Below are 57,671 nucleotides of genomic sequence, written 5' to 3'. Positions count from 1 at the left end.
CCAGCAGGAACTTCACCAGCCGGCGGTGCCGTAGCAGGAGCGGGCGCAGCCGGGCCGGCACCCGGGCCAGGAGGCGCTGCGTGGGGGACGGCATCTCCGCAGTGTGGCACGCGGAGATGCCGTCGGCCCTTGAGCCCGTCCGGACAGGCCCTATGCCGCGATCAGCACCTCGGCCGGCTCCAGGGCCAGCTTCAGCACCTCGCGCACGTCCGACACCGGGTGGACGGTGAGCCGCTCCAGCACCTCGGCCGGGACGTCGTCCAGGTCGGCCGCGTTGCGCTTGGGGATGATCACCGTGGTGACCCCGGCCCGGTCGGCGGCGAGCAGCTTCTGCTTCACCCCGCCGATCGGCAGCACCCGCCCGGTCAGCGACACCTCGCCCGTCATCGCCACGTCGGTGCGCACCTTGCGGCCGGAGAGCAGCGAGGCCAGCGCCGTGGTCATGGTGATGCCGGCGCTCGGCCCGTCCTTGGGGACGGCCCCGGCCGGGACGTGCAGGTGCACGCCGCGGTCGCGCAGCGAGGTGGCCGGCAGCTCCAGCTCGGCGCCGCGCGAGCGCAGGAAGGAGAGCGCGATGTGCGCGGACTCCTTCATCACGTCGCCCAGCTGCCCGGTCAGGGTCAGTCCGGTGCCGCCGGTCTCGGCGTCCGCGAGCGAGGCCTCGATGTAGAGGACGTCGCCGCCGGCGCCGGTGACCGCCAGGCCGGTGGCCACGCCGGGGACGGCGGTGCGCCGCTCGGCGGGTTCCTGGGCGGACTCCGGCACGTGGTGCGGGCGGCCGATCAGGGCGCGCAGGTCGTCCGCGCCGACCGCGGCGGGCAGTTCGCGCTCGCCCAACTCGGCCTGTGCGGCGATCTTGCGCAGCACCCGGGCGATCGAGCGCTCCAGGTTGCGGACGCCCGCCTCCCGCGTGTACTCCCCGGCGAGCCTGCGCAACGCCTCCTCGTCCACGCTGACCTGCTCGCCGCCGAGGCCGGCCTTCTCCAGCTGGCGCGGGAGCAGGTGGTCGCGGGCGATGACGACCTTCTCGTCCTCGGTGTAGCCGTCGAGCCTGACCAGCTCCATCCGGTCGAGCAGCGGCTCGGGGATGGCTTCCAGCACGTTGGCGGTGGCGAGGAAGACGACGTCGGAGAGGTCGAGCTCGACCTCCAGGTAGTGGTCCCGGAAGGTGTGGTTCTGCGCCGGGTCCAGCACCTCCAGCAGGGCGGCGGCCGGGTCGCCCCGGTAGTCGGAGCCGACCTTGTCGATCTCGTCGAGCAGGACGACCGGGTTCATCGAGCCGGCCTCCTTGATCGCCCGCACCAGCCGGCCGGGCAGCGCGCCGACGTAGGTGCGCCGGTGGCCGCGGATCTCGGCCTCGTCGCGGACGCCGCCGAGCGCGACCCGGACGAACGTGCGGCCCATCGCGCGGGCCACGCTCTCGCCGAGCGAGGTCTTGCCGACGCCGGGCGGGCCGACCAGGGCCAACACCGCGCCGCCGCGGCGGCCGCCGACGAGGCCGAGCCCCTGGTCGGCCCGGCGCTTGCGGACAGCCAGGTACTCGACGATCCGCTCCTTCACGTCGCCGAGACCCGCGTGGTCGGCGTCCAGCACGGCGCGGGCGCCGGCGATGTCGTACTCGTCCTCGGTGCGCTCGTTCCAGGGCAGCTCCAGGACGGTGTCCAGCCAGGTCCGGATCCAGGAGGCCTCCGGCGACTGGGCCCCGTCCTGGCTGGCCCGCTCCAGCTTGGAGACCTCCTTGAGGGCGGCCTCGCGCACCTTCTCGGGCAGGTCGGCGGCCTCGACCCGGGCGCGGTAGTCACCCTCCTCGTCGGCCGGATCGCCGTTCAGCTCGGCCAGCTCCTTGCGGACGGCCTCCAGCTGGCGGCGGAGCAGGAACTCCTTCTGCTGCTTGGCCACGCCCTCCTCGACGTCCTTACGGATGGTGTCGTTGACCTCCTCCTCGGCGAGGTGGTCGCGCAGCAGGGTCAGCGCGTATTCCAGGCGGGCGACCTGGTCGGCCTCCAGCAGCACCTTGAGCTTCTGCTCGGCGGTGGCGAAGGGCGCGTAGCCGATGTTGTCGGCGAGCTCGCCGACGCCCTCGATCTGGGCCACCCGGTCGACGATCTGCCAGGCGCCGCGCTTGCGCAGCCACTGGGTGGACAGTGCCTTGTACTCCTTGACCAGCTCGGCGGCCCGCCCGGCCACCGGCATGCCGACCGAGGACTCCCGGAACGGCGCGGTCTCCACCCAGAGGGCGGCGCCGGGGCCGGTGGTGCCGACCCCGATCCGGACCCGGCGCACGGCGCGCACCAGCGCGGCCGGGTCGCCGTCCGCGAGGCGGCCGACCTGCTCCACGGTGGCCAGCGTGCCGGCCGCCGCGTACGAGCCGTCCACCCGCGGGACCAGCAGGACCTGCGGCTTTCCGGAGCCGGTGGCCGCAGCGCGGGCGGCCTCGACGGCGGCGCGCACCTCGGTGTCCTTCAGGTCCAGCGGGACGACCATGCCCGGGAGGACGACCTCGTCGTCGAGTGGCAGCACGGGCAGGGTGAGCGGAGTGGACGTCGATGCCATGATCTCTCCCCAGTCAGTGAACTTGAGTCGACCTGACTAAGTCTTCGCTGGCACCGGATGTTCCCGGCATCTTGTTCGCCGTGAGCGAACGGCGAGAGGGGGGTAAGGACCTGCGGGCCGCGCCGTCAAAAAGGCGGGGAAGGGACACCCCGAAAGTGGGGACTAGGGCGTGTCCGACAATTCGCGTCGCGCGCCCGGCGGGAATTGTTCAGACACGACCCAGCGCACGGCGGACGGCCGCGCGCCGCCACGCACCGCGGCGGGGGCCGACCCGGCCGCCGGGGCCGTCGCCGACCGCGGGCGCGGGCGGGGCGGGCGCCGCTGGGCCCCGCGCAGCCAGCGCCACAACGCCACCCCGGCGAGCACCGCGGCCGGGTGCCCCACGGCGGTGACCACGTCCTTCTCGGCGGCGATCTGCTGGACGATCATCAGCCCGGCGCCACCCAGCGCCAGCAGCCGGCCGCGTCGCGGGAGCAGCCCGGCCACCGCACCCAGACAGGCGAGCACGCCGTAGCTGACCCCGATGTCCAGGTAGTCCATCGCCTCGGGCGCCATCCGCCCGGTCTCCACCGCGGCGATCACCACCCCTTGGGAGAGCAGCGTCGCGGCGATGTGCCCGATCGCGAACACCGCGGCCGCCCGAACCGGGCCGACCCTGCGCTCCAGCGGCGCGAGGGTGAAGGCGAAGCCCCAGAGGTACGGCATCCACACGTCCCCGGCGACCCAGAATCCGCTCAGCACAAGAGCGCGCAAAGGATGCTGGAGCAGGTTGTGGCCGTCCGAACTGGAGGCCTCCTGCAGTCGCCGGACGAGTTCCGGATCGGCGACCGAGGCGAAGGTCGTGGTGGCTCCCACCACGGCGAGATATCCGAGCGTGAATGGGTTGCGCCGGGGTGTCGGAACCCGTTCCAGCAGCCACTCGAAGACGCCGGTGCGCAGCCCGTGGCGGAGCATTCCGTACGGCACCCCCGCGGGCGCGCCCCGGTGGGCGTCCCGCCGCAGTCCAGCCATGCCGCCTCCGCTCCACGCCCGCAGCCACCGGCCCCCGTCGCTGCCAACGTACCGGCGCGCGGCCCCGATTCCGCCCGGCGGGGCGTTGTCGTGCCCACGGTACGTCGAGGTTCTGAGAGGCACCTGAGAAAAGCCCGTGAAGACCGTCTCCGCGAAGAGGGGCCGGATTCCCGACATTGGTCCAGACCTTCTTCCTATTAACGCGTCAGTAGGGCCTCTGACCGGCGACTTGGCGTCAACTCGACTGCATACGTACCGTTACGCCGTGAAAATTCGCCGGGTAAGGTATCGGCCCGTGCCCACTCGTGCAGTGGGTCCGAGGGCGGCCCGACAGCCGGCCCACGGGCCGGAAACGTCCGGTCCACCTGCCGGAAAGCATCCGCTGTCCGTACGCTGCGATGTGCGCGGGAGACGTGGACGGGAGACCACCCGTCCTCCACTCTCCTGGGCGCGCGACGGGACGGCGGACCCGGCACAGTCCACGACGGAACAAGACTACGAGCGGAGCCCCGCCATCCCCACAGGTGGCCGGCCCGCAGCCCTGGGGGCGGTGGCGTGACCGTGACAGAAATTCAGCAGGACAACCACAACGCCGGTGGCACGGTGAGCAGCCAGCGCAGAGTGCTGGTGGTGGAGGACGAGCCCACGATCGCCGAGTCGATCGCGGCCCGACTGGGCGCGGAGGGCTTCAAGGTCGCCGTGGCCCACGACGGGCCCGGCGCGGTGGACGGCTTCCACACCTGGCAGCCGGACCTGGTGGTCCTGGACATCATGTTGCCCGGCTTCGACGGCCTGGAGGTGTGCCGCCGGATCCAGGCACAGCGCCCGGTGCCGGTACTGATGCTGACCGCGCGCGACGACGAGACGGACCTGCTGGTCGGCCTCGGCGTGGGCGCCGACGACTACATGACCAAGCCGTTCTCGATGCGCGAACTGGCCGCCCGGGTCAACGTGCTGCTGCGCCGCGTCGAGCGCGCCCAGCAGGCCGCCCGAACGCCCGCGCTCGGCAGCCTGCGCTTCGGCGAGCTGGAGATCGACCACGTGCAGCGCCGGGTCCGGCTGGCCTCGGGCGACGTCCACCTGACGCCGACCGAGTTCGACCTGCTCGCCTGCCTGGCCGCCCAGCCGCGCGCGGTGCTCACCCGCGAGCAGCTGCTGGCCGAGGTCTGGGACTGGACCGACGCGTCCGGCACCCGCACCGTCGACAGCCACGTCAAGGCGCTCCGGCGCAAGATCGGCGCCAGCTGGATCCGCACCGTCCACGGCGTCGGTTACGCACTGGAGGCCCCGCTCTCCTGACGGCGGGAGCTTCGGGCGACGGGCCACCGGGGGGCCCGTGTCCCGACACCGCCGCGCCGCGCGCGGGGATCACGAGGGACCAATGACCTTTCCACAGCAACGCAACGGGGACGCCGGCGGCGCGCGCTCGCAGACGCTGGCCGCCCGCGCCGTCCGCCGGGTCTGGGCCGACATCCGCCCGCTCGACCCGGTCCGCTCGATCAAGGGCAAGCTCGCCCTGCTGGTGATCGTCTCCGTGTTCCTGGCCACCGGCATGGTGGTCGTGGCGATCCGGTCCGAGACCCAGATCCGGATCATCATGGTCTTCTCCATGATCGCCTCGCTGCTGTTCATGCAGTTCCTCGCGCACGGGCTGACCGCCCCCCTGCGCGAGATGACGGACGCCGCCCGCGCGATGGCCTCCGGCGACTACAGCCGCCGGGTCGAGGTGAACTCGCGCGACGAGATCGGCGAGCTGGCGGCCGCCTTCAACGCCATGGCCGCCGACCTGCAAGCCGCCGACCAGCACCGACGCGAGCTGGTCGCCAACGTCTCGCACGAGCTGCGCACGCCCATCGCCGCGCTGCGCGCCGTGCTGGAGAACGTGGTGGACGGCGTCGTCCAGCCCAATCCGGCGACCCTGGAGGCCGCGCTGGAGCAGACCGAGCGGCTCGGCCGCCTGGTCACCCACCTGCTGGACCTCTCCAAGATCGACGACGGCGTGGTCGACCTGGACGCCCGCCCCTTCGAGGTGCGCGAGTTCCTGGACGGCGTGCTGCGCGGGGTCACCGTGGACGGCGCGACGGCCGGCGGGGCGTTCTCCCGGCGCGGCGACGTCCGGCTGGCCCTGGAGGTCAACCCGTCCGGCCTGACCGCCGTCGCGGACCCGGAACGACTCCACCAGGTGGTCGCCAACCTGGTCGACAACGCCTGCAAGCACTCCCCGCCCGGCGGCACAGTGACCGTGCGCGCCCGGCCCGAGGGCGAGGAGGGCGGCCTGCTGCTGGAGGTCCAGGACGAGGGCCCGGGCATCCCGCCGGCCGACCGCTCCCGGGTCTTCGAGCGGTTCAGCCGCAGCGGCACCGCCACCGCGTCCGGTCCGGGCGCGGACGGCGGCACCGGACTGGGCCTGGCCATCGCCCGCTGGGCGGTGGACCTGCACGGCGGACGGATCGCCGTGGCCGAGTCGCCGAGCGGCTGCCGGATCGAGGTCCGGCTGCCCGGGCAGCACTGAGCGGGCCGGGACATTTGTCACAGATCCGACACAGACGCATACGAAGATCGTCGGACGATTCGACTGCGACTTTGTCCGGTTTCGCCCGGATATGGGGGCCGATCGGGCCTGATCGGTTCCCCTCAGATACGGCTTTCTAACGTAGTTTTTCAGCCAAACCGCAGGTCAGGACTGTGATCTGGGCGACGCCTGGGGCCCGGGGACTGCGCGATCACTGGTCAGGGGCGTAGCCTTAATCCCCGCTGTCCAAACATCCCAAAAGGAAGCGGAAGAGGGCGGTTGCCGCCGTGTCGCCACAGTCCCCTGAAACCCCCAACAGCTCGGCAAGCTCCACTGGCTTCGGCCCCAATGAGTGGCTCGTCGATGAGATCTACCAGCAGTACCTCCAGGACCCGAACTCGGTCGACCGAGCCTGGTGGGACTTTTTCGCCGACTACAAGCCCGGTACCGAGGTGACCCCAGTGACCCAGGCCGCGACCCAGGCCGGCCCCACGCCGACCCCTGCCGCTGCCCCCGCGCCCGCCGCTGCTGCTCCGGCCGCACCCGCGCCCGCCGCTGCTGCTCCGGCCGCACCCGCGCCCGCCCCGGCCGCCCCGGCCCCGGTTGCCGCCCCGCTCGCCGCCGCGCCCCCGGCCCCCAAGGCCGCCGCTGCCCCGGCCCCGGCCGCCGCGCCGGCCGGCCCCGAGCTGGTCCAGCTGCGCGGCCCGGCGAAGGCCGTCGCCACCAACATGGACGCGTCGCTGGAGGTGCCGACCGCGACCTCGGTCCGCGCCGTCCCGGCGAAGCTGTTGATCGACAACCGCATCGTCATCAACAACCACCTGCAGCGCGCCCGCGGCGGCAAGGTCTCCTTCACCCACCTGATCGGTTACGCCCTGGTCCAGGCCATCAAGGCCGCCCCGGGCATGAACCACAGCTACAAGGTGGAGGACGGCAAGGCCTTCCTGGTCAAGCCCGAGCACGTCAACCTCGGCCTGGCCATCGACCTGGTCAAGCCCAACGGCGACCGCCAGCTCGTCGTCGCGGCCATCAAGAAGGCCGAGACCCTCGACTTCTTCGGCTTCTGGCAGGCCTACGAGGACATCGTCCGCCGGGCCCGTGCCAACAAGCTGACCATGGACGACTTCACCGGCGTCACGGTCTCGCTGACCAACCCCGGCGGCATCGGCACCGTGCACTCCGTGCCTCGCCTGATGCAGAACCAGGGCACCATCGTCGGCGTCGGCGCCATGGAGTACCCGGCCGAGTTCCAGGGCTCCGCCCCGGAGACCCTGTCCCGCCTGGGCGTCTCCAAGATCATGACGCTGACCTCGACCTACGACCACCGCGTCATCCAGGGCGCGGCGTCCGGCGAGTTCCTGCGCGAGATCCACCGCCTGCTGCTCGGCGAGAACGGCTTCTACGACGAGATCTTCGAGTCGCTGCGGATCCCCTACGAGCCGGTCCGCTGGGCCACCGACGTCGCCACCACCCACGACGACGAGGTCAACAAGACCGCCCGCGTCATGGAGCTCATCCACTCCTACCGGGTCCGCGGCCACCTGATGGCCGACACCGACCCGCTGGAGTACAAGCAGCGCAAGCACCCCGACCTGGACGTCACCACGCACGGCCTCACCCTGTGGGACCTGGAGCGCGAATTCGCGGTCGGCGGCTTCGGCGGCCACAAGATGATGAAGCTGCGCGACATCCTCGGCCTGCTGCGCAACACCTACTGCCGCACCGTCGGCATCGAGTACATGCACATCCAGGACCCGAAGCAGCGCAAGTGGCTGCAGGAACGCCTGGAGAAGCCGTACTCCAAGCCCGAACGCGAGGAGCAGCTGCGGATCCTGCGCCGCCTGAACTCGGCCGAGGCCTTCGAGACGTTCCTGCAGACCAAGTACGTCGGCCAGAAGCGCTTCTCGCTGGAGGGCGGTGAGTCGCTGATCGCGCTGCTGGACGCGACCATCGACTCCGCCGCCGAGCACCGCCTCGACGAGGCCGTCATCGGCATGGCCCACCGCGGGCGCCTGAACGTGCTGGCCAACATCGTCGGCAAGCCGTACGGCAAGATCTTCGGCGAGTTCGAGGGCAACCTCGACCCGAAGTCGATGCACGGCTCCGGCGACGTCAAGTACCACCTGGGCGCCGAGGGCACCTTCACCGGCCTGGACGGCGAGACCATCAAGGTCTCCCTCGCCGCGAACCCCTCCCACCTGGAGGCCGTGGACCCGGTCGTCGAGGGCATCGCCCGCGCCAAGCAGGACATCCTGGACCAGGGCGGCACCACCTTCCCGGTGCTGCCGATCCAGATCCACGGCGACGCGGCCTTCGCCGGCCAGGGCGTCGTCGCGGAGACCCTGAACATGTCGCAGCTGCGCGGCTACCGCACCGGCGGCACCGTGCACGTCGTGGTCAACAACCAGGTCGGCTTCACCGCCGCCCCGGCGTCCTCGCGCTCCTCGATGTACTGCACCGACGTGGCCCGCATGATTGAGGCCCCGATCTTCCACGTGAACGGCGACGACCCGGAGGCCGTGGTCCGCGTCGCGCGACTGGCCTTCGAGTTCCGCCAGGAGTTCCACAAGGACGTGGTGATCGACCTCATCTGCTACCGCCGCCGCGGTCACAACGAGGCCGACAACCCGTCGTTCACCCAGCCGCTGATGTACGACCTGATCGACAAGAAGCGCTCGGTGCGCAAGCTGTACACCGAGGGCCTGATCGGTCGCGGCGACATCACCATGGAAGAGGCGGAGCAGGCGCTCCAGGACTTCCAGGGCCAGCTGGAGAAGGTCTTCGCCGAGGTCCGCGACGCCGCCCAGGCACCCGCCGCGGCCGGCGCCGGCAAGCCCGTCGCCGACTTCCCGGTCTCCATCCAGACCGGCATCTCCCAGGAGATGGTCAAGCGGATCGCCGCCTCCCAGGTCAACCACCCGGACTGGCTGACCGTCCACCCGCGCCTGCTGCCGCAGCTGCAGCGCCGCGCCGGCTCGGTCGAGGACAACACCATCGACTGGGCGATGGGCGAAACCCTCGCCATCGGCTCACTGCTCATGGAGGGCCACCCCGTCCGCCTGGCCGGCCAGGACAGCCGCCGCGGCACCTTCGGCCAGCGCCACGCCGTCCTGATCGACCGCAAGACCGGCGAGGACTACACCCCGCTGCAGTACCTCACCGAGGACCAGGCCCGCTACACCGTCTACGACAGCCTGCTGTCGGAGTACGCGGCCATGGGCTTCGAGTACGGCTACTCGCTGACCCGCCCGAACGCGCTGGTCATGTGGGAGGCGCAGTTCGGTGACTTCGTCAACGGCGCGCAGACCATGGTGGACGAGTACATCGCCTCCGCCGAGCAGAAGTGGGGCCAGCACTCCGGCGTCACCCTGCTCCTGCCGCACGGCTACGAGGGCCAGGGCCCGGACCACTCCTCCGCCCGCCCGGAGCGCTTCCTCCAGCTGTGCGCGCAGAACAACATGACGGTCGCCATGCCGACCCTGCCGTCGAACTACTTCCACCTGCTGCGCTGGCAGGCGCACAACCCGCACCACAAGCCGCTGGTCGTCTTCACCCCGAAGTCGATGCTGCGTCTGAAGGCCGCGGCCAGTGCGACCGAGGAGTTCCTGTCCGGCTCGTTCCGCCCGGTCATCGGCGACACCACCGTCGACCCGGCGCAGGTCCGCAAGGTGGTCATCACCGCCGGCAAGTTCTACTACGACCTGGAGGCCGCCCGCACCGAGCGCGGCGTCACCGACACCGCGATCGTCCGGGTCGAGCGGCTCTACCCGCTGCCGGTGGCCGAGCTCCAGGAGGAACTGGCCCGCTACGGCGACAACGTCCAGTTCGTCTGGGCACAGGAGGAGCCGGACAACCAGGGTGCCTGGCCGTTCATCGCGATGAACCTGGTCGACCACCTGCAGGTCGTCATCGGCCGCAGCGCCGGCGGCTCCCGCCTGCGCCGCGTCGCCCGCACCACGGCCTCGTCCCCCGCGGTCGGCTCCGCCAAGCGCCACGCCGCCGAACAGCAGGCGCTGATCGAGGAGGTCTTCGCGCTCTGACGCGCTGAGGCCCCGCACCGCTGGAACGCCCGCGGCCCCCGTCTCCCGACCAGGGAGGCGGGGGCCGCGGGCGTTCTGTCGTGCCCGGGGAAAGGTCGCAGCTCTGCAACCAAACCGGGACCAGCCTGCACGACTTCCTGACGGATCGATAGGTTATGGCTCGCCAGATCGCCGCCCGGCGCCCGCCATCGCGCCCGCGGCCCGGCCGAACGACCTCACCGCTCTCCCAGGGGGATCACCACATGACCGCCGACACGCCGCATCCCGGCAAGCTTCCTCCGGTCTTCCAGCCACTCCTCCCGGACGACCCCCGGGAGGTCGGCGGCTACCGTCTGTTCGCCCGGCTCGGCGCCGGCGGCATGGGCCGGGTCTACCTCTCGTACACGCCGGGCGGGCGCCCGGTGGCGCTCAAGGTGGTCCGCCCCGAGTTCGCCGAGGACGGCGAGTTCCGCCGCCGCTTCGCCCAGGAGGTCAGCAACGCCCAGCGGATCCACGGGCTGTACACCGCACAGGTGATCGACTCCGGCGGCCTGGACTCGGACGCCCCCTGGCTGGTCACCGCGTACGTCCCGGGCCCGTCCCTGCAGCAGGTGGTGCGGGAGAACGGCGCGCTGCCGGTCCGCACCGTGCTGCTGCTGATGGGCGGCATCGCCGAGGCGCTGCAGGCGATCCACAGCGTCGAGGTGGTCCACCGCGACCTCAAGCCCGCCAACGTGCTGGTCGCCGGGGACGGCCCGCGGGTGATCGACTTCGGCATCGCCCGGGCCGCCGACGCCACCGCGCTGACCGGCACCGGCTACCGGATCGGCTCCCCCGCCTTCATGTCCCCCGAGCAGGCCCAGGGCCGACCGGTCACCCCCGCCACCGACGTCTTCGCGCTCGGCGCCCTGGCCGCGTACGTGGCCGGCGGCACCGCGCCGTTCGGCGACGGGCCGGACACCGCGGTGCTCTACCGGGTGGTGCACGAGGAGGCGGACCTGGAGGCCGTCCCGGCGGACCTGCGCGAACTGATCCAGCGCTGCCTGGCGAAGTCCCCGGAGGACCGCCCCAAGCCCGCCGAGATCATCCAGGCCGCCCGCAACCACCCGGAGGTCGGCGGCCAGCTGCGGTTCGGCGACGACTGGCTGCCGCGGCAGGTCAACACCGAGATCACCCGCCGCTCCGACCTGCCCAGGACGCCGCCCACCCCGCTGCCGGCCGCGCCCGCCACCGCGCCGTCGGCCCCGGCCACCCCGCCGCCCGCCGGCCCGGCCGCTCCCCCGCAGCCGACCCACCCGGCCACCGCGATGACCCGTGCCCCGCAGCAGCCGGCCACGCCCCCGCCGGGCTTCGCCCCGCCGCCGCTCGGCGCGTACGGCGCCTCGCAGCCGCCGACCGAGACGCCGACCGCCCCGGTGTTGCCCGCCCCGCCGACCGTCCAGCTCCAGCCGGAGCAGCCGTCCTTCGACACCCCGCCGCCCGGCCCGATGGTCACCGCCGTCACCCCGGCGCCGCCCGAGCCCGAGCCCGAGCGCAAGGGCGGGGTGTCCTGGAAGGTGCTGCTCACCGTCGCCCTGGTGATGGCGGTCGGCGGCACCGCGGGCGGCGTGGTGCTGATGAAGAAGCTGGACGACGGCAAGAAGCCGACGGCGAGCACCACCCCGGCCCCCGCGGTGACCGTCATCCAGAGCAATCCGAACCCGGCGCCCAGCCAGGGCGACTCCGTCTCCGGCCCGAGTGCCACCGCATCCAACGCGCCGGTGACGGCCGTGCCCTCGAAGTCCGGCCCGAGCACCGTCTCCGCCCCCGCCCGACCGGCCGGCTACACCCTGCTGCTGGACAAGAAGGCGCTCTCGATCCCGGCCGCCGAGTACTCCTCCGACGCGTACCGGATCGACCTGAACGCCGGCACGGTGGTGCCGCGCAGCGGCTCCAGCGACCTGAAGTGGGGGCTCGGCGTCACCAACACCGGCAGTGGCAGCAAGGCCAACTCCTTCGAGAGCGCGGGGGACGAGAAGTCCGACTTCGCCGTGATCACCGAGCCGACGGTGACGGCCGAGCAGTGCGCCGCCGCGATCGACTCCCGGCCGGACACCGACTTGACCTACAACCGGGTCGCGCCCGGCCGCCTGCTCTGCGTCCGCGACCGGGCGACCCGGAACATCGCCATCGCCGCGATCACCACGGCCGACCCGACCACGGGTGCCGCCTCGGTGACCGTCAGCACCTGGCGGGCCAGCTGACCGACGGGTCTATCCTGACCAGGTCAATCCCCATCCGACCGGAGCGAACCGTGTACTTCACCGACCGAGGCATCGAGGAGCTGGAGAACCGGCGCGGCGAGGAGGAGGTCACCTTCGAGTGGCTGGCCGAGCGCCTGCGCGAGTTCGTCGACCTCAACCCGGACTTCGAGATCCCGGTCGAGCGGCTGGCCACCTGGCTGGCCCGGCTCGACGACGAGGACGACGAGTGACCCGGTGACCGCCGGACGAAGGGCCCGGGAGGCAACCGCCTCCCGGGCCCTTCGCGTGTCCCCGTAGGGGTCGGCTCCGGGATGTCTCCGGGGCCGGATCGGGGTGGGATCGGGGGCGGAACCGCTTGCTTTTCCCAGCACGCGATATATCGTCTTTAGAAGAGAACGCGATACATCGCGATCGCTGAACGGGAGGCGGCAGAGATGAGCCAGTGGACGATCGAGGGACCCGGCAGGACCACCGTGCCCGAGGAGGTGCGCGCGCTGCACGTCCGCGTCATCGACGGCTCGGTGAACGTGGTCGCGGCCGAGGGCCCGGCCCGCCTGGAGGTCACCGAGCTCAAGGGCGAGCCGCTGCACGTGACCCTGGTGGACGGCGTCCTGACGGTCACCTACAAGGACATCAACAGCTGGGGCGAGTTCGGCGACTGGATCAAGTCGGTCGGCTCGGTCCGCGCCTTCTTCGACTCCTTCAAGCGCAAGCGCTCCGTCGCGGTCACCCTGACCGTCCCGGCCGGCACCGAGGTCAAGGTCGGCACCGTGTCCGCCGACGCCACCGTCACCGGCGTCGAGGGCCACGTCTCGGTGCAGAGCGCCAGCGGCGACACCACCCTGGCCGGGCTGACCGGCCGGATCGACGCCAGCACCGTGACCGGCGACGTGGACGCCCAGGCGGTGGGCGGGCGGCTCAAGGTCAACAGCGTCTCCGGACAGCTCACCCTGATCGCCGGCACCGCCGACAAGGTCCAGGCCAACACCGTCACCGGCGCCGTCACCCTGGACCTCGACGTGGCCGGCGAGACCGACGTCAAGGTCAACACCGTCAGCGGCGCCGTCGTGGTCCGCATCCCCTCGCTGGCCGACGCCACCGTCGAGGCCGGCTCCACCAGCGGCGAGGTCTCCAGCACCTTCGACGAGCTGAAGATGAGCAGCACCTGGGGCGCCAAGAAGATCTCCGGCCAGCTCGGCGAGGGCCGCGGCAGCCTCAATGTCACCACCGTCTCCGGCGCGGTCACCGTGCTGCGCCGCCCCGAGCCCGAGGACGACGCCCCGGCAGTGGTCAGGGAGCTCCCGGCCGCCCCCGGCTCCGACACGCCCGGCTCCGACTCGCCCGCGGGGCCCGATCTCACCAAGGAGGCCTGAGATGACCCCCGTGTTCGGCCACGGCCGGCTCCGGCTCTACCTGTTGAAGCTGCTGGACGAGGCCCCTCGGCACGGCTACGAGGTGATCCGCCTGCTGGAGGAGCGCTTCCAGGGCCTGTACGCCCCCTCCGCCGGCACGGTCTACCCGCGACTGGCCAAGCTGGAGCAGGAGGGCCTGGTCAGCCACAGCACCGAGGGCGGCCGCAAGGTCTACCGGCTGACCGACGCCGGGCGCGCGGAACTCGAAGCCCGCCAGGGTGAGTTGGACGAGCTGGAGGTCGAGATCCACGACTCCGTGGCGCAGCTCGCCGGGGCGATCCGGGAGGACGTCCGGGACAGCGCCAAGGACCTGCGCGAGGAGCTCTGGCAGGCCGCCCGGCAGGCCCCCCGGCCGGACCGCGCCGAGGGCTCCGGCGACCCGTGGGCCGGCCCCTGGGGCGACAACGAGTCCTGGCAGCGCGCCAAGGATGAGTTCGCCCAGTTCAAGCGGCAGGCCAAGGAGCAGGCCAAGCGCGCCCGGGAGCAGGAGAAGGCCGCCAAGGCCAAGGCGAAGGCCGCCGAGGAGGAGGCCCGCCGGCTGCGCGAGCAGGCCAAGGCCTCCCGCACCGCCGCCCAGCAGGAGGCGCTGCGGATCAAGCGCCGGGTCGAGCAGCAGGTGCGCGAGCACGCCGCGAAGGGCGACTGGCCGACCGGGCTGGCCGAGGGCCTGTCCGAGCTGACCAAGGGCCTGGCCGGGCTGGCCGACGCGGCCCGCTGGGGCCAGCCCGCGGACGAGCCGGCCGAGAAGATCACGGTGACCCGGATCGACCTGGACAAGGACGGGGCCACCGCCCCCGCCGACCTGCCGGCGTGGACGCGCACCGACCCGGCCGAGGATCCGGCCCGCGAGTTGGAGCGGCTGCTCGACCGCTTCCGCGACCAGGTCCGCGACACGGCCCGGGACGGCGGGGTGAGCGCCGACGAGCTGGCCGAGGCCCGCTCGGTGCTGGGTGCGGCCGGCGAGCGGCTGAAGCGGCTGCTCGGCTGAGGCCGGCGGTCCCGACGGTCTCGGCCCGGTGCCCCCTTCGGGGGCGCCGGGCCGCCGGGTGCCAGGACCGCCGTACCTCAGGGGTTGAGCACGATCTTGCCGAAGACGTCGCCCTTGGCGAGCCGGGCGAAGCCGTCCCGGGCCTCGGTCAGCGGCAGCACCGAGTCGATCACCGGACGGACGCCGGTGGTCGCGCACAGCGAGAGCAGCCCGGCCAGCTCCTCCTTGGTGCCCATGGTCGAGCCGACCACCTTGAGCTCCAGGAAGAAGATCCGGTTCAGCTCGGTGGCGCTCGGGTTCGGGCCGGAGGTGGCACCCGAGATGACGATGGTGCCGCCCGGGCGCAGCGACTTCACCGAGTGCGACCAGGTCGCGGCGCCGACCGTCTCCATCACCGCGTCCACTCGGGCGGGCAGCCGGGCGCCGCTCTCGAAGGCCGCGTCCGCGCCGAGCTCGACCGCCCGGCGGCGCTTGGCCTCGTCCCGGCCGGTGACCCAGACCCGCAGGCCGGCCGCCTTGCCGAGGACGATCAGCGCGGTCGCCACCCCACCGCCGGCCCCCTGCACCAGGACGGTGTCACCGGGCTTGACCCCGGCGTTGGTGAACAGCATCCGGTAGGCCGTCAGCCAGGCCGTGGGCAGGCAGGCGGCCTCCTCGAAGCTCAGCTCGGCGGGCTTGGGCAGCAGGTTCCAGGTGGGCACGGCCACCTGCTGGGCGAAGGTGCCCTGGTAGCGCTCGGTCAGGATGGACCGGGGCTCGTTCGGGCCCACCCCGTGGCCGGTCTGGCCGATCACCGAGTGGATGACCACCTCGTTGCCGTCCTCGTCGACCCCGGCGGCGTCGCACCCGAGGATCATCGGCAGCTTCTCGGCGGGCAGCCCGACCCCGCGCAGCGACCACAGGTCGTGGTGGTTGAGGCTGGCGGCCTTGACCGTGACCACGCTCCACCCGGGGCGGGCCTGCGGCTCGGGGAGTTCGCCCAACTCCAGCCCGCTGAGCGGGTCGTCGGCGTCGATACGTGCGGCGTAGGCAGCAAACATGTCCCGGACGATAGCCGGGACGGCCGAGGCCGGGAACCACGCGTGGGTGTGACGCGCGTCCCGGCCTCAGGCTGTGACTCCCCCGCTCGCCTCCGGGCGCTCGAACCCGTTGCCGACGGTCGTCGCTCCGGCGCTCGGGGGGGCAGAATTCGCCGGATCGTCAGATCCGCGCCACGCCCTCGGCGCGGGCGGCCTCGGCCACCGCCTTGCTGACCGCCGGGGCGACCCGCTCGTCGAACGGCGAGGGGATGACCTTCTGCGGCGTCAGCTCGTCGGCCACCACGCCGGCCAGCGCCTTGGCGGCGGCCAGCTTCATGCCCTCGGTGATCCGCGAGGCCCGCACCTGCAGCGCGCCGGCGAAGATGCCCGGGAAGGCCAGCACGTTGTTGATCTGGTTCGGGAAGTCGCTGCGCCCGGTGGCGACGACCGCCGCGTACTTGTGCGCGACCTCGGGGTGGATCTCCGGGTTGGGGTTGGCCATCGCGAAGATGAACGCGCCCTCGGCCATCGTCGCGACGACCTCCTCCGGCACGGTGCCGCCGGAGACGCCGATGAACACGTCGGCGCCGGCCAGCGCGTCGGCCAGCGAGCCCTTCAGGCCCGAACGGTTGGTCAGCCCGGCGATCTCGGCCTTGACGTCCGTCAGGTCGCCGCGGCCCTCGTGGACCACGCCCTTGCGGTCGCAGACGGCCACGTCGCCGATGCCCGCCGCCAGCAGCATCTTGGCGATGGCGATGCCGGCCGCGCCCGCGCCGGAGATGACGGCCCGCAGCGAACCGATCTCACGGCCGGTCACCTCGGCCGCGTTCCACAGGGCCGCGGTGGTGACGATCGCGGTGCCGTGCTGGTCGTCGTGGAAGACCGGGATGTCCAGGGCCTCCTGCAGCCGGCGCTCGATCTCGAAGCAGCGGGGGGCGGAGATGTCCTCCAGGTTGACGCCGCCGAAGGACGGCGCCAGCCGCACCACGGTCTCGACGATCTCGTCGGCCTCGGTGCAGGCGAGCGCGATCGGCACCGCGTCCACGCCGCCGAACTGCTTGAACAGGATGGCCTTGCCCTCCATCACCGGGAGCGAGGCCTCCGGGCCGATGTCGCCGAGGCCCAGCACCGCGGTGCCGTCGGTGACCACCGCGACGGTGTTGGACTTCCAGGTGTAGTCGTTGACCAGCTCGGGCTGCTCGGCGATGGCCGTGCAGACCCGCGCGACACCGGGGGTGTAGGCGAGGGACAGGTCGTCCGCGTCGCGCACCGGCACGGTCGCCCGGATCTCCATCTTGCCGCCGCGGTGGAGCGCGAAAACGGCGTCAACCGGATCGTCGGTGTCCTGGGTGCTGCTGTGAATGATCTCCGCTGCCACGATGACCTCTTCGTCATTGATCTGGCGAGGTGCGCGGCCGACAGGACGACCCGTCCGGAAACCGGAAACCGGGTACGCCGAAGCGGACCCGGGGTCAGGGTCGGGGCGCCCGTCGGGTGGCGCCCTCGGATGAGGGTTTTATGGGGTCTTGTGTTGTCCGCGTTGTGCTACCGGGCCGAGCGTAAGTCGGACAAAGGCATCGCACCTATGCCTTTTCGTCCTCGTCACGTGCCGTTCATCGCCGTGCTGTCGCGTCAACCGGACCCGGCGTCGGAAGCGTCGGGCACCAACAACGGCAACGGCGTGAACGCACGCACACCCGCAGGAGTGAACGCAGACCCGGAGGGGAGTCGGTACCCCGGATACGGAGCCACGTGATGACTTCCGTTCCTGGGCACCCCGAGCCTGTCGGGGCTCGTCGGCCTGGTTCGAGCGTTCGGGGGTCACCCGGTACCGAATTCTGACACACCCGCCGCTGGGCCCGGCAGGGTGGGATGACAGGATCGCTTGTCCGCCGTTCGACGGACACCACCGCGACACCGGGGCGACCGCACGTCCCGCCCACAGGAGCCACCCTCATGCCTCACGTCCCCCAGGTCCGCCGTCCGGCCCTCACCGGAGCCGCACTGGCCGTCGCCGGAGCCCTGCTGCTCACCGGCTGCGGCGGCGACGGACAGGCCGCCGCGAGCGACCCGGTCAAGGACATCCGCGCCAAGCTGCCCAAGGCGCAGCGCTCGGCCGGGGTGCTGCGCATCGGCATGGACGTCAACTACGCGCCGGTGGAGTTCCGCGGCCAGGACGGCAAGCCGGCCGGCCTCGACCCGGAGATCGCCACAGCCCTCGGCAAGATCCTCGACGTGCGGATCGAGTTCGTGGACACCTCGTTCGACAAGCTGATACCGAGCCTGCAGGGCAAGCAGTTCGACGTGGCGATGTCCGCGATCAGCGACGTCCGCCAGCGCCGCGAGGGCCTGGACGAGAACGGCAAGCAGGTCAACCCGGGCGTGGACTTCGTGGACTACTTCATCGCCGGCGCCTCGATCGTCGTCCCGAAGGGCAACCCCAAGGGGATCAAGACCCTGGACGACCTGTGCGGCAAGACCATCTCCCTCCAGCAGGGCACCACCCAGGACGAGATCGCCACGCGGCAGGTGGCCGTCTGTGCCCGAACCGGCCGTCAGCTGACCGTGCACAAGTTCGACACCGACGCCAAGGCGCTGGCCGAGGTCGCCTCCGGCGCCGCCGCGGCCGGCGTGAACGACTTCCCGGTGGCCGCCTACGCGGCGAAGACCACCGACGGCGGCGGCCGCTTCGAGGTGACCGGCGCGCAGTCCACCTCCAACCCGTACGGGATCGCGGTGCGCAAGCAGGACACCGACCTGCGGGACGCCCTGGCCAAGGCGGTCGACCAGCTGATCCGCAGCGGCGACTACGACAAGATCCTCGGCAAGTGGAACGTGAGCGCCGGCGCGGCGCAGAACGCGGTGGTCAACGGGGGCATCTGAGCGGGGTCGGGCACTCCGGACCGGCGGACGGGCGAACGGGCGGACCCCGGCGGGCCTCCGGGCGGAGTGCGGAGGGATCTGCATACTTATACGCAGGGTGACAGGGGCACGCGATTCGTCCGAATAGCGGACGGCGCGGGCCCTTGTTATCCGATTTTGATCTGGATGAGGGCCACCTGACCGTCATCAGATGGCAGGATTCCCCCCATCTCGGATCGAGCCGACCACTGGTCGAGGCGGTTCCGGTCAACGTCCACCTCGGCGGAGGGTGGCGGAAAGCAGTACCCCGCACCACCCTGGGCGGCCCCCTGTGCCCAGGCAACTGCACCACCCCGGCACGCCCGTACGACGACGTACAGCGACATACCCATCCGTACGGCTCCGTACGGCCAGCTGCCCAGGGCGCCGCTCCCGCGGCGCGCTCCGCCCGATTTCTCTCCCCAGGAGGAGATCCCCCTCATGACCGCCCGTACCCAGCGCACCCGCCTCTTCGCGGCCGGCGTGGCCGCCGTGTCCGTCTCCCTCGTGCTGACCGGCTGCGGCAGCAGCAAGTCCTCGTCCGGCTCCTCCACCGGCGCCAACGCCAGCGTGACGGTCCCCGCCGTGGCCGCCGACCCGTCGCTGGCCGCCCTCGTCCCGGCCGACGTCAAGTCCGCCGGCAAGATCGTGGTCGCCACCGACGCCTCCTACGCGCCGAACGAGTTCAAGGACGACAAGGGCGCCATCGTCGGCATGGACGTCGACCTGGCCAACGCCATCGCCAAGAAGCTGGGCCTGACCGCCGACGTCCAGAACGCGACGTTCGACGCGATCATCCCGGGCATCACGGGCAACAAGTACACGATGGCCATGAGCTCCTTCACCGACACGAAGGAGCGCGAGGCGTCGGTCGACATGGTCACCTACTTCAGCGCCGGTACGGGCGCCGCGGTCAAGAAGGGCAACCCCGACAAGATCGACCCCACGGACCTGTGCGGCAAGAAGGTCGCCGTCCAGACCGGTACCACCCAGGCCGACGCGGTCAAGGACACCATCAACCCCGCCTGCGTCAAGGCCGGTAAGCCGACCGTCCCGAACGACGGCGACAAGTTCGACCTGCAGACCGACGTCACCCAGGCGCTGGTCTCCGGCCGCGACCAGGTCATGCTGGCCGACTCCCCGGTCGTCGACTACGCGATCAAGCAGACCAACGGGCAGCTGGAGAAGGTCGGCCAGGTGACCGACACCGCCCCGTACGGCGTCGTGCTGGCGAAGAACTCGCCGCTCTCCAAGGCCGTCCAGGGCGCCGTCCAGTCCCTGATGGCGGACGGCACCTACAAGAGCATCCTGGAGAAGTGGGGCGTGCAGGCGGGCGCGATCGACAAGTCCGTCGTCAACGGCGCCGCCAGCTGATTCCGCTGTTCTGAACACAACCCCTGAGGCCACACAGTGAACTCTTCCGACCAGGGGTCGGTGCACCCGGGACGGCCCGAATCCCTCAAGGCCGTCCCGGTCCGCCACCCCGGACGCTGGGTCGGGGCAGCAGTCGTCGCGCTCCTCGCGGCGATGCTGATCCACGCCCTCACCACGAATCCCCAGTTCCAGTGGGACGTCGTCGGCTCGTACCTCTTCGACTCCTCGATCCTGCACGGCCTCGGCGTCACCCTTGAGCTGACCTTCCTCTCCATGCTGATCGGCGTGTCGGGCGGCATCATCCTCGCGATCATGCGCCTGTCGCCGAACCCGGTGCTCTCCAGCACCGCCTGGTTCTACATCTGGGTCTTCCGCGGCACCCCGGTGCTGGTCCAGCTGCTGTTCTGGAACTTCCTGGGCACGCTCTGGCCCACCATCTCGATCGGCATCCCGTTCGGCCCGGCCTTCTGGTCCCAGCCGACCAACGAGGCGATCCCGCTGTTCGTCGCCGCCCTGCTGGGCCTGGGCCTCAACGAGGCCGCGTACATGGCGGAGATCGTCCGCGGCGGCATCCAGTCCGTGCCGCTCGGCCAGACCGAGGCCGCGCACGCGCTGGGCATGAGCCAGTTCACCACCATGCGGCGGATCATCCTGCCGCAGGCGATGCGCGTGATCATCCCGCCGACCGGCAACGAGACCATCTCGATGCTGAAGACCACCTCCCTGGTCTCGGCGATCTCCCTGGAGGAGCTGCTCCGGGCCGGTCAGAACATCTACTCGCGCACCTTCCAGACCATTCCGCTGCTGATCGTCGTCAGCATCTGGTACCTGCTGCTGACCTCGATCCTCACCGTGGTCCAGTACTACATCGAGCGCTACTACGCGCGCGGCGCCAACCGGGTGCTCCCGCCCACGCCGCTGCAGCGACTGCGCCGGCTGTTCGCCGGCAAGCCCGTCCCGCCGGCCAAGGGCGACGTGATCACGGGCCTCGAAGGAGGTGGCCACGTATGACCGACCTGACCAAGCCCCAGGCGGACGCCCGACCCGTACCGATGGTCGAGGCGCAGGGCGTGCGCAAGTCCTACGGCCTGGTGGAGGTGCTCAAGGGCATCGACCTGGAGGTCAAGAAGGGCGAGGTGTTCGTCCTGGTCGGCCCGTCCGGGTCCGGCAAGTCGACCTTCCTGCGGTGCATCAACCACCTGGAGAAGATCAACGGCGGCTTCCTCTCGGTGGACGGCGAACTGGTCGGCTACCGGATGAAGGGCGACCGGCTGCACGAGCTGAGGGACCGCGAGGTCGCGCAGAAGCGCCGGGACATCGGCATGGTGTTCCAGCACTTCAACCTCTTCCCGCACATGACCGCGCTGGAGAACGTCATAGAGGCGCCGGTGCAGGTCCGCAAGGAGACCAAGGCCGCCGCCAAGGAGCGCGGGATGGCCCTGCTGGAGCGGGTGGGCCTCGCCGACAAGGCGAACAACTACCCCTCGCAGCTCTCCGGCGGCCAGCAGCAGCGCGTGGCCATCGCCCGCGCACTGGCCATGAAGCCCAAGCTGATGCTCTTCGACGAGCCCACCTCGGCGCTCGACCCGGAGCTGGTCGGCGAGGTGCTGGACGTCATGCGCGGCCTGGCCGAGGAGGGGATGACGATGATCGTCGTCACCCACGAGATGGGCTTCGCCCGCGAGGTCGGCGACGCGCTGGTGTTCATGGACGGCGGTGTGGTGGTCGAGTCCGGCAACCCCCGCGAGGTGCTCACCAACCCCCAGCACGAACGCACCCGGGCCTTCCTCTCCAAGGTCCTCTGAGCCCGTACGATCGGCGCCCGGCAGGCGGTTTCCTGCCGGGCGCCGCCGTTTTCCCCCATCAGGTAATAGGCTGGAAGCAGTCAGCCCGTTACCGAAATCTCTGGAAGGACCGCCGTGGAGCTCGCCTCCTACGCCGATCTCGCCGTTCGGCTGGTGAACACCGAGGAACCCGAGCGCGGCACCGACACGCTGACCTCCGTGGACGCGGTGCGCACCCTGTTCTCCGACTCCTCCCGGGCCGCCGCGCTCGCCGACGAGTCCGACGTGCCCCGGCTGCGGGCCGTGCGGACCAGGCTGCGCGGGGTGTTCGAGGCCGCCGCCGAGGGCGACGAGGTCCGGGGCGTCGACCTGCTGAACAGCCTGCTGATGGAGTACCCCGTCAGCCCGCTGGTCTCCGGGCACGACTACCTGGACGACGCCGGCCGGCCACGCTGGCACCTGCACCTGGCCGACAACTCACCGACCGCCACCGCGCACTTCAGCGCGGTCGCCTGCATGGGCCTGGCCGTCCACCTCACCGAGCTGGGCGCCGACCGGCTCGGCATCTGCCAGGCCGCGCCCTGCCGCAACGCCTACCTGGACACCTCGACCAACCGCTCCCGCCGCTACTGCTCGGACCGCTGCGCGACCCGCGCCAACGTGGCCGCCTACCGGGCCCGCAAGCGGCAGGAGGCCGAGGCGGCGCTCAGCGCCACGGACCAGAGTCCCTAAACCTCCTCCACCCAGACCCCGAGCCGGCGGGCCAGGCCCGGCACCCGGGCCAGCCGGGGGCTGAGCAGCAGCCGCTCCAGCCGCCGGCCCGGCGCCAGCCAGGCCGGGCTCGGGCGCAGCCGCAGCAGCACCCGGCCGAGCACCAGGTCGTCCGGGACCGGCCCGTAGCTGCGGCTGTCGCTGTCCACCGGGCGGTTGTCGGACAGCAGCCACCAGCCCTTCGGACGGCGCTCGGCGGCCCGCTTCACCACCAGCAGGTCCTGCTGGAAGGGGTGCCGGAACAGCACCACCGCGCCCGGTCGGATCGGCGCGCCGTAGCGGACCAGCAGCTGGTCGCCCTCGCGCAGGGTCGGGATCATCGACGGACCCGCCACGTCGACCAGCCCGAACGGCACCGCGCCGCCTCCCGCGCCGCCCTCCGGCTCCGTACTCCGCGCCACGACTCCTCCTCCCGGACCGCCCGCCCCCAGTCTGCCGCACGGACCGTCACCCGTTCGATGTCCGGATTACCCCGGTTCCGGGTCCGCCTTTTGCCCTAGGCCCACCGCCCGATCGCGAAACCCCGAGGACGGAAGGGTAATCTCGGGCGCGGGAAGACGATCTAAGGAAGGACTCCCATGTTCTCTCGTCTGTTTGCACCGCGCGCCACCGCTCACGCCCACTGCGACCTGCCCTGCGGCGTGTACGACCCGGCGCAGGCCAAGCTTGAGGCCGAGTCGGTCAAGGCCACCCAGGAGAAGTACCAGGCCAACGAGGACCCGCACTTCCGCGCCCGCGCCATCATCATCAAGGAGCAGCGCGCCGAGGCCGTCAAGCACCACATCTCGGTGCTGTGGAGCGACTACTTCAAGGCCCCGCACTTCGAGAAGTACCCGCAGCTGCACAAGCTGATCAACGACACCCTGAAGGCCGCCTCGGCCGCCAAGGCGTCCACCGACCCGGCCACCGGCCAGGCCCTGCTGGACCTGATCGCCGAGGTCGACAAGATCTTCTGGGAGACCAAGCAGGCCTGAGCCTGACGCGTCGCCACCCGGCCGCCCCCGTCCGCCCGTCGGACGGGGGCGGTCGTGCGTTCACGCCCGATCCGCACTGGGCAAGGGCTGCCTGGCCTGAGTGACTGTTATGCCGCCAGGGCGTCCGAGGGGGAAGTCCGGTGTGAATCCGGCGCTGACCCGCAACGGTGAGCGCGGCCCCGGGGACACCCCCGCGTCCGTGCCAGCCCGATCGCCCTCGGCCGCTGAACTCCCGACAACTCGCCGTGGACTGCGAGGGGGAAGGCGCCCGGGCACGCCCCGGCCGGCGCCCGCCCCGGCACGCCCGCGGCCCGAGGCAAGGCGCGGCCCCACGTGGACAGAACGTCACCCGTTCGCCGAACACCCACGCTCCCCCTCGCCGCCGGCCTGCTGCTCCCCCTGGTCTGCGGGGTCGCGCTCGGCGCCTCCGGGATCGAACTCCCCCACGTACGCCATCGCCTGATGGGCCGGCTGCCGCACCGCCGCGGCATGGGCGGCCCGACCGCCGAGGACCGACGGCGCTGCACCGCGGCGCTGCGCCGGGTACGGGCCGAACACCTCGCCGGCGCGGCTCCCTGAACCTGTCCGGCGGCGAGAAGCAGCGGGTGCTGATCGCCCGCGCCCTCGTCCAGGAGCCCCGGCTGCGCGACCCCGAGGTGATCGTGATCAACGACTACGCGACCCCCGGCGCCGAGGAGAAGCGGCGGTTCCTGAAGTCCTTCCCGGCCGCTGGCCGACGTCTCCGCGATCAGGAACGACCGGATCGTCGTGCTGGACTACGTCGACCTGGTCGAGAGCCCGCGCAACCCGGCCGCGATCAGCACCCTGGCCGACTACCTGCGCACCGTCCCGGCCCGCTGACCGGCCCGGATCGCGCTCCTCCGGTCGGGCGTACGCTCAGAGGTACGAGCCGACGGACCCCGACCGGAGGAGCGAGATCATGACCACCACGGCGGCGCCGTCCGCCTTCGACACCCGGGCACTGCGCGAGGGCATCGAGCGCTGCGACGCCGAGGCCCTGCTGGCTCTGTACGCCGAGGACGCCGAACTGCGCGTGGTCGACCGCAAGACCCAGCCCAGCCACCCCCTGGTGATGCACGGGCGGGACGAGATCGGCGCCATGCTGAGCGACATCTACGGCCGCGAGATGACCCACAAACTGGAGCAGGTGGTGGTCCAGGGCGACCACGTCGCCTTCCTGGAGTCCTGCCGCTACCCCGACGGCGTGCGGGTGCTGATGTCCTCGATGGCCGACCTGCGGGACGGCCGGATCGTCGACCAGACCTCGATCCAGGCCTGGGACGAGACCGGGCCCGAGCAGTAGGCTCGCGGCATGATCCGCACCGCCGTCGCCACCGACGTCCCCGTCATCCTGGCCATGATCCGCGAACTCGCGGAGTACGAGAAGGCCCCGCGGGAGGCGGTGGCCACCGAGGAGCAGCTGCGCGAGGCGCTGTTCGGCGCCGCCCCGGCGCTGTTCGGCCTGATCGCCGAGGACGACGACACCGGCGAGCCGGTCGGCTTCGCGGTCTGGTTCCTCAACTTCTCGACCTGGCGCGGCACCCACGGGATCTACCTGGAGGACCTCTACGTCCGCCCGCAGGCCCGCGGCGGCGGCCACGGCAAGGCGCTCCTGCTGGAGCTCGCGCGGATCGCCGTCGAGCGCGGCTACGCGCGGGTGGAGTGGTCGGTGCTCGACTGGAACCAGCCGTCGATCGACTTCTACAAGTCGCTCGGCGCGGTTCCGATGGACGAGTGGACCGTCTACCGGCTCACCGGCGAGGCACTGACCGCCGCCGGCAGTCGTTAGAAGTCGCTAGAAGTCGCTAGAAGTCGCTAGAAGTCGTTAGAAGTCGCTGAGAAGTCGTCGAACGGACCGGTGAGTACGGGCAAAGCCCCTGCCACCCAGCGTCGCAATGCCTTACCATGAGTAACTCTCGCACCGGGGTGCGGGGCACGAACGGCGATGGCGGATCATCGGCATCGACACCCCTTCGAGTGGTGGCAAGGCGCCCCTCAACGGGTAGCACAGGTACCAACCAAGCACAGCGCGTCACCCAGGAGGCAAGGGTGTCCCAGATCGACAGCGATCTCGGAGTACAGGACTTCGTGGAGGTCCGGCTGCCCGCGGCGGGGGCCTACCTCTCCGTGCTGCGAACAGCGACGGCCGGGCTCGCGGCCCGGCTGGACTTCACCCTCGACGAGATCGAGGACCTGCGGATCGCGGTGGACGAGGCCTGCGCCATCCTGCTCCAGCAGGCGGTGCCCGGCTCCGTGTTGTCCTGCGAGTTCCGCCTGGTCGGCGACTCGTTGAAGGTGACCGTCGCCGCTCCCACCACGGACGGCAAGGCGCCCGAGCGGGACACCTTCGCGTGGACCGTGCTCTCCGCCCTGGCCGGCGAGGTCGACTCCTCGGTCGGCGAGGACAACACCGTGTCGATCAGCCTGCACAAGAAGCGCGGCGGGTCCGTCGCCCACTAGCCGGGCCCCGAGCAGCACCCTGCAAGGGCCGTCCGTCGTTCCCCCATCGGGGCCCGACGGGCGGCTCCCGGTACCGCCCCAGGCGGTACGACCAACGAGACGATACCGAGGCCGACGGCCCCGGTGCTCCCGGAACGGAACGGGGGAATGGCCGTGAGTGATCTGGACCGTACCGGCCTCGCGACGGCGGGCCCTGCCGTACCGACCCAGGCGAGCGTTCCCGGCCTCGCCGCCAACGACGAAGCGCACCCGAAGGACGCCCACCGGATGAGCCACCCGACCGAGCCGACGTCTGAGCCGACGCCCGCTTCCCCGCCCTCGCCGGTCCCGGTGGACGGGGCCGCGGAGCTGCACGGCGCCGTGCCTGCCCAGGGTTCGCACCGCACCGGCGCCCCGGACCGGGAGGCCGCCCGCGCGCTCTTCGTCCGACTGTCCGCACTGCCCGAGGGCTCCCCGGAGCGCGTCGAGCTGCGCAACCAGCTGGTGCGGATGCACATCCCGCTGGTCGAACACCTGGCCCGGCGCTTCCGGAACCGGGGCGAGCCGCTGGACGACCTGACCCAGGTCGCCACCATCGGTCTGATCAAGTCGGTGGACCGCTTCGACCACGAGCGCGGGGTCGAGTTCTCCACCTACGCGACGCCGACCATCGTCGGCGAGATCAAGCGGCACTTCCGCGACAAGGGCTGGGCGGTGCGCGTCCCGCGCCGTCTGCAGGAGCTGCGGCTGTCGCTCACCACGGCGACCAGCGAGCTCTCCCAGCGGCACGGCCGCTCCCCTACGGTGCACGAGCTGGCCGAGCACCTGGGGATCTCCGAGGAGGACGTCCTGGAGGGCCTGGAGTCCGCCAACGCGTACTCCACGCTGTCCCTCGACGTACCGGACAGCGACGACGAGTCGCCGGCCGTGGCGGACACCCTGGGCGCCACCGACGAGGCGCTGGAGGGCGTCGAGTACCGCGAGTCGCTCAAGCCGCTGCTGGCCCAACTGCCGCCCCGCGAGCAGAAGATCCTGGTGCTGCGGTTCTTCCGGAACATGACCCAGTCGCAGATCGCCGCCGAGGTGGGGATCTCCCAGATGCACGTGTCCCGGCTGCTGGCGCGCACTTTGGCCCAGCTGCGGGAGAAGCTCCTGGTGGAGGAGTAGGACTGACGGCCGCTCAGCTCCGGCTCGGCGGCCGTCCGGCACGCTTCAGGACAATCGGCGGCCCGGTGCGCTCAGCCCTCGTGCCGGGTGTACAGGGCCGCCGTCGACTTCGGGTTCAGCAGCGAGCCGATGCCCACCAGGCCGAGCAGGCCCACCACCACGCCGACCGCGATCATCGCGCCGCCGCTCTGCACCATGTAGTAGGCGATCGGCAGGCAGATCGAGTTGGTCAGTACGGCCGGGCTGCGGCCCCAGCGGCGCTCCTTGAGCAGCGCGCGGGCGGCCAGGACCGGCAGCACGCCGAGCAGCACGATGACCAGGCCGCCGAACTCGTTCAGGGCCAGCTGCTTGGCCTGGCCGGACAGCGCGGACACCATGTCCGAGACACCGACGACGGCCAGCGCGGCGCCCTCCAGGGCGGTGATGGCGGCGCCCAGGGTGAGCGAAACCGGGCGAGCGGGTGCGGGTACGGGGGTTTCTGCGGTCACTCCAGCAGGGTAGCCGCCGCGTGGTCCGTACCGACCCGTAGGCTTTCCCCATGCGCGCTCTCCTGGTCGTGAACCACAAGGCCACCACCACCAGTGGCCGGACCAGGGATGTGCTGATCCACGCCCTGCGCAGCGACCTCAAGCTGGAGGTCGCCGAGACGCAGTACCGGGGCCACGCGCGTGACCTGGCCCGCGAGGCGGCGCAGGACGGCACGGTCGACCTGGTGGTGGCGCTGGGTGGCGACGGCACCGTCAACGAGGTGGTGAACGGGCTGATGACGCACGGCCCGGGCGACAAGGTCCCGCGACTGGCCGTGGTGCCGGGCGGTTCGACCAATGTCTTCGCCCGCGCCCTGGGCCTGCCCAACGACCCGGTGGAGGCCACCGGGGCCCTGCTCGACGCGCTGGAGCACGGACGCGAGCGGCCGGTCAGTCTGGGCAAGGCGATGACCGACGGGCTGCCGGACCGCTGGTTCACCTTCACCGCCGGCCTGGGCTTCGACGCCGGGGTGGTCGGCCGGGTCGAGGAGCAGCGCCGGGCGGGCCGCAAGTCCACCCACGCCCTGTACGTCGGGCAGGCGATCCGGCACTTCTTCACCCAGCGTGAGCAGCGCCGCAGAGGCCCGGTGACCCTGGAACTGCCGGGCCACGAGGCCGTGCCGGGCCTGGTCCTGGCGATAGTCAGCAACACCTCGCCGTGGACCTTCCTCGGCAACCGTCCGGTCTACCCCTCGCCGCTCGCCTCCTTCAACACGGATCTCGACGTCTTCGGCATCACCCTGATGACCGCGTTCGGTACGGCTCGAACGATCCGTCAGATCCTGCGGTCGTACGCACCTTCGAATGACGGCGCCCCGCTGGCCGGCCCGTCCGGAAAGCACGTCGTCTCCTATCACGACGTCAGACACTTCACCTTGGTTTCCCAGGAACCCGCCCCGTTCCAGGTCGACGGGGACCATCTTGGAGACCGGAGTCGCGTCAGTTTCACAGGCGTACGGCGGGCACTGCGTGTGATTGTGTGACCGGAAGCGGGGTTCGCCCTTCTTCTCGAACGCACAAGCCCCCTTCACTCCATCGAAGTACTGGCTGTGAGCTAGGCGACACCGAAGAATCAAAAATTCCTCCCCGAAGGGGGTTGTATCCGAGCCTGAGGTTTGCGAACCTCTACATGGCGATCGGGACACATCGCAGCGACGGCAACTCCGGAACCACAGGAGCGCCGACCGCGGAGTGCCCCTCGAATCGCCGAATCCCCCCCAGTACAGACCGCCCGGGCCCGGTGGGCCTTTGGTCTCTTTTGCTGTTGTGGGATTCGTGAAAGCGTTCACATTCACAAGCCATTCGATTATGCCGATCGGGCCACCCCGCGGCAGGAGGAGTTGGACGACCATGGACTGGCGCCACCGCGCTGTCTGCCGCGAAGAGGACCCGGAGCTGTTCTTCCCGATCGGGAACACCGGTCCTGCTCTGCTGCAGATCGAGGAAGCCAAGGCCGTGTGCCGCCGCTGTCCGGTGATGGAGCAGTGCCTCCAGTGGGCTCTCGAGACCGGCCAGGACGCCGGCGTCTGGGGCGGCATGAGCGAGGACGAGCGTCGCGCGATGAAGCGCCGTGCCGCCCGCAACCGCGCCCGCACCGCCTGATCAGCCCCGTCTGATCACACGCCGTAGCACCGGCGATAACCGCAGTACCGATCAACACATGATCAAAGGCTTCCCTGCACCTCCTGGTGAAGCCTTCCGCACAAAGGGCCTTGCCGGGCAAGGTCCCGCGACACCGGGCCGTCCAGCCACTTGATACTGTTCACTTAGAGCAATATTGTGGAGCTGTGGCGCTCACCGTGTGCAACGCACCGGCGAGGTGTCGCATCACCCAGAGCCCCCGTTCCGGCCGACTCCCCCCGACGGCCGGAACGGGTTGAGAGGCCCTGTCGACCCACCCCCCCCGGTCGACAGGGCCTCGTTTCTGTTTCCGCACCCATTCCGCGCCCGCTTCCGCGCCCGTTCGCGCGCCCGGCCGTGAGGGCTTGCGGAGTGTGCATCCGGCGCTCCCACCGAACGCACGCCCCCACCGGGCGCCCCGACGCAACGCATTCCCGGCGGACCGGGACCCCGGCGGCTCAGCGGACCGGGATCTCCAGGATCACCTTGGTGCCGCCGTTCGGGCCGGCCACCATGTCGAAGGTCCCGCCGAGTTCGCCGGTGGCCAGCGTCCGCACGATCTGCAGACCGAGGTTGCCCGCCGTCTTCGGGTCGAAGCCCTCCGGCATGCCCCGGCCGTCGTCCTGCACGGTGATCAGCAGGTACTCCTCCGGCCGGGCGCCGCCGTTCCAGCTGTCCGACCAGCCCATGCCGGTCGCCGGGGCCCGTCCGCGCAACGCGCTCACCTCCAGGTTCCCGGAGGCGGTCGGGCCGAAGGCGTGCTCCAGGGCGTTCTGCAGCAGCTCGGTCAGCACCATCGACAGCGGGGTGGCCACCTCGGCGGAGAGGATGCCGAAGCTGCCGGTGCGGCGGGTCGCCACCCGGCCGTCCTGGGACAGCTCCATCACCATCGCCAGCACCCGGTCGGCGATCTCGTCGAAGGCCACCTGCTCGTCCAGCGCCTGGGAGAGCGTCTCGTGCACGATCGCGATCGAGCCGACCCGGCGCACCGCCTCGTCCAGCGCGGCCCGGCCGGACTCCGACTCCATCCGGCGGGACTGCAGCCGCAGCAGGGCGGCGACGGTCTGCAGGTTGTTCTTCACCCGGTGGTGGATCTCCCGGATGGTGGCGTCCTTGGTCATCAGCTCGCGGTCGCGGCGGCGCAGCTCGGTGACGTCCCGGCAGAGCACCAGCGAACCGGTCAGGGAACCCTTGGGCTTGAGCGGGATCGCCCGCACGGTCACCACTCCCCCCTGCGCCTCCACCTCGGTCTGCCGGGGCGCCCAGCCGCTGGCCAGCTTCACCAGCGCCTCGTGGACGGCCGAGCGGGACGGCGGGGCGAGGTCGGCGGTGGTCCGGCCGAGGTGGCTGCCGACCAGGTCGGTGGTGAGGCCGAGCCGGTGGTAGGCGGACAGGGCGTTGGGGCTGGCGTAGGTGACGATGCCGTCCGCGTCCAGCCGGATCAGGCCGTCGCCGACCCGGGGCGCGGCATCCATGTCGGCCTGCTCGACGCCGGGGAACGGGAAGCTGCCGGCCGCGATCATCTGGGCCAGGTCGGAGGCGCTCTGCAGGTAGGTGAGCTCCAGTCGGCTGGGGGTGCGGACGGTCAGCAGGTTGGTGTTGCGGGCGATCACCCCGAGCACCTTGCCCTCGCGCCGGACCGGGATGGACTCGACCCGGACCGGGACCTCCTCGCGCCACTCCGGGTCGCCCTCGCGCACGATCCGCCCCTCGTCGAAGGCGGCGTCCAGCAGCGGGCGGCGCCCGCGCGGGACGAGGTGGCCGACCATGTCGTCCTGGTAGGAGGTGGGGCCGGTGTTGGGCCGCATCTGCGCCACCGAGACGTAGCGGATGCCGTCCCAGGTGGGGATCCACAGCACCAGGTCGGCGAAGGAGAGGTCGGAGAGCAGCTGCCACTCCGAGACCAGCATGTGGAGCCATTCCACGTCGGCCCCGGTGAGGGTGGTGTGGCGGCGGACGAGTTCGTTCAACGAGGGCACATGGCGAGGGTAGCGCCGCCGGTCGGGGCCGGGCGCGGCGGACCGGGGCGGGGCCGGCCCTCTCAGCAAGTTGTTTAGACCAATTTACGGGGAGGCCTGGACAACCAAGATTGGTCTAGTCCACAATGAAAGGGCACCAAGGAGAGGCCCATCGCGCAACCGCCCTGACCGCGCGCGGCCCCTCCTCGGTCGGACGCCGCTGAGCGAGGACCCCGCACAGTCCTCGGTCGATCCCGGTGCCCGACGACAGCTCCGGGCTGCGGTGCCGCACGGGTTGAGGGTCCCGTGTCGGCGCCGTGGCCCGTAGTGCTTTCCAGGCTCCTCGTCGAAACCATGTTCCGCCGCTCGAAGAACCGGCTCCCTGTCCACAGCCTGTGGACGGGGAGCCGGTTCAAGCGGGCGAGTCGCGGCGAGCGGGCGAGTCGCCGCCCCGAGCCGAAGGGGCGCGCCGGTGCCGAAAGGGAGAAGCGAGGAGGCCCGAGGAACGAGGGCATCGGAGCGACGACCGTCGGCACCGGGTCGGAGCGCCCCGGAGGCGAGCGGGCGAGTAACCGCCTCAGCGGGTCTCGGTGACCTTGGCCAGGGCGCGCGGGGCGTCCGGGTCCTGGCCGCGGGCGATGGTGACCTCGTAGGCCAGCTGCTGCAGCGGCAGGATCTCCAGGATCGGCTGGACCTCCTCGGGCACGCCGGCCGGCAGCCCGAATCCCGCCGAGGCGGCGTCCACCTCGGCCTGCTGGCCGATCACCACGAGGTCCGCGCCGCGCCCGCGCAGGCGGTCCAGCACCGGCTGCAGGGCCTCGCCGCCCTTGCCGTCCGGGACGATCGCGATCACCGGCGAGACGTTGTCCACCATGGCCAGCGGGCCGTGCAGCAGGTCGGCGCCGGAGAACGGGGTGGCCGGGATGTACGTGGTCTCCATCAGCTTGAGCGCCGCCTCGCGGGCGGTCGGGTAGCCGTACCCGCGCGAGGTGATGACCAGGCGCTGGGCGAAGCGGTAGCGCTCGGCCAGCGCCTTCACCTCGGTCCGGCGGTCCAGCACGCCGGCGGCCAGGGCCGGCAGCTCCTTGGCGGCCGAGCCGTCCCCGCCGCGCAGGCCCTCGACCAGCAGGTAGAGCGCCAGCAGCTCGGCGGTGTAGGTCTTGGTGGCCGGCAGCGCCTTCTCCGGCCCGGCCAGCACGTCGATGTGGAACTCGGAGACCTCGGCCAGCGGGGAGTCGGGGTTGTTGGTGACGGCGAGGGTGATCGCCCCGGCCTCGCGGGCGGCCTTGGTGGAGGCCACCAGGTCGGGCGAGCCGCCGGACTGGCTGACGGTGACGACCAGGACGTCGGTGAGGTCCGGCTTGGCACCGTACGCGGTGGTGGTGGACATCGAGGTCAGGCCGGCCGGCTTGCCGAGCAGGATCTCGATCAGGTACTTGGCGTAGAGCGCGGCGTTGTCGGACGTGCCGCGCGCGGTCAGCAGGACGAAGCGGGGGCTGCGGGCGGCGATCTGGGCCGCGATGTCGCGGATCTTCGGGGCACCCTCGTCGAGGATGCGCTGGAGGACGGCCGGCTGCTCGGCCATCTCCGCCGCCATGATCCGGCCGGGAACGGGGTCGGTCTGCGGGTCGGACATCTGGATCTGCCTCCGATGAGATGGGTTCACCCCGCCCGGACAGTTGCCCGACGGGGACCTCTACGGCGGCGAGTCCGCACACTCGCTGCGGTTTTCCTGGATTCCTGGCGCAATCCTACGAGGGCGCCCACCGCCGGGCACCCCCGAACCGCACCGCCCGCACGCCCCTCCCGGGGGAGGGCGCGGGCGCGCGGGCGGGGGCGGGTCGACGCCGGGAGAACGGGACGGGCCCGCCATGCGACGTGCGCATGGCGGGCCCGTCGGCCGACGCCTCCCGGACCGGACCGGACCGGTGACGCCTCGTCGATCGTTTCAGCCGATCGCTCCCGGCTGCCCGGTGAGCACCTCCACGGCCGCCAGTCCGCAGACCCGGGCGGCGCCGTGGGTGGCGATGTGGAGCGCGCCGACCGGCTCGGACTGGGGCAGCCCCATCTCCACCACCGCGGCGTCCGGCCGGGCCGCCACCAGGCGGGTCAGCGCGGCGGACATCCACGCGTGCCGGTGCGCGTCGCGGACCACCAGCACCAGGCGGCGGCCCTCGGCGCCGGCCACCAGCTCGGCGACCAGGGCGTCCAGCAGCTCCGGGGCGGCCTCGGCGGCCGACACCTCGCGGGTGCGGGTACCGGGGAAGCGGTCGGCCAGCATGCCGGCCACGCCCCACGGGGTGACGTCGCCGACCGCGATGTTCGGCTCGTCCGAGAACGAGGCCACGTACGGGCGCTCGCTCACCGGCAGCACCTCGCGGTCCGGCGCCCGGACCACCCTCAGCGCCCGGCGGGCGGCCCGCAGGCCGACCGCGAGGTCCGGCTCCGGCCGCTCGCCCTGGGCCGAGATCCGGCCCCAACTGCCCAGCGCCCGAACCCGGTCGGCGGCGTCCGCCAGCCGCTCCTCGGTGAGCCCGCCGGAGCGCACGCCCGCCACGATGGCGTCGCGCAGCATCAGCACGGTCTCCTCGTCGGCCAGCCCGCCGCCGACGCAGATCGCGTCCGCGCCGGCCGCCAGCGCCAGCACGGTGCCCTCGCCCATGCCGAAGGTGTCGGCGATGGCGCCCATCTCGATCGCGTCGCTGACGATCAGGCCCTGGTAGCCGAGGCCGCCGTCGGCCGGGGCGGCGCGCAGCAGGTCGCGCAGCACCGTCGGGCTCAGCGTGGCCGGCAGCTTCGGGTCCAGCGCCGGGATCATGATGTGGGCGGTCATCACGGCCTTGGTGCCGGCCGCGATCGCGGCCTGGAACGGCACCAGGTCGCGGGCGCGCAGGACGTCCAGGTCGACGTCGATGACCGGCAGGCCGTGGTGCGAGTCCACCGCGGTGTCGCCGTGGCCGGGGAAGTGCTTGGAGCAGGCGGCCACGCCCGCCGACTGCAGGCCCTCGACCCAGGCGGCGGTGTGCCGGGCGCACAGCTCCGGGTCGGCGCCGAAGGAGCGGACGCCGATGACCGGGTTGCGCGGGTTGGAGTTGACGTCCGCGGTGGGCGCCCAGTTGTAGTTGACGCCGGCCGCGGCCAGCGCCCGGCCCAGCTCGCGGGCGACGTCCCGGGTCAGCGCCGGGTCGTCGATCGCGCCGAGCGCCAGGTTGCCGGGCCAGGACGAGCCGGAGCCCGCCTCCAGCCGGGTGACGTCGCCGCTCTCCTCGTCGATGGCGATCAGGAGGTCGGGGTTCTCCGAGCGCAGTGCCCGGGTGAGCGTGGAGAGCTGGTCGAGGTCGACCACGTTGCGGTCGAACAGGGCGACCGAGCCGAGCCCGGCGGCCAGGTGACGGCGCAGCCAGGCCGGCGGCTCGGTGCCGACGAAGCCGGGCTGCAGGACGGTCAGGGCGTCGCGGTGCAGCTGGTCGCTGTCCGGGGCGGTGGGAACGAGGATGCTCACGTTGGCTCAGCCCTTCACGGCGCCGTCGGTCAGACCGCCGACCGCCTTGCGCTGCAGGAAGACGAACAGGATCAGCACGGGGATGGCGAACATCGTGGAGGCCGCCATGGTGGCGCCCCAGTCGTTGCCGAAGGCGGTCTTGAAGGAGGACAGCCACAGCGGGAGGGTCTTGCCGTCCTCCTTGTTCAGCCACAGGACGAGCGGGAACTCGTTCCACGCCGTGATGAAGCCGAACAGCGAGGTCGACATCAGGCCCGGGGCCAGCAGCGGGAAGATCACCTTCACGAAGGCCTGGCTGCGGGTGCAGCCGTCCACCATGGCCGACTCCTCCAGTTCCTTCGGCACCGCGGCGATGAAGCCGCGCAGCGTCCAGATGGTGAAGGGCAGGATCATCATCATGTAGAAGAACGTCAGCGGCACCAGGCTGTTCAGCAGGTCGTTGTCGCGGGAGATCATGTAGACGCCGATGGTCATGACCTCCCAGGGCGCCATCTGCGCCGCCATGATGACCAGCACGAAGGTCTTGCGGCCGCGGAACTTCATCCGGGCGATCGCGAAGGACGCCAGGGTCGCGATCGCCAGCGAGATCAGCACCGCGCCGACCGTGACGGTGACGCTGTTGACCACGTACGTCCAGAAGTCGGGCGCGTCGACCGCCGTGGTGAAGTGCTGGAAGGTCCCGTCGAAGGGGATGAAGACCGGCGTCTTGCTGATGATGTCGCGGTCCTGCTTGAACGCGGTCGCGATCATCCAGTAGACGGGGAAGATGAAGAAGACGATGAGGACGACCGCGATCACGTTCGGCCAGGCACGTCCGAAGAGAGAGCGCCTCACAGCTCGTCCTCCTGCTTGATCATGATGCGGAAGTAGTAGGCCATCAGCACGCCCAGCATCAGGATGGTGAGCACCGCGATCGCGGCGCCGACGCCGTAGTGCTGGCTGCCCGAGCCCTCCAGGAAGGCGTGCACGGGCAGGGTCCGGGTGAGCTTCTCCGGGCCGCCGCCGTTGATCGCGTAGATCTGGGTGAAGGACTTGAAGACCCAGATGACCTCGAGGAAGGTCGTGGCCAGGAAGAACGGCTTCAGGTTGGGGAAGATCACCGAGCTGAAGATCTTCAGGGAGCCGGCGCCGTCCATCCGGGCGGCCTCGTAGAGCTCCTTCGGAATGGTGGTCAGTCCGGCGTACATGTTGAACGCCACGAACGGGATCGACATCCAGACGATCAGCAGGATGACGACGAAGAACGTCGAGTACTCGTCGCTCATCCAGTTGTAGTGCGCCATCGAGTGCCAACCCAGCCGGTCCAGGAACCAGTTGACGACGCCCCACTGCTCATCGAACAGCCAGGTGTAGACGGTGGTCGCGGCGACCACCGGCATGGCCCAGGCCATCAGCAGCGCGATCGACAGCGCCAGCCGCATCCGCTTGCCGAGGTGGTTGAGCAGCAGGCCGGTCAGGGTGCCGCCGACCATGATCAGCACCACGTTGACCAGGGTGAAGGCGACGGTGCGCCCGGTGACCGCCCAGAACTCCGGGTCGGTCAGCTGCTCCTTGTAGTTGTCGAAGCCGGTCCACTCGGTCAGATGCATGACCAGCTGGCGCCGGTTGAGGTTCTGGAACGACAGCAGGACGGTCTTCAGCAGCGGCCAGCCCAGCAGGGCGATGGTCGCCACGGTGGCCGGCAGCAGCAGCAGGTACGGGGCGAGGCGGGAGCCGAGTCCCGGTCCGCCCGCGGATCCGGTGCGCTTCGGCATGGCGCCACCGGCCCCGCCGCCGGCGGCACCGGTGTCGATACCGGCCACAACAGCCTCCCCTGGCTCCGGGGACCGTGTCCGCACCCGCTCCGAATGCACAGCCATCGTTCTCACTTCCTCACAACCCGGCCACGACGGACAGGCGTCGCCCACCGGTCCCCGCCGGGAGCCGGTGAGCGACGCCGCTCATGCACTACTGCTTCTCGTTGAGCCGCTTGGCGATCTCGTCGTCGTACTTCTTGGCGGTGGCCGCGTAGTCGCCACCCTGCAGGACGGCGGTCAGGAAGTCCTTGATCGGGTTCGGCTTGTTCTCGACGCTGGCCCAGCTCGGGGTGTTCGGGGTGATCCCGCCGACCGCGGTGGCCGCCTGGGCGGCCTTCGCGAACTCACCGCTGAGCTGGCTGTTCAGCGCCGGCTTGTTCGGGATGTCCCCGGCCGCGGCGACCATGCCCTCGTTCTTGTCGTTGAGGGCGATCTTCAGGAAGTCCTTCGCCATCTCGGTGTTCTTGCTCTGCGAGGCGATCGCGAGGTTCGACCCACCGATGAAGACGCCGGAGGGCTTGTCGGCGGTCTTGCCCGGGATCGGGAAGAAGCCGATCTTGTCCTTGGCCATGGTCTTCTCGTCCGGGAGCTCCCAGCCGAGGGCGATCATGGTGCCGATGTCACCCTTGCCGAAGACGTCCTTCTGCTGCGGGGTGGCCTCGTCCTTGTCCTTCGGACCGGTCGTGGAGTAGCCCTGCAGCTTCTTGTAGGTCTCGAAGGCCTTCTGCGCCTCGGGCGAGGAGAGGCCGCCGACCCACTTGTCGCCGTCCTTCTTGGCGATCTTGCCGCCCTCGCCGGTGAGCAGACCGAAGTAGGTGTACCACTCCTGGCCCGGCAGGTAGATCGGGTCGGTGACGCCCGGGGTGGCCTTCAGCTTGTCCAGGTCGGCGTAGAACTCGTCCAGGGTCTTCGGCGCGTCGGTCAGGCCGGCCTTGGCCCACAGGTCCTTGTTGTAGGCGACCACGCGGTTGGAGACCCACCACGGGGCGGCGTACTGCTTGCCGTCCAGCATCGCCGCTTCGTTCTGGTTGGCGGCCCAGGCGTCGCCGCCCAGCGCGGACTTGTCCTTGGTGATGTCCAACAGACCGCCCGAGGCGGCGTAGCCGGCGGTCTGGGTGTTGCCCAGCTCCAGGACGTCGGCCGAACCCTCGGACAGCGCGGCGGTGATCTTCGGGCCGATGTCGGTCCACTCCTGGGCCTGGAAGTCGACCTTCGAACCCGGGTAGGTGGTCTCGAACTCGGTCTTGACCGAGTCGGTCCAGCCCTTGGGGGCCGAGCCGGTCATGATCCACACCTTGAGCGTCTTGCCCTTGTACTTGTCGGCGGCCGAGGCGGAGGACGACTTCGAGCCACCGTCCTTCTCGCCGTCCGAGCCGCAAGCCGCCAGACCGACGACCATTGCCGCGACGCCGACCGCCGCGATGAGCTGACGCTTCACGCCATCCTCCTGAGGGATGCCTGGGTTACCCCCGTCGGGCGGCAGCGGCAGACCCACGCGAAGCGGGAGAACAGGTGCCGCGGACCCCTGCGAACGGGTGGGGGATTCATCGTTGCCGGCCTAGTGGTGTAGACCAGATGCCTGGAGCTTGGCCTAGACCAATGGGCCTGTCAACGGCTGCTCGACCGATCTCGACCACCCGTTATCAAGCCGACACCGCACATCGTTCATCGCGTGATGAGGTATTCGTTGCGCTGCCATACATGCAACGATGTGACCCGTTAACGATGTGGCGGGGCTGTAAAGGGCCCCGCGAGGAGCGGGAGAACAGGTCCGATGAGCAGCGACGGGGGAACCACCGCCCAGGCCGACGACCCCGAGGTGAAGAACGTCCCGACGCAGGCCGGCGCCGACCCGACCGCGCGCGTCCCCAAGTACTACGGCCTCAAGCGCCACCTCCTCCAGCTGACCGAGACCCAGCCCGCCGGCACCCCGGTCCCGCCCGAGCGGGCGCTCGCCGCCCAGTTCGACACCTCGCGCACCACCGTGCGCCAGGCCCTGCAGGAGCTGGTGGTCGAGGGCCGGCTGGAGCGCATCCAAGGCAAGGGCACCTTCGTGGCCAAGCCCAAGGTCGCCCAGGCCCTGCAACTGACCTCCTACACCGAGGACATGCGCGCCCAGGGCCTGGAGCCGACCTCCCGGCTGATCGAGATCGGCTACATCACCGCCGACGACCGGCTCGCCCCGCTGCTGGACATCAAGCCCGGCGGCCGGGTGCTGCGGATCGAGCGGCTGCGGCTGGCCAACGGCGACCCGATGGCCATCGAGGTCGCCCACCTGTCCGCCAAGCGCTTCCCCGCCCTGCGGCGCAACCTCGCCAAGCACAACTCGCTGTACGCGGCGCTGCGCGAGGTGTACGGGGTCACCGTGGCCGAGGCCGAGGAGACCATCGAGACCACCCTGGCCAACCCGCGCGAGGCCGGACTGCTCGGCTCCGACCTCGGCCTGCCGATGCTCCAGCTGTCCCGGCACTCCTTCGACGCCGAGGGCGACCCGGTCGAATGGGTCCGCTCGATCTACCGCGGCGACCGCTACAAGTTCATCACCCGGCTGAAGCGCCCGGAGTAACCGTCCGGGGCACTCCTCCGGGGTACTCCTCGGGGAGCGATCGCCCTCCCCCTTTCGGGCCCTCTTCGCACCACGGGCACCGGCGCACGCGACCAGCGCGCCGGTGCCCGTCCGCGTCACGGCGGCGACGGACTTCGGTCGACTACGTCCGGCTGGTGGGAAGTTCCGTCATTTCCGGTGACATGGATCACCCCATGCTCTAGATTGCGCAGCCGTACTGACTGCTGATCACCGATGGTGCTGCTCGGCGGGCTCACGGGGGTGCGCGGCGTCTCCGGGGGCTGCGGCGCCGACGGGGATAACCCTCCGGAGCGGAGCCGAAGATGCCGTCTGACCAAGCACCCACCGAAGCTGTCATGCCCGAGCCAGCCGGGAGTCCCGTCCCGGCGGTGACCCCCGAGCGGGTGCTGGCCGGGCTCGCCCTGCTCGTGCCGATCGTCGCGATGCTCTGGGTGTCCTCGTACGACAAGACCGGTCCGGCGGTGGCCGGGATGCCCTTCTTCTACTGGTACCAGTTGCTCTGGGTGCCGGTGTCCGCGGTCTTCACCGTCGCCGCCTACCTGCTGATCGACCGGGACGAGAAGGCCCGCAAGGCGGCCCGGACGGGCGGTGCGCGATGAAGGACGTCAACGTGCCGGCCCTCGTGGTCTTCGTCCTCTTCTTCGCCCTGGTCACCGTGATGGGCTTCCTCGCCTCGCGCTGGCGCCGCGCGGACAACGCGGCCCACCTGGACGAGTGGGGCCTGGGCGGTCGCAGCTTCGGGACCTGGGTGACCTGGTTCCTGCTCGGCGGAGACCTCTACACCGCCTACACCTTCGTGGCCGTCCCGGCCGCGGTGTACGCGACCGGCGCGGCGGGCTTCTTCGCGGTGCCGTACACGATCATCGCCTACCCGCTGGTCTTCCTGTTCCTGCCCCGGCTCTGGTCGGTCTCCCGGGTGCACGGCTACGTGACCCCGGCCGACTTCGTCCGCGGCCGGTACGGCTCGCGGCCGCTGTCCCTGGTGGTCGCGCTGACCGGCATCCTGGCCACCATGCCGTACATCGCCCTGCAACTGGTCGGCATCCAGGCGGTGCTGGACGTGCTCGGCGTCGGCGGCGGGGAGAACGCCAACTGGTTCGTCAAGGACCTGCCGCTGTTCATCGCCTTCGGTGTGCTGGCCGCCTACACCTACTCCTCCGGCCTGCGCGCCCCGGCGCTGATCGCCTTCGTCAAGGACGCCCTGGTCTACATCGTGATCATCGTCGCGGTGATCTACATCCCGATCCGCCTCGGCGGCTACGGGCACATCTTCGACGTGGCCACGGCGCACTTCAAGCAGGTCAAGACCGGCTCGATGACCGTCCCGGACAACAAACAGTGGACGTACGCGACGCTCGGCCTCGGCTCGGCGATGGCGCTGTTCATGTACCCCCACTCGGTGACCGGCGTGCTGGCCTCCAAGTCCCGCAACACCGTGCGCCGCAACATGGCGATCATGCCCGCGTACTCGCTGATGCTCGGTCTGCTGGCGCTGCTCGGCTTCATGGCCGTCGCGGCCGGCGTCGGCAGCGGCGTCAAGGGCTTCAACTCCCAGCTCTCGGTGCCCCAGCTGTTCGCGAACATGTTCCCGGACTGGTTCACCGGCGTGGCCTTCGCCGCGATCGGGATCGGCGCGCTGGTGCCGGCCGCCATCATGTCCATCGCGGCGGCCAACCTGTTCACCCGCAACGTCTACAAGGAGTGGCTCAAGCCCGCCGCCACCCCCGCCGACGAGACCCGCATCGCCAAGCTGGTCTCGCTGCTGGTCAAGGTCGGCGCGCTGGTCTTCGTGCTCGGCATGGACAAGCAGGCCGCGATCAACCTCCAGCTGCTGGGCGGCCTGTGGATCCTGCAGACCTTCGTGGCGATCGTCGGTGGCCTGTTCACCCGCTGGTTCCACCACTGGGCGCTGTTCGCCGGCTGGGCGGCCGGCATGGTCTACGGCACCTGGAAGGCGTACGGGATCGCCAGCCCGGCCACCAAGCACTTCGGCGGCAACGCGGCCGAGATCCCCGGCATCGGCGAGCTCGGCTACATCGGCCTGACCGCCTTCGCGCTCAACCTGATCGTGGCGGTGGCGCTCACCCTGGTGCTGCGGGCGGTCAAGGCGCCGGACGGCCTGGACGAGACCAAGCCGTCCGACTACAGCGCCGAGGCCGGCGACGAAGAGCTGAAGAACGCGCCGGAGCCCGTAGCGGCGCACTGATTGCCGCTGTGCGCGCCCTGTGATCGCACCGCCTTCTCCGTGAACACTGGAGAAGGCGGCGCGATCATATGCATGAACAGGCGTGCACGCCGGGCACCACCAGACCGGACCGGCAACCGGCCGGAACCTGATCGACCCACGGGGAGCTCGCGGCCATGGCAGAACTCGGCACCACCCTCAACGGCGAACACCAGTCCACCCTGATCCCGGTCGGGGCGAACGGCTCGCCGGCCACCCGGCTGCCGTCCGTGCTGATCGCCACCCGGCACGGCGAGTCCACCGCCAACGTCGAGTTCCAGCTCGCCGAGGCCGTCGGCGCGCTCAGCGTCCCGATCAGCTGCCGCGACGCCGACATCCCGCTGTCGCTGCGCGGCCAGCAGCAGGCCCAGGCGCTCGGCCGCTGGTGGGCCGCCCTGCCCAGCTCCGACCGCCCGCGCAGCGTCTGGTGCTCGCCGTACGCGCGCACCGCCGAGACCGCGCGGATCGCGCTCGCCCAGGCCGCCGGGCTCGGCGCCGTCCCCGTGACGCTGGCCGTCCGCTACGACGAACGGCTGCGCGATCGCGAGCTCGGCGTCCTGGAGATGCTGCCGAAGGCCGCCATCGAGGCCAAGCACCCGGAGGAGGCGGCCCGGCGGCGCAAGATGGGCGAGCTCTACTACCGCCCGCCCGGCGGCGAGTCCTGGGCCGACGTCGCGCTGCGGGTGCGCAGCCTGCTGCGGGACGTCTGCGCGGAGGAGGCCGGACGGCCCGTCCTGCTGGTCGCCCACGACTGCACGGTGCTGATGCTGCGCTACGCGCTGGACCGGCTCACCGAGCAGCAGCTGACCGCACTCGGACCGGTGCACAACTGCTCCACCAGCCTCTGGCGGGCCCAGGAGGGGCGGCTGCGGCCGGACCGCTGGAACACCGTCGACCACCTGGCCGCCGACACCGACTGACTGACGGCAGGCAGACGGACAGGAATCAGCAGGAGTCGGCGAAGCACCGCCGGTAGGCCAGCGGCGTGGTGCCCAGCCGACACCCGAAGTGGTGCCGCAGCGCGGCCGCGTTGCCGAAGCCGCAGCGCGCGGCGATCGCGTCCACCGACTCGGTGGTGGACTCCAGCAGCCGCTGCGCCAGCAGTATCCGCTGCCCCGTCAGCCAGCGGTGCGGGGTGGTGCCGGTCTCCTGCTGGAAGCGCCGCGCGAAGGTGCGCGGCGACATGTGCGCCCGGGCCGCCAGTTGCTCGACGGTGGCCTCCCGGTCCAGGTGGTGGCGCATCCAGTCGAGCAGCGGCGCCAGCGAGTCGCCGTCCCCCTCGGGCAGCGGACGGTTCACGAACTGGGCCTGCCCGCCCTCCCGGTGCGGTGCCACCACCATCCGGCGGGCGATCGCCCGCGCCACCTCGGCGCCCTGCACCTTGCGCACCAGGTGCAGACAGGCGTCGATGCCGGCCGCCGTACCCGCCGAGGTGATCACCGGGTCGTCGTCCACGTACAGCACGTCCGGTTCCACCACCGTCGCCGGGAAGCGCGCGGCCAGTTCGTCGCTGTGCCGCCAGTGAGTGGTGGAGCGGCGTCCGTCCAGGAGCCCGGCGGCGCCCAGCACGAAGGCGCCGCTGCAGATGGACAGCACCCGGCCGCCGCCCGCCACCACCGCGCGCAGCGCCTCCAGCAGCGGCTCCGGGTACTGCTCGCGGACCGCCGAGGCCGTCACCACCGCCAGGTCCGCCCCGGCCAGGCGCTCCGGGCCGTACGGGACGTCCACCGCGAAGCCCGAGTGGGTCGCGTGCGGCCCCGGCCGGGCGCCCGCCAGCGCGAAGTCGTACCCGGGCAGGCCGTCCGCGGTGCGGTCCAGGCCGAAGACCTCGCAGGCCACCCCCAGTTCGAAGGGGTGGACCTCCTCCAGCACCACCGCGACCACGTTCTTCAGCATGCCGCCCAGGATGCCCCGGCGGGCGGACCGAACGGAACCCTCCGGCTGGCAGGATTTCGAGGCAATCAGTCATTCCTGCCACTCGTGGGCACCCACGCCACCCGGCCACAGTGGTGCCCATGGAACCCGGCACCCTCGCAAGCGCACTCGGGCTGGTCGGCGCCGTCGGCGGCTTCGGCCTGCTCGGCGCCCTGATCGGCCGCGAACTCTCCGGCGGACCCGCCGCCGGCCGCGACAACCACCACCGCCCGGGCGGCTACCCGGCCGACCCGCACCGCCCCGACCGGCTGTACGGCACCATGCCCGCCGCGTCCCTGCGCCCCTCCGCCGACCCGGCCACCCTCCCGGTCCGCTCCGCCCCGGAAATCCGCACGCCCCACGGCTCGGGCACACTGGCGCGATGGACTTCCTCATCCGCCAGGCCCTCCCGCGCGACCTCGAAGACGCCGGCCGGATCACCGTCGAGGCCTTCGTCGGCGACGGCTACACCAAGCCCACGAGCACCTATGTCGAGCTGCTGCGGGACGCCGAACGCCGCTCCCGGGAGGCCGAACTCCTGGTCGCCGTCGACGCGGCCGACGAACGGGTCCTCGGCTGCGTGACCTTCGCCGTCGGCGGCACCGAGTGGGCCGACATCGCCACCCCCCGGGAGGGCGAGATCCGGATGCTCGCCACCGCCGCCGCCTCCCGCGGCCGCGGCGTCGGCGAGGCCCTGGTGCGCGCCACCGTCGCGCGCAGCCGCGAACTCGGCCTGGCCGGCATGGCCTTCTCCACCCGCCCCGAGATGACCGCCGCCCACCGCGTCTACGAGCGCATCGGCTTCCTGCGCACCCCGGAGCGCGACTGGGCGCCCTACCCGGGGATGGACCTGATGGTCTACACCATGGCGTTCTGAACCACCCCGTCCCGGACCACGGCGGCCCGGAGCACCGCGCCCTGAGCGCCGGTCACGGCCGTTTGTCGTACCCGGGGGCCACGTAGACGGTGTAGCGGCCGTGCTCACCGCTCTTCACCACGGTGGCCACCCGGTACCCGGCGGCCTTCAGCGTCGGCTGGACCGCCTTGTCGGTGGCGCCGGTCTGGGTGAAGTCCAGGACCACCACCTTCCACTCGTGCGCCGCGATCCCGGCCTGGATGGCGGGCACCCCGTTCTGCATCTGGCCGGTGACCGGGTCCCGGCGGAACACCGCCACCAGGTCGTGCCACTGCTGCCAGTTGCTCTGCTTGCGCAGGTAGTAGGCGGGGACGTTGTAGTTCTCGACCAGGTACCGGTCGTCGCCCTTGACGATGTACGGCTTCAGCGCGGCGACGAACTCCTTCGAGTTCGACCACTCGCCGAACATCTCCCGGCCCTGGGCCGCGCCCTCCCAGGCCAGCGGGCCCACCACCAGCGCCGCGGCCACGATCCCGGCCGTGACGTGGAAGCGGCCCCGCAGCCACAGCACCGTGCGGGCCAGGATCGCGCCCACCACGATGCACGAGAACCAGGCGCCGAAGTCCACGTGCTTCTGCAGCGACAGCCAGGTGTGGATGCGGACCTGGTTCACCGGCGCCAACAGACCGGCCACCAGCAGCACCAGGGCCAGCCAGAACTCCGTCCAGGCCGCGCCGCCGCGACGGCGCGCCCGCACCAGTTGCGCCAGCACCCCGAGCAGCGCCACCACCAGCAGCGGGCCGACCCAGCGGGCGGCCTCCCCGGCCACGTAGGAGTAGGCGTCATGGCCCGGGGCGCGCTGGAGCGTGGTGTGGTTGAAGCCGTCGACGTACCGCTGGCCGGCCGCCAGGGCCGCCGCGCCGACCGCCACCGCGAAGGTCAGCAGCACCAGCAGCCCGCGCCGCCAGCGCGCCCAGGAGCGCGCCGAGCCGCCCGTCCCGGCCAGCACCGCGATGCCGCACACCACCGGCACCCACAGCAGCGCCGCGTACTTGGTCGCACCGGCCAGGGCCAGCAGCAGCCCCGAGCCCACCATGCTCGGGTACCCGCCGCCGGTGGTCAGCCGCACCGCCAGGTAACCGGCCCAGGCGAGGACCGCCAGCGCCATGGCGTCGTAGGTGGCCAGGCCGCCCAGGAACTGCGTCGGGCCGAGCGCGGCGAAGGCCGCCGCCGCGCAGAAGGCCGCGAGCGAGCCGTGCAGCCGCCGGGTGGCCAGGTGGACGGCCACGGTCGCGGAGAGCATGAACGCCAGACTGAGCAACCGGGCGCCGTTCAGCCCGCCGACGAAGTCCGCCAGGGCGACGACCACCGGGTAGATCAGCGGGGAGCCGGAGAAGAAGGTCTCGTACGTCGAGACCTCGGTGCCGTGCCGCAGGTGCGCGATCTCCTGGTACCCGGAGTAGATGTAGGTGCCCTCGTCGATGAACGCGGTGTTGCTGACGATCAGGTGGTACGAGAGCGCGCCCTGGACCAGCAGCACCGCCAGCAGCGGCAGCCAGTCGGCCCGCAGCGCCGGCCGGGGCGGCTGCGGCACCCGCGGCAGTCCGGGCTTGCGCCGCCGCCGGTCGGCCGGGGACGGCGGCGGCACCGCCGCGGCCGCACGGTCGCGCTCGCCCAGCGCCACGCCCCCGCCCGGGCGGGCCCCGGCGGGGCCCAGGACGGGCTTGCGGGTGGACTCGGGCCGGATCCAGCGACCGTCCGCGCTCATCAGTACTGCTCCTATCTGGGGCTCTGCGTCCGGATGCGCCACGGGGGCGCGTCACGCTCCGGGGCGTGCGCCAGCCGCCCCGCACCACCGAGGTCGGCGGCGGTGCGGGGCGGCTTGACGTTCTCGGGCCGGACGGGCTCCGGGGCGGTCGGCCCCGGGCCGGCTCAGCCGTTGAGCCAGGCGCCGGTCGGCGGGACCGACGGCGGCGAGCTCGGGCCCGCCACGATCTTGACGATGTCGGCCTCCGGCAGCACCTGGTTCCAGGTCTGGATGTCGGCCACCGCGCCGTGCCAGGGGTCGGCCCACTGCCCGTTCGAGCTCAGCCGCCCGACCTGCAGGGTGTTGTTGCCGGACGGCTGCACCCCGGCCGACTTGGCCGAGGACTGCGGGGCGCCGTTGACGTACAGGGTGAGCGTCTGCGACGGGTCGTCGTACACCCCGGTCAGCAACACCCACTGGTTGACCGTCGCATCGGCCTTGGACCAGGCGACGGCCGAACCGCCGCCCGGGATCTGGACCTTGAAGTACCACTGGTCGTGCCCGTTGTTGTTCGCCCGGCCCAGCGAGTAGGCGTAGTACTGGCCGTCGCCCTCGCTGATCGCGCTGCGGTTGCCGTCGGGCTTGTCGACCAGCACCCGCGCGGAGACGGTGAAGCTCTTGCTCACGTCGACGACCTGGCCGGAGGTCGAGGCGAAGGAGTCCGGGCCGCTGGGCAGCTTGAGGACCTGTCCGGAGAAGCCGCTCATCGTCCCCGGCTTGGCGTCGGCGCCCAGGTTCAGCTCCGGGCCCTTCTTGGCCGGCAGGGTGCCGACGGTCGGCGGGCTGGTGATGCCCTTGACCGGCGGGGCGCTGCTCGACGACGGGCCGTTCACGGGGGAGGTGCTCGACGAGATGACGTTGCCCGGCTTCTTGTCGCTGTCCTTCTTGTACAGCCAGAAACCCGCGCCGGCGCCGGCCAGGACCACCACGGCGGTCGCCGCGCCGATCAGCTTGAGCCGGCGGCCGCGCTTGGCGGCCTTCTCGTTGCGCTCGGCCAGCGCCTCCCAGTCCGGCGTGCCGGACGAGGACGCCTGCGGTGCGAGGCCGGGCTGCTGCTGCCACTGCGGCGCGGGCTGCGGCGGCTGGGCGGCGGCGGGCTGCGCCTGCTGCGGGAAGGGCTGCGGCGCCACCGGGCCCGGCTGCACCGGCTGCGGTGCCACCGGCCCGGGCTGCACCGGCGCGGCTCCGCCCGGCTGCGGCACCGGAGGCACCGGCTGCGACGACGAACGGGGCGTCATCTGCTGGGGTGGCTGGGCAGGTGCACCGGGCGGCGGCCCGAAGCCGGTCGCGGGGCCGAATGCACCGCTCGGAGACTGCGGTGGCACACCGGTGGCCGGAGCGGGCCCCCCGGCCGGTGCCTGCTGCGGTGGCGGGTAGGGCTGGCCCGGCTCGCCACTCGGTACCGGTCGATCGCTCATGGCCGGAATGCTAGGGCATCAGCCCGGCCACGCCCATGGCGGGTGCGCGGACGAAACGTCAAGGCTGTCAAGGGGCGACGAGCAGCCCGCTCACGAGACCCCGTTGTACGGGATCCTCCAACGCTGGGAGACCACGTCCGCGCACGGGCGCAGCTGCGCCGCCGTCCCGTCCGCGAGCGCGCCGCCCGCGGTGCCCAGGCACAACCCCGAGTCCTGGTGCGTCAGCCGCCCCCCGGCGGTGGGCACCCAGCGCTGCGCGGATCCGCCCGTGCACCCGGCCAGCGTGACCGAGGTCCGGTCGGCGCCCGGCGCCAGGCAGGCCGCTCCCCCGCGCAGCGATCCGTCGTTGCCCACCGTCCAGCTGGTCGACGAGCCCGGGTCGCCGCAGGCCCCGACGGTCACCGGGGCGCCGGCCGGCCCGCCGCCGCCGTGCCGCAGGCAGATCCCGGGCGCCCCGGCCGGAATCTCACCGACCGGCAGCCCGGCCCGGTTGTGGAAGGCGAACGACTCGCTGCGCAGGCCGGTGCCGCCGCTCCACACCTCGAAGCCGGCCTGCACCCGGCACAGGTAGGAGCCCTTGGGGACGTACCCGCGGGCCATCGCGTCGGCGGTGAACAGCCGCAGGTCGAGGCCCCGGGTGGTGTGGGTCGGCGTGGTGCGCACATAGCTGATCACACTGTGCGGGCCGGTGATCGGCGCCTGGAACACGTTGTACGCGGCGTCCCCGAACGGCTGGGCGTCGTCGACCTTGTCCCCGGCCGGGCGCACGTTGTCGGTGGCGTCCAGCCACACCATCAACTCGGCGCTCTCCCCCGGCAGGCAGTTGTCCGGGCTGGAGCCGTACCAGAGGTCGAAGGACAGGTTGAAGGAGCCGCTCACCCGGCCGTTGGCGTCCCAGTCGGCGGTCGCGTCGCCGAGCGCGCTGACCGGCACCGGCAGCCCGCTCGCGCCGGGGGCGGTGGAGACATTGGGGTAGGCGCCCGGGGCCAGCGGGTTCTTGGGGACGAAGTCGCGGATCTGGGACACCGTGAAGCCGGTCTCGCCCACCGGGTCCACGCAGACCGTGCCCGCCGTGTTCCACGGGTTCGGTTCGAGGATCTTCGACCCGCCGTCCAACGCCAGCTTGGGGAAGGGGTTCTGCGGGGTCGAGCACTGGCTCGCCGACGCCGACGCGGTGGCGGTCGGCGGCTGCTCCACCGCCCCGACCTCGCCGCTGCACCCGGCCAGCAGCGCGGCGACCGCGCCGAACGCGGCGACCGCCCGCAGCCTGCGCACCGCGCGCCCGGCCCCACCGACCTCGATGTTCATCACGTTTCCCCGAACCGTCCTCGCCCCCTGGGCGGACAACCGTACACAAGTGCTCCGCGGCACTCCGGTTCACATCACGATCGGAACTCGATATCGGTTCCGGATGGCTGACGGAAGAGGGGGGAGCGAATTCACAACGATGGGTCCCGTACGATCCTGGCGTCCCCCGCCGTCCGACCGGGTAACGGCAGGCCCGCGGGGAGGGTTCAGATCGGTACGGCTTCGGGGGAGTAGAGCACGTGACTGTCACCGAGAGCACGCGACTCGCGGGCAGCGGTCAACCACCCGCCTCACGACGCCGGAGCCGGCGCGACCCGGGCGCCCGCAACCAGTGGGGCCTGCTCCCCCAGCCGCCGGACAACACCGAGAAGTACCTGTACGCGCGCACCCACCTGTGGGTGCTGACCTGCTTCTCCCTGATCAGCTTCGCCTGCATGGTGGCCAGCGAGATCGGTCTGCTCAGCGCGACGCCGTGGTTCTTCGTCTTCGTCCCGCCGCTCGCCTTCACCGTCGTGTACTACCTGATCTCCCGGTGGGTGCACGGCTTCAACGAGACCTTCGACATCGCCGCGCACCGCGCGCTGGTCAAGTCCTGGCAGCCCGAGCGCTATCCGACCGTCGACATCTTCCTGCCCGTCGCCGGCGAGCCGATCGAGGTCCTGCACAACACCTGGACCCACGTCGCCCGGCTGCGCGACCACTACCCGGGCGAGGTCACCCCGTACGTCCTCGACGACAGCAACAGCCCCCAGCTCGCGCAGATGGCCGTCGACTTCGAATTCGTCTACGGCACCCGCGACAAGCTCGGCTGGTTCAAGAAGGCCGGGAACCTGCAGTTCGGCTTCCGCAATTCCGACAGCGACTACATCCTCATCCTGGACGCCGACTTCGCGCCCCGGCCGGACCTGCTGAACGAGATGCTCCCCTACATGGAGGCCAACCCCCGCCTCGGCATCGTCCAGTCCCCGCAGTTCTTCCGCATCCTCGACTCGCAGAACTGGATCGAGCGCGGCGCGGGCGCCGTCCAGGAGCTGTTCTACCGGACCGTCCAGGTCTCCCGGCAGCGCAACGACGGTGCCATCTGCGTGGGCAGCTGCGCGATCTACCGGCGGGCCGCCCTGGAGGAGAACGGCGGCACCACGCTGATCGGCCACTCCGAGGACGTGCACACCGGATTCGACCTGCGCCGCCTCGGCTGGGACCTGCAGTACATACCCGTCGCCCTGGCCACCGGCGTCTGCCCGGACAACGTCGGCGGCTTCTTCAACCAGCAGTACCGCTGGTGCACCGGCTCCATGAGCCTGCTCGGCAGCCGGAAGTTCTGGCAGACCAAGCTGCGGCCGGTCACCCGCGCCTGCTACCTGTCCGGGTTCTTCTACTACATCCACACGGCGCTGTTCACCATCGTCTCGCCGCTCGTCCCGATCATCCTGCTACTCGCCCGGCCCGACCTGGTCCGCTGGCAGAACACCGCGCTGGTGCTGCCCGGTCTGATCTACGCGACGGTCATCTTCCCGCTCTGGCACCGCAACCCCTACCGGCTGGAGGCCTGGGCCGCCCGCATGATGTACGGCTGGGCGCACGTCTTCGCCATCTGGGACATCGTGCGCCGCAACCGGATGGCCTGGCAGCCGACCGGCTCCAGCGGCGCCAAGAAGAACAAGACCCGCCGGTTCTGGCTCGGCGTGATCGTCTGGGGCGGCGGGACCGCCCTGCTCTGGGTGGGGACGAGCATCTGGCGGATGCTCACCATGGGCCCGCTGAACTTCGCCCTCGTCCTGGCCTCCGGTCTCTTCTACGCCACCATCGTCGGCCGGGTCCTCGTCCAGCCGCGCCCCACGGAAGCAGTGTGATCACCATGTCCGCCCATCCCCGACGGGCCGGCCTGCCCCGTCGTCGGCTGGCGCTCCCGCTGCTGACCGCCGCCCTGCTGCTCGCCACCGGCTGCGGCCCCGCGGACCCGGGCTTCGCGCTGCAGGAGGACCTCGCCCAGCCCGCGTCGACCGCCACCGCCGGCGGTCCCGGCGCGCCCGCCCCGAGCACCTCCGCCAAGCCCAAGGCCCTGCCCACCGGCGTCCCGTACGACATCACCCCGCTGCTCAAGCCGAGCCGCAAGTACCTCGGCGCCGCCCTGACCGGCGTGCCCGCCTCGATGGACGCGCTGCCCGGCTACACCTCCGCGATCGGCAAGCAGCCCGACATCCTGGAGTACTACGCCCACTGGAAGGGCGGCTTCGACACCGCCGGCGTGCGCCGGATCTACGAGGCCGGGGCGCTGCCCTTCATGGCCTGGGAGCCGTACGACCACTCGCTCGCCTCGATCGCGGCCGGCGACACCGACGACTACGTGCGCGGCGTGGCCAAGGCGGTGGCCAAGCTCAACCTGCCCATCGCCATCAGCATCGCGCACGAGATGAACGGCGACTGGTACCCGTGGGGCCGCAAGACCGCCAGCTCCCAGGACTTCGTCGCGGCATGGCGCCACGTCCACGACATCTTCGACCAGGCCGGCGCGACCAACGTGATCTGGGTCTGGAGCCCCAACATCACCGTGCCCGCGCCCAACACCCGCCTCGCGCCGTACTACCCCGGCGACAACTACGTCGACTGGGCCGGCATGACCGGCTACTTCACCAACGACGGCCCCAAGACCTTCGAGACCCTGTACGGCCCGACCATGGCCGAGATCCGCACCTTCTGCAAGAAGCCCTTCTTCATCAGCGAGACCGCCGCCGAGCAGGGCAGGCACCAGCGCGCGTTCGTCGACCAACTGTTCTCCGGGATGGAGGCGCACGACGACATCGTCGGCTTCATCTGGTTCAACATGATCAAGCGAGCGGACTGGCGGGTCGAGACCGTTCCGGACACCCTCTCCGCCGTCAAGCAGCGCGTGTCCGCCCCCCGCTACGGCTTCGACATCCGGAACCCATGATGAGTACAGAGCCCGAGTTCAACGTCTTCTCCCCCCGCCCGAAGGCCCCCACCCCGAAGACCCCTGCCGCGAGGATCCCCGCCCCGCAGGCCCCCGCCGCCGAGGCGCCGGAGGCGGACGTGCCCGCACCCCGCCGGGCCCGGGCGGCGGCCACCGCCGTGCCCGTGGCCGTGGCCGTGGACAACCCCGATGCCGTCGAGCTGGCCCCGTACACCATCCCGCAGGTCCCCGCGATCGGCTGGGACCCGGCCTCCAGCCCCCGGCGCCGCTGGATCGCCCGCGGCCTGCTCGGCGCCGTCCTGGGCGTCCAGGCCGCACTCTCCCTGCGCCTGCTCGCCGCCGCGCATCCCGACGAGGCCGCCGCCATGGTCGCCGGCCGCCAGCAGCTCGCCCACCTCCTGCACGGCACCCCGGTCACCACCGACCTGCTCGACCGCGTCCCCGGCTCGCCCTGGCTGTACCCGCCGCTGGCCGGCGCCGCCGCGAACGCCGGCGGCATCTGGGGCACCCGGCTGCTCAGCCTAGGCTTCGCGCTGCTCACGACGGTGCTGCTGTACTCGCTGACCCGACGGCTCTTCAACGAACGGGTCGCCATCTGCGGCATAGCCGCCTACGCCGTGCTGCAGTCCACCGTCGTGGTCGGCTTCTACGGCGCCCCCGAGTCCCTCGCCGTCCTGCTGGTCGCCCTCGCGGCCTGGACCACGGTGTTCACCGCCCGGCGCTCCCCGGCCCTGGTCCTGCTGGCCGCCCCGGCCGCCGCACTGGCCTGTGCCGTCGCCTACTCGGCGGCCTTCGCCGTCCCCGCCCTGGTCCTGCTGGCCCTGGCCTGCGCCTGGCCCCACCGCCGGCCCGGCCCGGCCGCCCTGCGCGCCCTGCTGCTGGCCGTCGGCACCACCCTCCTGCTGCTGCCCTACGGCCTGCTGGGGAAGGTCGTCCACTGGTCCCCCTCGCACGGCAACGCCCCCGGCTCGACCGGCTCCATCCTGCTCGGCACCGTCCAGTGGGGCGGCCTGTTCACCCTCCTCGCGGTGGCCGGCGCGGTCGCGTACGCCCACCGCGAGCAGATGACCGAACACGAGCCGCCCGAGAACGACGGCGCCGCCACCACCCGCGCCCAGCGCGCCCTGCTCGGCACCGTGCTGACCGCCACCGCGCTGCTGATCCCGGCCGTCCACCTGTGGACCGGCACCTCCGGGGCGCTGTTCCGCCACCTCGGCTACGGCATGCTGCTCGCCACCCCGCTCGCGGGCGTCGGCCTCACCCGGCTGGTCGGTGCCCACTTCCGCCACCCCCAGCTGGGCATCCTGGCCTGGGTCGCGCTGCTGGCCCTCGGCATGGAACAGTCCGCCCTGCGCTACCAGAACGGGCCCGACTCCGGCCGCCTGCTGGCCGTCCTGCGGGCGCACGCCGTCCCCCAGGGCCACTACCTCACCGAGGTCGACGGCCTCGCCGAGTACTACCTGGGCAGCGTCAGCAAACCCGCGCAGTGGGTCTCGGCGCGGGCCGGGACGGACTACCGCGACGGCGCCGGAGTGCAGCACCACGGCGAGGACGGCAGCACGGCCGCGATCCGGGACGGCTGGTTCACCATGGTCGTCCTCGACAGCACCGCCCCGGAGGCCACCGACCGGGCCCTGAGCGCCGCCCTGACCGCCAGCGGGCAGTACAAGCTGATCGCCCAGTTCACCTCCCCGACCGGTGATTCGAGTACCTACAAGGTGTACCTGAAGCACTGACAGCCCGCCGGAACCGCCGGCGTCCGCGACACAACAGGCACAACATATGGTGCCGCCTCAGTCCCTCGGCACTACATGTATGCTCACTCCTGCTGTCGATGCAGGGGAACCCGGTGGGAGTCCGGGACTGCCCCGCAGCGGTGTGCGGACGGCTCCAGCAGCCGTGCCCGTGAGTCCGAGTACCTGCCGAACAGCGTGCGCCACGGCCCTCCCGCAGAGGCCGCGCCAGCACGAGCAGTACCCCTCCGGGCCTCGCGGGCGGGCCGGGGAGTCACCGTCGCGCGACGCGTTCTGCGTTCGCGCCGTGCTCCCCTGCCCAGATCGGCCCGGCGCCACCCGATCACCGCCGCCGATCGCCGCCAGGAGAGAGCGCCTTGACCACCGCTGCCTCAGCCACCCTGCCCGCCCAGGGCTCCGGTACCGCCTTCACCGACCCGACGGTCTCCGACCCCGGAGGCGCGCTGCTGCGGCTGCTCACCGACCGCAGCGCCGACCTCACCGAGGTCGACCCCGGCCATGTCGCCGCCGCCGCGCTGCGCGGCCGCCACGCCGGTTCGGACTTCGCCGAGCTGCGCGGGCTGGCCGTGGACGCCGCCGCGTCGATGATCGCCGAGGACCCCCAGTACTCGAAGCTGGCGGCCCGCCTGCTCGCCCTGGAGATCGTCGACGAGGCGAACAGCCAGGGCTCGGTCTCCTTCTCCGCCTCGATCGCCGTCGGCCACGCCGAGGGCCTGATCGGCGACACCACCGCGGCCTTCGTCGCCAAGCACGCCGCCGCCCTGGACGCGCTGATCGACGCCACCGGCGACGACCGCTTCGAGTACTTCGGCCTGCGCACCGTCCAGTCCCGCTACCTGCTGCGCCACCCGATCACCCGCAAGGTGATCGAGACCCCGCAGCACTTCCTGCTCCGCGTCGCCTGCGGCCTGGCGGTCGGCGACTCCGAGCAGTCGGTGCGCGAAGTGGCCGAGCTGTACGGCCTGATGAGCCGCCTGGAGTACCTGACCTCCTCGCCCACGCTCTTCAACTCCGGCACCCGGCACCCGCAGATGTCGAGCTGCTACCTGCTCGACTCCCCGCTGGACAACCTGGACTCGATCTACAACCGCTACGCGCAGATCGCCCGCCTGTCCAAGCACGCCGGCGGCATCGGCCTGTCCTACTCGCGCATCCGCTCGCGCGGCAGCCTGATCCGCGGCACCAACGGCAAGTCCAACGGCATCGTCCCGTTCCTGCGCACCCTCGACTCCTCGGTCGCCGCGGTCAACCAGGGCGGCCGCCGCAAGGGCGCGGCCTGCGTCTACCTGGAGACCTGGCACGCCGACATCGAGGAGTTCCTGGAGCTGCGCGACAACACCGGTGAGGAGGCGCGCCGCACCCACAACCTCAACCTGGCGCACTGGATCCCGGACGAGTTCATGCGCCGGGTCAACGCCAACCAGGACTGGTCGCTGTTCTCCCCCGCCGACGTCCCCGAGCTGGTCGACCTGTGGGGCGCCGAGTTCGACGAGGCCTACCGCAAGGCCGAGCTGGCCGGCAAGGCCGTGCGCACCATCCCGGCGCAGACCCTGTACGCCCGCATGATGCGCACCCTGGCGCAGACCGGCAACGGCTGGATGACCTTCAAGGACGCCTCCAACCGGGCCGCCAACCAGACCGCGCTGCCGGGCCGCACGGTGCACTCCTCCAACCTGTGCACCGAGATCCTGGAGGTCACGGACGACTCCGAGACCGCCGTCTGCAACCTGGGGTCGGTCAACCTCGGCGCGCACGTGGCCGACGGGGCCTCGGTCGAGGACCTGCTCGGCGCGATGGACTGGGAGCGGCTGGATGCCACCGTGCGCACCGCCGTCACCTTCCTCGACCGCGTGGTGGACATCAACTTCTACCCGACCACCGAGGCCGGCACCTCCAACTCCCGCTGGCGCCCGGTGGGCCTGGGCGTGATGGGCCTGCAGGACGTCTTCTTCAAGCTGCGGATCGACTTCGACTCGGCGGAGGCGAAGCAGCTCTCGACGCTGATCGCCGAGCGCATCATGCTCACCGCCTACGAGCGCTCCGCCGACCTGGCCGAGCAGCTCGGCCGCCACGAGGCGTACGGCGAGACCCGCGCCGCGCGTGGTGAGCTGCACATCGACCACTTCCCGTCGGCCGCCCCGCAGTGGGCCGACCGCTGGACCGCGCTGCGCGCCCGGATCGCCGAGACCGGCCTGCGCAACTCGCTGCTGCTGGCCATCGCCCCGACCGCGACCATCGCGTCCATCGCCGGCGTGTACGAGTGCATCGAGCCGCAGGTGTCCAACCTGTTCAAGCGCGAGACGCTGAGCGGTGAGTTCCTGCAGGTCAACCCCTACCTGGTGCGCGAGCTCAAGGAGCTCGGCGTCTGGGACCAGCAGACCCGCGACGCCCTGCGCGACGCCAACGGCTCCGTCCAGGAGTTCAACTGGCTGCCCGCCGAGGTGCGTTCGCTGTACCGCACGGCGTGGGAGCTGCCGCAGCGCGCGCTGATCGACCTGGCCGCGGCCCGCATGCCGTACCTGGACCAGAGCCAGTCGCTGAACCTGTTCATGGCCGCGCCGACCATCGGCAAGCTCAGCTCGATGTACGCCTACGCGTGGAAGGTCGGTCTGAAGACCACCTACTACCTGCGCTCGCGCCCGGCCACCCGGATCGCCCAGGCCGCCTCCGGTGCCGCGCGCGCCGCCGCGCCGGTGCCCGCCAACACGATTCCCATGGGCACCCCCGCCCTCACCCCGGAGCAGGAAGCCGCCATCGCCTGCTCCCTGGAGAACCCCGAGTCCTGCGAGGCCTGCCAGTGAGCACCCCGAACGAAGACCGCAAGATGCTGCTCGACCCCGGCTTCGAGCTGACCCTGCGCCCGATGCGCTACCCGTCGTTCTACGACCGGTACCGCGACGCGATCAAGAACACCTGGACCGTCGAGGAGGTGGACCTGCACTCCGACGTCGCCGACCTGGCGAAGCTCAGCGAGGGCGAGCGCCACCTGATCGGCCGCCTGGTCGCCTTCTTCGCGACGGGCGACTCGATCGTCGCCAACAACGTGGTGCTGAGCCTCTACAAGCACATCAACTCGCCCGAGGCGCGGCTGTACCTCTCGCGGCAGCTGTTCGAAGAGGCCGTCCATGTGCAGTTCTACCTGACGCTGCTGGACACCTACCTCCCGGACCCGGAGGACCGCGCGGCGGCCTTCGCCGCGGTGGAGAACATCCCCTCCATCGCCCAGAAGGCGAAGTTCTGCTTCAAGTACATGAACGCGGTCGACCACATCGACTCGCTGCAGACCAAGGAGGACCGCCGCGCGTTCCTCCTGAACCTGATCTGCTTCGCGGCGTGCGTCGAGGGTCTGTTCTTCTACGGCGCGTTCGCGTACGTGTACTGGTTCCGCAGCCGCGGCCTGCTGCACGGTCTCGCGACCGGCACCAACTGGGTGTTCCGCGACGAGTCCATGCACATGGACTTCGCGTTCTCCGTGGTGGACACCGTGCGCGAGGAGGAGCCCGACCTCTTCGACGACGAGATGGCCAAGCAGGTCACCGAGATGCTGGAGGAGGCCGTCGAGGCCGAGCTCCAGTTCGCCCAGGACCTGTGCGGTGACGGCCTGGCCGGCATGAACACCGACTCCATGCGCCAGTACCTGGAGGCCGTGGCCGACCAGCGCCTGGCCCGCCTGGGCATGCCGATCCGGTACGGCTCGACCAACCCGTTCGGCTTCATGGAGCTCCAGAACGTCCAGGAGCTGACCAACTTCTTCGAGCGCCGGGTGTCGGCCTACCAGGTGGCTGTCGAGGGCTCGGTCTCCTTCGACGACGACTTCTAAGAGGTCAGATACGACAGAGGTGCCCCGCACGGCCACAGCCCGTGCGGGGCACCTCTGTTGTTTCAGTCGGTCGGAAACTCCCCGGACTTGACCCCTGCGACGAACGAAGCCCAGGCGTCAGCCGCGAACAGCAGCGCCGGCCCATCCGGGTCCTTCGAGTCACGGACCGGCGCAAGGCCGATCACACCATCAGCCACCTCGACGCAGTCGCCGCCCTGCCCGCTGTAACTGCTCTTACGCCACACCAACATGCTTACCTCCCTGCTGCTTAGCGGTACAGCTCCTGCCGTACCCGAGCGATCATGTCGAGACTGTCAGCAGGGCTCAAGGCGATCGAACGAAGCGAATCGAAGATCAGCGTGTAGTCCTCAGTCTCCGCTGGAGTCTCCATGTAAAGCGTCCCCGTTCGATGTTCGACGCACACGACGTCCGAGTACGTCGGCACAGGAAAGCTGAACAA

49 protein-coding genes, 1 pseudogene and 2 riboswitches (2 of these 52 cut by a window edge) are annotated in these 57,671 nt (G+C 71.4%); of the genes and pseudogenes, 31 read left to right on the top strand and 19 right to left on the bottom strand.

The window, feature by feature from the left end:
* The 3 genes from ACH4E7_RS01780 to ACH4E7_RS01770 form a co-directional block, all read right to left on the bottom strand.
* On the bottom strand, positions 1-94 hold the 5' portion of the coding sequence (locus tag ACH4E7_RS01780) for a GtrA family protein (RefSeq protein WP_396247007.1). The gene continues 446 nt to the left of window position 1, outside the view; only the first 94 of its 540 coding nucleotides appear in the window; its start codon is at positions 92-94; its stop codon lies beyond the left edge, outside the window.
* Between the two features lie 56 nt (positions 95-150).
* Positions 151-2,553: an endopeptidase La gene (gene lon / locus ACH4E7_RS01775; protein WP_396247006.1), complete on the bottom strand. Its 2,403-nt coding sequence runs from the start codon at positions 2,551-2,553 to the stop codon at positions 151-153.
* A 162-nt stretch (positions 2,554-2,715) separates the two neighbouring features.
* Positions 2,716-3,564 carry a rhomboid-like protein gene (locus tag ACH4E7_RS01770; RefSeq protein WP_396247005.1) on the bottom strand — a complete coding sequence of 283 codons (849 nt, stop codon included), beginning with the start codon at positions 3,562-3,564 and terminating at the stop codon, positions 2,716-2,718.
* A gap of 561 nt (positions 3,565-4,125) precedes the next feature.
* Here ACH4E7_RS01770 and ACH4E7_RS01765 point away from each other — a divergent pair.
* The 7 genes from ACH4E7_RS01765 to ACH4E7_RS01735 all read left to right on the top strand — a co-directional run bounded on the left by ACH4E7_RS01765 (position 4,126) and on the right by ACH4E7_RS01735 (position 14,738).
* Positions 4,126-4,863 (top strand): response regulator transcription factor, encoded by a 738-nt coding sequence (locus ACH4E7_RS01765; protein WP_181970677.1) that lies wholly within the window; start codon positions 4,126-4,128, stop codon positions 4,861-4,863.
* A gap of 82 nt (positions 4,864-4,945) precedes the next feature.
* On the top strand, positions 4,946-6,076 hold the full coding sequence (locus ACH4E7_RS01760; RefSeq protein ID WP_396247004.1) for a sensor histidine kinase: 1,131 nt from the start codon (positions 4,946-4,948) through the stop codon (positions 6,074-6,076).
* A gap of 287 nt (positions 6,077-6,363) precedes the next feature.
* The gene (locus tag ACH4E7_RS01755; protein ID WP_396247003.1) at positions 6,364-10,116 is read left to right on the top strand and encodes a multifunctional oxoglutarate decarboxylase/oxoglutarate dehydrogenase thiamine pyrophosphate-binding subunit/dihydrolipoyllysine-residue succinyltransferase subunit; all 3,753 of its coding nucleotides are present in this window, start codon (positions 6,364-6,366) and stop codon (positions 10,114-10,116) included.
* Between the two features lie 242 nt (positions 10,117-10,358).
* Positions 10,359-12,338, top strand: coding sequence for a protein kinase (locus ACH4E7_RS01750; RefSeq protein WP_396247002.1), 1,980 nt, complete (start codon positions 10,359-10,361; stop codon positions 12,336-12,338).
* 50 nt (positions 12,339-12,388) lie between these two features.
* Positions 12,389-12,568 (top strand): DUF6104 family protein, encoded by a 180-nt coding sequence (locus ACH4E7_RS01745; RefSeq protein ID WP_207810531.1) that lies wholly within the window; start codon positions 12,389-12,391, stop codon positions 12,566-12,568.
* A 204-nt stretch (positions 12,569-12,772) separates the two neighbouring features.
* A complete protein-coding gene (locus ACH4E7_RS01740; protein WP_396247001.1) occupies positions 12,773-13,711 on the top strand; it encodes a DUF4097 family beta strand repeat-containing protein in 939 nt (312 codons plus the stop codon).
* A 1-nt stretch (position 13,712) separates the two neighbouring features.
* Positions 13,713-14,738 (top strand): PadR family transcriptional regulator, encoded by a 1,026-nt coding sequence (locus ACH4E7_RS01735; RefSeq protein WP_396247000.1) that lies wholly within the window; start codon positions 13,713-13,715, stop codon positions 14,736-14,738.
* A gap of 77 nt (positions 14,739-14,815) precedes the next feature.
* Here ACH4E7_RS01735 and ACH4E7_RS01730 read toward each other — a convergent pair whose 3' ends face one another.
* A complete protein-coding gene (locus ACH4E7_RS01730) occupies positions 14,816-15,778 on the bottom strand; it encodes a zinc-binding dehydrogenase (RefSeq protein ID WP_396246999.1) in 963 nt (320 codons plus the stop codon).
* A 160-nt stretch (positions 15,779-15,938) separates the two neighbouring features.
* Positions 15,939-17,135 (bottom strand): NADP-dependent malic enzyme, encoded by a 1,197-nt coding sequence (locus ACH4E7_RS01725; RefSeq protein ID WP_396246998.1) that lies wholly within the window; start codon positions 17,133-17,135, stop codon positions 15,939-15,941.
* A gap of 578 nt (positions 17,136-17,713) precedes the next feature.
* Here ACH4E7_RS01725 and ACH4E7_RS01720 point away from each other — a divergent pair.
* The 5 genes from ACH4E7_RS01720 (at position 17,714) to ACH4E7_RS01700 (ending at position 22,548) form a co-directional block, all read left to right on the top strand.
* Positions 17,714-18,640: an ABC transporter substrate-binding protein gene (locus ACH4E7_RS01720; RefSeq protein WP_396246997.1), complete on the top strand. Its 927-nt coding sequence runs from the start codon at positions 17,714-17,716 to the stop codon at positions 18,638-18,640.
* 459 nt (positions 18,641-19,099) lie between these two features.
* Entirely contained in the window at positions 19,100-20,032 is a 933-nt protein-coding gene (locus ACH4E7_RS01715) for an ABC transporter substrate-binding protein (RefSeq protein ID WP_396246996.1), read from the top strand.
* 36 nt (positions 20,033-20,068) lie between these two features.
* Positions 20,069-21,043, top strand: coding sequence for an amino acid ABC transporter permease (locus tag ACH4E7_RS01710; protein WP_396246995.1), 975 nt, complete (start codon positions 20,069-20,071; stop codon positions 21,041-21,043).
* Complete coding sequence (locus tag ACH4E7_RS01705; protein ID WP_396246994.1) at positions 21,040-21,837, top strand: amino acid ABC transporter ATP-binding protein; 798 nt, start codon at positions 21,040-21,042, stop codon at positions 21,835-21,837. The genes ACH4E7_RS01710 and ACH4E7_RS01705 overlap by 4 nt, the downstream gene beginning before the upstream one ends.
* Before the next feature lie 114 nt (positions 21,838-21,951).
* On the top strand, positions 21,952-22,548 hold the full coding sequence (locus ACH4E7_RS01700; protein WP_396246993.1) for a CGNR zinc finger domain-containing protein: 597 nt from the start codon (positions 21,952-21,954) through the stop codon (positions 22,546-22,548).
* On the opposite strand, the gene sodX is transcribed toward ACH4E7_RS01700, so the two are convergent.
* Complete coding sequence (sodX, locus tag ACH4E7_RS01695; RefSeq protein ID WP_396247145.1) at positions 22,545-22,907, bottom strand: nickel-type superoxide dismutase maturation protease; 363 nt, start codon at positions 22,905-22,907, stop codon at positions 22,545-22,547. The two genes, ACH4E7_RS01700 and sodX, sit on opposite strands and share 4 nt — an antisense overlap.
* A 258-nt stretch (positions 22,908-23,165) precedes the next feature.
* On the opposite strand from sodX, the gene sodN reads away from it, so the two are divergent.
* The 7 genes and pseudogenes from sodN to ACH4E7_RS01660 all read left to right on the top strand — a co-directional run bounded on the left by sodN (position 23,166) and on the right by ACH4E7_RS01660 (position 27,188).
* Entirely contained in the window at positions 23,166-23,561 is a 396-nt protein-coding gene (gene sodN, locus ACH4E7_RS01690) for a superoxide dismutase, Ni (RefSeq protein WP_030057980.1), read from the top strand.
* A gap of 101 nt (positions 23,562-23,662) precedes the next feature.
* Positions 23,663-23,795, top strand: a riboswitch (cobalamin riboswitch).
* Positions 23,796-23,894: 99 nt separating this feature from the next.
* A complete protein-coding gene (locus ACH4E7_RS01685) occupies positions 23,895-24,140 on the top strand; it encodes a hypothetical protein (RefSeq protein ID WP_396246992.1) in 246 nt (81 codons plus the stop codon).
* Positions 24,141-24,205: 65 nt separating this feature from the next.
* Positions 24,206-24,422 (top strand): annotated as a pseudogene (locus ACH4E7_RS01680) (iron transporter); the annotation flags it as partial.
* A gap of 79 nt (positions 24,423-24,501) precedes the next feature.
* Positions 24,502-24,885: a nuclear transport factor 2 family protein gene (locus ACH4E7_RS01675; RefSeq protein WP_396246991.1), complete on the top strand. Its 384-nt coding sequence runs from the start codon at positions 24,502-24,504 to the stop codon at positions 24,883-24,885.
* Between the two features lie 9 nt (positions 24,886-24,894).
* Complete coding sequence (locus ACH4E7_RS01670) at positions 24,895-25,371, top strand: GNAT family N-acetyltransferase (RefSeq protein WP_396246990.1); 477 nt, start codon at positions 24,895-24,897, stop codon at positions 25,369-25,371.
* A 260-nt stretch (positions 25,372-25,631) separates the two neighbouring features.
* Positions 25,632-26,042: an anti-sigma regulatory factor gene (locus ACH4E7_RS01665; protein ID WP_355671522.1), complete on the top strand. Its 411-nt coding sequence runs from the start codon at positions 25,632-25,634 to the stop codon at positions 26,040-26,042.
* Positions 26,043-26,195: 153 nt separating this feature from the next.
* The gene (locus ACH4E7_RS01660) at positions 26,196-27,188 is read left to right on the top strand and encodes an RNA polymerase sigma factor SigF (protein WP_396246989.1); all 993 of its coding nucleotides are present in this window, start codon (positions 26,196-26,198) and stop codon (positions 27,186-27,188) included.
* A 71-nt stretch (positions 27,189-27,259) separates the two neighbouring features.
* On the opposite strand, the gene ACH4E7_RS01655 is transcribed toward ACH4E7_RS01660, so the two are convergent.
* Positions 27,260-27,676: a hypothetical protein gene (locus ACH4E7_RS01655; RefSeq protein WP_396246988.1), complete on the bottom strand. Its 417-nt coding sequence runs from the start codon at positions 27,674-27,676 to the stop codon at positions 27,260-27,262.
* A 50-nt stretch (positions 27,677-27,726) separates the two neighbouring features.
* On the opposite strand from ACH4E7_RS01655, the gene ACH4E7_RS01650 reads away from it, so the two are divergent.
* Both ACH4E7_RS01650 and ACH4E7_RS01645 read left to right on the top strand, forming a co-directional pair.
* The gene (locus tag ACH4E7_RS01650; protein ID WP_396246987.1) at positions 27,727-28,698 is read left to right on the top strand and encodes a diacylglycerol/lipid kinase family protein; all 972 of its coding nucleotides are present in this window, start codon (positions 27,727-27,729) and stop codon (positions 28,696-28,698) included.
* A 367-nt stretch (positions 28,699-29,065) separates the two neighbouring features.
* A complete protein-coding gene (locus tag ACH4E7_RS01645) occupies positions 29,066-29,317 on the top strand; it encodes a WhiB family transcriptional regulator (protein WP_014138019.1) in 252 nt (83 codons plus the stop codon).
* A 476-nt stretch (positions 29,318-29,793) separates the two neighbouring features.
* On the opposite strand, the gene ACH4E7_RS01640 is transcribed toward ACH4E7_RS01645, so the two are convergent.
* From ACH4E7_RS01640 to ACH4E7_RS01615, 6 genes are all read right to left on the bottom strand, one after another.
* Complete coding sequence (locus ACH4E7_RS01640; RefSeq protein ID WP_396246986.1) at positions 29,794-31,314, bottom strand: sensor histidine kinase; 1,521 nt, start codon at positions 31,312-31,314, stop codon at positions 29,794-29,796.
* Positions 31,315-31,870: 556 nt separating this feature from the next.
* On the bottom strand, positions 31,871-32,929 hold the full coding sequence (locus ACH4E7_RS01635; protein WP_396246985.1) for an SIS domain-containing protein: 1,059 nt from the start codon (positions 32,927-32,929) through the stop codon (positions 31,871-31,873).
* A 312-nt stretch (positions 32,930-33,241) separates the two neighbouring features.
* Positions 33,242-34,795: a glycoside hydrolase family 3 protein gene (locus tag ACH4E7_RS01630; RefSeq protein WP_396246984.1), complete on the bottom strand. Its 1,554-nt coding sequence runs from the start codon at positions 34,793-34,795 to the stop codon at positions 33,242-33,244.
* A gap of 6 nt (positions 34,796-34,801) precedes the next feature.
* A complete protein-coding gene (locus ACH4E7_RS01625; protein WP_396246983.1) occupies positions 34,802-35,629 on the bottom strand; it encodes a carbohydrate ABC transporter permease in 828 nt (275 codons plus the stop codon).
* Positions 35,626-36,654: a carbohydrate ABC transporter permease gene (locus tag ACH4E7_RS01620; protein ID WP_396246982.1), complete on the bottom strand. Its 1,029-nt coding sequence runs from the start codon at positions 36,652-36,654 to the stop codon at positions 35,626-35,628. Before ACH4E7_RS01620 ends, ACH4E7_RS01625 begins: the two co-directional genes overlap by 4 nt.
* An 88-nt stretch (positions 36,655-36,742) precedes the next feature.
* Positions 36,743-38,029, bottom strand: coding sequence for an extracellular solute-binding protein (locus ACH4E7_RS01615; RefSeq protein WP_396246981.1), 1,287 nt, complete (start codon positions 38,027-38,029; stop codon positions 36,743-36,745).
* Between the two features lie 336 nt (positions 38,030-38,365).
* Here ACH4E7_RS01615 and ACH4E7_RS01610 point away from each other — a divergent pair, with 336 nt between their 5' ends.
* From ACH4E7_RS01610 to ACH4E7_RS01595, 4 genes are all read left to right on the top strand, one after another.
* Entirely contained in the window at positions 38,366-39,157 is a 792-nt protein-coding gene (locus tag ACH4E7_RS01610) for a GntR family transcriptional regulator (RefSeq protein ID WP_396246980.1), read from the top strand.
* A gap of 356 nt (positions 39,158-39,513) precedes the next feature.
* Positions 39,514-39,777: a DUF3311 domain-containing protein gene (locus ACH4E7_RS01605; RefSeq protein WP_396246979.1), complete on the top strand. Its 264-nt coding sequence runs from the start codon at positions 39,514-39,516 to the stop codon at positions 39,775-39,777.
* Positions 39,774-41,384 carry a monocarboxylate uptake permease MctP gene (gene mctP / locus ACH4E7_RS01600; RefSeq protein WP_396246978.1) on the top strand — a complete coding sequence of 537 codons (1,611 nt, stop codon included), beginning with the start codon at positions 39,774-39,776 and terminating at the stop codon, positions 41,382-41,384. The genes ACH4E7_RS01605 and mctP overlap by 4 nt, the downstream gene beginning before the upstream one ends.
* 155 nt (positions 41,385-41,539) lie before the next feature.
* Positions 41,540-42,322, top strand: a complete 783-nt coding sequence (locus ACH4E7_RS01595) for a histidine phosphatase family protein (RefSeq protein WP_396246977.1) — start codon at positions 41,540-41,542, stop codon at positions 42,320-42,322.
* A 25-nt stretch (positions 42,323-42,347) separates the two neighbouring features.
* On the opposite strand, the gene ACH4E7_RS01590 is transcribed toward ACH4E7_RS01595, so the two are convergent.
* A complete protein-coding gene (locus tag ACH4E7_RS01590; protein WP_396246976.1) occupies positions 42,348-43,298 on the bottom strand; it encodes a helix-turn-helix domain-containing protein in 951 nt (316 codons plus the stop codon).
* 400 nt (positions 43,299-43,698) lie between these two features.
* On the opposite strand from ACH4E7_RS01590, the gene ACH4E7_RS01585 reads away from it, so the two are divergent.
* Complete coding sequence (locus tag ACH4E7_RS01585) at positions 43,699-44,193, top strand: GNAT family N-acetyltransferase (RefSeq protein ID WP_396246975.1); 495 nt, start codon at positions 43,699-43,701, stop codon at positions 44,191-44,193.
* Between the two features lie 52 nt (positions 44,194-44,245).
* On the opposite strand, the gene ACH4E7_RS01580 is transcribed toward ACH4E7_RS01585, so the two are convergent.
* The 3 genes from ACH4E7_RS01580 to ACH4E7_RS01570 all read right to left on the bottom strand — a co-directional run bounded on the left by ACH4E7_RS01580 (position 44,246) and on the right by ACH4E7_RS01570 (position 48,705).
* The gene (locus ACH4E7_RS01580; RefSeq protein WP_396246974.1) at positions 44,246-45,940 is read right to left on the bottom strand and encodes an ArnT family glycosyltransferase; all 1,695 of its coding nucleotides are present in this window, start codon (positions 45,938-45,940) and stop codon (positions 44,246-44,248) included.
* Positions 45,941-46,104: 164 nt separating this feature from the next.
* Complete coding sequence (locus ACH4E7_RS01575; RefSeq protein ID WP_396246973.1) at positions 46,105-47,139, bottom strand: LamG-like jellyroll fold domain-containing protein; 1,035 nt, start codon at positions 47,137-47,139, stop codon at positions 46,105-46,107.
* Between the two features lie 348 nt (positions 47,140-47,487).
* Entirely contained in the window at positions 47,488-48,705 is a 1,218-nt protein-coding gene (locus ACH4E7_RS01570; protein ID WP_396246972.1) for a ricin-type beta-trefoil lectin domain protein, read from the bottom strand.
* Between the two features lie 434 nt (positions 48,706-49,139).
* On the opposite strand from ACH4E7_RS01570, the gene ACH4E7_RS01565 reads away from it, so the two are divergent.
* The 5 genes from ACH4E7_RS01565 (at position 49,140) to ACH4E7_RS01545 (ending at position 57,211) form a co-directional block, all read left to right on the top strand.
* Positions 49,140-50,558 (top strand): glycosyltransferase family 2 protein, encoded by a 1,419-nt coding sequence (locus ACH4E7_RS01565; protein WP_396247144.1) that lies wholly within the window; start codon positions 49,140-49,142, stop codon positions 50,556-50,558.
* A 5-nt stretch (positions 50,559-50,563) separates the two neighbouring features.
* Positions 50,564-51,637, top strand: coding sequence for a glycoside hydrolase family 26 protein (locus ACH4E7_RS01560; protein ID WP_396246971.1), 1,074 nt, complete (start codon positions 50,564-50,566; stop codon positions 51,635-51,637).
* On the top strand, positions 51,634-53,373 hold the full coding sequence (locus ACH4E7_RS01555; protein ID WP_396246970.1) for a glycosyltransferase family 39 protein: 1,740 nt from the start codon (positions 51,634-51,636) through the stop codon (positions 53,371-53,373). The genes ACH4E7_RS01560 and ACH4E7_RS01555 overlap by 4 nt, the downstream gene beginning before the upstream one ends.
* Positions 53,374-53,422: 49 nt before the next feature.
* A riboswitch (cobalamin riboswitch) is annotated at positions 53,423-53,579 on the top strand.
* Between the two features lie 192 nt (positions 53,580-53,771).
* Complete coding sequence (locus ACH4E7_RS01550) at positions 53,772-56,192, top strand: ribonucleoside-diphosphate reductase subunit alpha (RefSeq protein WP_396247143.1); 2,421 nt, start codon at positions 53,772-53,774, stop codon at positions 56,190-56,192.
* Between the two features lie 23 nt (positions 56,193-56,215).
* Positions 56,216-57,211: a ribonucleotide-diphosphate reductase subunit beta gene (locus tag ACH4E7_RS01545; RefSeq protein ID WP_396247142.1), complete on the top strand. Its 996-nt coding sequence runs from the start codon at positions 56,216-56,218 to the stop codon at positions 57,209-57,211.
* A gap of 62 nt (positions 57,212-57,273) precedes the next feature.
* Here ACH4E7_RS01545 and ACH4E7_RS01540 read toward each other — a convergent pair whose 3' ends face one another.
* Together ACH4E7_RS01540 and ACH4E7_RS01535 are read right to left on the bottom strand one after the other, a co-directional pair.
* On the bottom strand, positions 57,274-57,462 hold the full coding sequence (locus tag ACH4E7_RS01540) for a DUF397 domain-containing protein (RefSeq protein ID WP_396246969.1): 189 nt from the start codon (positions 57,460-57,462) through the stop codon (positions 57,274-57,276).
* 17 nt (positions 57,463-57,479) lie between these two features.
* Positions 57,480-57,671, bottom strand: the 3' end of a protein-coding gene (locus tag ACH4E7_RS01535; protein WP_396246968.1) for a helix-turn-helix transcriptional regulator. The gene runs 666 nt beyond the window's last position; only the last 192 of its 858 coding nucleotides appear in the window; the start codon falls outside the window, past its right edge — the gene reads right to left on this strand; its stop codon occupies positions 57,480-57,482.

The sequence above is a fragment of the Kitasatospora sp. NPDC018058 genome (assembly GCF_044327205.1).
Taxonomy (GTDB): domain Bacteria; phylum Actinomycetota; class Actinomycetes; order Streptomycetales; family Streptomycetaceae; genus Kitasatospora.
The sequence above is the reverse complement of the archived record's forward strand: the minus strand, read 5'-3'. Positions and strand labels throughout refer to the sequence as shown.

Coding starts and splice junctions, on each gene's coding strand:
- lon (WP_396247006.1), bottom strand. CDS start 2,553: ATGGCATCGACGTCCACTCCGCTCACCCTGCCCGTGCTGCCACTCGAC.
- ACH4E7_RS01770 (WP_396247005.1), bottom strand. CDS start 3,564: ATGGCTGGACTGCGGCGGGACGCCCACCGGGGCGCGCCCGCGGGGGTG.
- ACH4E7_RS01760 (WP_396247004.1), top strand. CDS start 4,946: ATGACCTTTCCACAGCAACGCAACGGGGACGCCGGCGGCGCGCGCTCG.
- ACH4E7_RS01750 (WP_396247002.1), top strand. CDS start 10,359: ATGACCGCCGACACGCCGCATCCCGGCAAGCTTCCTCCGGTCTTCCAG.
- ACH4E7_RS01740 (WP_396247001.1), top strand. CDS start 12,773: ATGAGCCAGTGGACGATCGAGGGACCCGGCAGGACCACCGTGCCCGAG.
- ACH4E7_RS01735 (WP_396247000.1), top strand. CDS start 13,713: ATGACCCCCGTGTTCGGCCACGGCCGGCTCCGGCTCTACCTGTTGAAG.
- ACH4E7_RS01730 (WP_396246999.1), bottom strand. CDS start 15,778: ATGTTTGCTGCCTACGCCGCACGTATCGACGCCGACGACCCGCTCAGC.
- ACH4E7_RS01720 (WP_396246997.1), top strand. CDS start 17,714: ATGCCTCACGTCCCCCAGGTCCGCCGTCCGGCCCTCACCGGAGCCGCA.
- ACH4E7_RS01715 (WP_396246996.1), top strand. CDS start 19,100: ATGACCGCCCGTACCCAGCGCACCCGCCTCTTCGCGGCCGGCGTGGCC.
- ACH4E7_RS01705 (WP_396246994.1), top strand. CDS start 21,040: ATGACCGACCTGACCAAGCCCCAGGCGGACGCCCGACCCGTACCGATG.
- sodX (WP_396247145.1), bottom strand. CDS start 22,907: ATGATCCCGACCCTGCGCGAGGGCGACCAGCTGCTGGTCCGCTACGGC.
- sodN (WP_030057980.1), top strand. CDS start 23,166: ATGTTCTCTCGTCTGTTTGCACCGCGCGCCACCGCTCACGCCCACTGC.
- ACH4E7_RS01675 (WP_396246991.1), top strand. CDS start 24,502: ATGACCACCACGGCGGCGCCGTCCGCCTTCGACACCCGGGCACTGCGC.
- ACH4E7_RS01670 (WP_396246990.1), top strand. CDS start 24,895: ATGATCCGCACCGCCGTCGCCACCGACGTCCCCGTCATCCTGGCCATG.
- ACH4E7_RS01650 (WP_396246987.1), top strand. CDS start 27,727: ATGCGCGCTCTCCTGGTCGTGAACCACAAGGCCACCACCACCAGTGGC.
- ACH4E7_RS01645 (WP_014138019.1), top strand. CDS start 29,066: ATGGACTGGCGCCACCGCGCTGTCTGCCGCGAAGAGGACCCGGAGCTG.
- ACH4E7_RS01635 (WP_396246985.1), bottom strand. CDS start 32,929: ATGTCCGACCCGCAGACCGACCCCGTTCCCGGCCGGATCATGGCGGCG.
- ACH4E7_RS01620 (WP_396246982.1), bottom strand. CDS start 36,654: ATGGCTGTGCATTCGGAGCGGGTGCGGACACGGTCCCCGGAGCCAGGG.
- ACH4E7_RS01610 (WP_396246980.1), top strand. CDS start 38,366: ATGAGCAGCGACGGGGGAACCACCGCCCAGGCCGACGACCCCGAGGTG.
- ACH4E7_RS01605 (WP_396246979.1), top strand. CDS start 39,514: ATGCCCGAGCCAGCCGGGAGTCCCGTCCCGGCGGTGACCCCCGAGCGG.
- mctP (WP_396246978.1), top strand. CDS start 39,774: ATGAAGGACGTCAACGTGCCGGCCCTCGTGGTCTTCGTCCTCTTCTTC.
- ACH4E7_RS01595 (WP_396246977.1), top strand. CDS start 41,540: ATGGCAGAACTCGGCACCACCCTCAACGGCGAACACCAGTCCACCCTG.
- ACH4E7_RS01590 (WP_396246976.1), bottom strand. CDS start 43,298: ATGCTGAAGAACGTGGTCGCGGTGGTGCTGGAGGAGGTCCACCCCTTC.
- ACH4E7_RS01585 (WP_396246975.1), top strand. CDS start 43,699: ATGGACTTCCTCATCCGCCAGGCCCTCCCGCGCGACCTCGAAGACGCC.
- ACH4E7_RS01580 (WP_396246974.1), bottom strand. CDS start 45,940: ATGAGCGCGGACGGTCGCTGGATCCGGCCCGAGTCCACCCGCAAGCCC.
- ACH4E7_RS01570 (WP_396246972.1), bottom strand. CDS start 48,705: ATGAACATCGAGGTCGGTGGGGCCGGGCGCGCGGTGCGCAGGCTGCGG.
- ACH4E7_RS01565 (WP_396247144.1), top strand. CDS start 49,140: ATGGTGGCCAGCGAGATCGGTCTGCTCAGCGCGACGCCGTGGTTCTTC.
- ACH4E7_RS01560 (WP_396246971.1), top strand. CDS start 50,564: ATGTCCGCCCATCCCCGACGGGCCGGCCTGCCCCGTCGTCGGCTGGCG.
- ACH4E7_RS01555 (WP_396246970.1), top strand. CDS start 51,634: ATGATGAGTACAGAGCCCGAGTTCAACGTCTTCTCCCCCCGCCCGAAG.
- ACH4E7_RS01545 (WP_396247142.1), top strand. CDS start 56,216: ATGCTGCTCGACCCCGGCTTCGAGCTGACCCTGCGCCCGATGCGCTAC.
- ACH4E7_RS01540 (WP_396246969.1), bottom strand. CDS start 57,462: ATGTTGGTGTGGCGTAAGAGCAGTTACAGCGGGCAGGGCGGCGACTGC.